57 protein-coding genes and 1 riboswitch (1 of these 58 running past the window's edge) are annotated in these 57,671 nt (G+C 45.9%); of the genes, 23 read left to right on the top strand and 34 right to left on the bottom strand.

All coding sequences use genetic code 11. The features are described from left to right. On the top strand, positions 1-359 hold the 3' portion of the coding sequence (locus tag L4D78_RS19670) for a thiol:disulfide interchange protein DsbA/DsbL (protein ID WP_428468507.1). Its footprint begins 244 nt before the window's first position; 359 of the gene's 603 nt are visible here — the last part of the coding sequence; its start codon lies beyond the left edge, outside the window; the stop codon is at positions 357-359. Positions 360-417: 58 nt separating this feature from the next. On the opposite strand, the gene cueR is transcribed toward L4D78_RS19670, so the two are convergent. Beyond that, entirely contained in the window at positions 418-822 is a 405-nt protein-coding gene (cueR, locus tag L4D78_RS19665; RefSeq protein WP_428468506.1) for a Cu(I)-responsive transcriptional regulator, read from the bottom strand. Positions 823-1,067: 245 nt separating this feature from the next. Here cueR and L4D78_RS19660 point away from each other — a divergent pair, with 245 nt between their 5' ends. Together L4D78_RS19660 and L4D78_RS19655 are read left to right on the top strand one after the other, a co-directional pair. After that, positions 1,068-1,262: an SHOCT domain-containing protein gene (locus tag L4D78_RS19660; protein ID WP_428468505.1), complete on the top strand. Its 195-nt coding sequence runs from the start codon at positions 1,068-1,070 to the stop codon at positions 1,260-1,262. Between the two features lie 89 nt (positions 1,263-1,351). Further along, the gene (locus L4D78_RS19655; protein ID WP_428468504.1) at positions 1,352-1,594 is read left to right on the top strand and encodes a DUF2933 domain-containing protein; all 243 of its coding nucleotides are present in this window, start codon (positions 1,352-1,354) and stop codon (positions 1,592-1,594) included. A 98-nt stretch (positions 1,595-1,692) separates the two neighbouring features. Here the strand turns inward: L4D78_RS19655 and L4D78_RS19650 are convergent, their stop codons facing one another. Then, a complete protein-coding gene (locus L4D78_RS19650) occupies positions 1,693-3,225 on the bottom strand; it encodes a YifB family Mg chelatase-like AAA ATPase (RefSeq protein WP_428468503.1) in 1,533 nt (510 codons plus the stop codon). Positions 3,226-3,624: 399 nt separating this feature from the next. Between L4D78_RS19650 and ilvG the strand changes: the two genes are divergently transcribed. The 5 genes from ilvG to ilvA all read left to right on the top strand — a co-directional run bounded on the left by ilvG (position 3,625) and on the right by ilvA (position 9,944). Continuing rightward, positions 3,625-5,271, top strand: a complete 1,647-nt coding sequence (gene ilvG / locus L4D78_RS19645; protein WP_428468502.1) for an acetolactate synthase 2 catalytic subunit — start codon at positions 3,625-3,627, stop codon at positions 5,269-5,271. Further along, positions 5,271-5,519, top strand: coding sequence for an acetolactate synthase 2 small subunit (gene ilvM, locus L4D78_RS19640; RefSeq protein WP_428458587.1), 249 nt, complete (start codon positions 5,271-5,273; stop codon positions 5,517-5,519). The genes ilvG and ilvM overlap by 1 nt, the downstream gene beginning before the upstream one ends. Before the next feature lie 21 nt (positions 5,520-5,540). Then, positions 5,541-6,479, top strand: coding sequence for a branched-chain amino acid transaminase (locus L4D78_RS19635; protein ID WP_428458588.1), 939 nt, complete (start codon positions 5,541-5,543; stop codon positions 6,477-6,479). Between the two features lie 63 nt (positions 6,480-6,542). Continuing rightward, positions 6,543-8,384, top strand: a complete 1,842-nt coding sequence (gene ilvD / locus L4D78_RS19630) for a dihydroxy-acid dehydratase (protein ID WP_428468501.1) — start codon at positions 6,543-6,545, stop codon at positions 8,382-8,384. Between the two features lie 6 nt (positions 8,385-8,390). Beyond that, on the top strand, positions 8,391-9,944 hold the full coding sequence (ilvA, locus tag L4D78_RS19625; RefSeq protein ID WP_428468528.1) for a threonine ammonia-lyase, biosynthetic: 1,554 nt from the start codon (positions 8,391-8,393) through the stop codon (positions 9,942-9,944). Between the two features lie 52 nt (positions 9,945-9,996). On the opposite strand, the gene L4D78_RS19620 is transcribed toward ilvA, so the two are convergent. From L4D78_RS19620 to L4D78_RS19500, 25 genes are all read right to left on the bottom strand, one after another. Continuing rightward, on the bottom strand, positions 9,997-10,353 hold the full coding sequence (locus L4D78_RS19620) for a helix-turn-helix transcriptional regulator (protein WP_428458591.1): 357 nt from the start codon (positions 10,351-10,353) through the stop codon (positions 9,997-9,999). A 234-nt stretch (positions 10,354-10,587) separates the two neighbouring features. Then, complete coding sequence (locus tag L4D78_RS19615; protein WP_428458592.1) at positions 10,588-10,965, bottom strand: helix-turn-helix transcriptional regulator; 378 nt, start codon at positions 10,963-10,965, stop codon at positions 10,588-10,590. A 424-nt stretch (positions 10,966-11,389) separates the two neighbouring features. Continuing rightward, positions 11,390-12,751, bottom strand: coding sequence for a bifunctional UDP-N-acetylglucosamine diphosphorylase/glucosamine-1-phosphate N-acetyltransferase GlmU (gene glmU, locus L4D78_RS19610; RefSeq protein WP_428468500.1), 1,362 nt, complete (start codon positions 12,749-12,751; stop codon positions 11,390-11,392). Between the two features lie 214 nt (positions 12,752-12,965). Next, on the bottom strand, positions 12,966-13,388 hold the full coding sequence (locus tag L4D78_RS19605; protein ID WP_428468499.1) for a F0F1 ATP synthase subunit epsilon: 423 nt from the start codon (positions 13,386-13,388) through the stop codon (positions 12,966-12,968). 17 nt (positions 13,389-13,405) lie between these two features. Continuing rightward, the gene (atpD, locus tag L4D78_RS19600; protein WP_428458595.1) at positions 13,406-14,812 is read right to left on the bottom strand and encodes a F0F1 ATP synthase subunit beta; all 1,407 of its coding nucleotides are present in this window, start codon (positions 14,810-14,812) and stop codon (positions 13,406-13,408) included. A gap of 32 nt (positions 14,813-14,844) precedes the next feature. After that, on the bottom strand, positions 14,845-15,711 hold the full coding sequence (gene atpG, locus L4D78_RS19595) for a F0F1 ATP synthase subunit gamma (RefSeq protein WP_428468498.1): 867 nt from the start codon (positions 15,709-15,711) through the stop codon (positions 14,845-14,847). 44 nt (positions 15,712-15,755) lie between these two features. Then, complete coding sequence (gene atpA / locus L4D78_RS19590) at positions 15,756-17,297, bottom strand: F0F1 ATP synthase subunit alpha (RefSeq protein WP_428468497.1); 1,542 nt, start codon at positions 17,295-17,297, stop codon at positions 15,756-15,758. 16 nt (positions 17,298-17,313) lie between these two features. After that, entirely contained in the window at positions 17,314-17,847 is a 534-nt protein-coding gene (gene atpH / locus L4D78_RS19585) for a F0F1 ATP synthase subunit delta (protein ID WP_428468496.1), read from the bottom strand. A 16-nt stretch (positions 17,848-17,863) separates the two neighbouring features. Further along, positions 17,864-18,334 (bottom strand): F0F1 ATP synthase subunit B, encoded by a 471-nt coding sequence (gene atpF, locus L4D78_RS19580; protein ID WP_428468495.1) that lies wholly within the window; start codon positions 18,332-18,334, stop codon positions 17,864-17,866. Positions 18,335-18,382: 48 nt separating this feature from the next. Beyond that, positions 18,383-18,640 (bottom strand): F0F1 ATP synthase subunit C, encoded by a 258-nt coding sequence (gene atpE / locus L4D78_RS19575; protein ID WP_005372317.1) that lies wholly within the window; start codon positions 18,638-18,640, stop codon positions 18,383-18,385. Positions 18,641-18,707: 67 nt separating this feature from the next. Next, positions 18,708-19,496 (bottom strand): F0F1 ATP synthase subunit A, encoded by a 789-nt coding sequence (gene atpB / locus L4D78_RS19570; protein ID WP_428468494.1) that lies wholly within the window; start codon positions 19,494-19,496, stop codon positions 18,708-18,710. Positions 19,497-19,504: 8 nt separating this feature from the next. Beyond that, complete coding sequence (locus tag L4D78_RS19565) at positions 19,505-19,894, bottom strand: F0F1 ATP synthase subunit I (RefSeq protein WP_428458601.1); 390 nt, start codon at positions 19,892-19,894, stop codon at positions 19,505-19,507. Positions 19,895-20,072: 178 nt separating this feature from the next. After that, positions 20,073-20,960 (bottom strand): ParB/RepB/Spo0J family partition protein, encoded by an 888-nt coding sequence (locus tag L4D78_RS19560; protein WP_428468527.1) that lies wholly within the window; start codon positions 20,958-20,960, stop codon positions 20,073-20,075. 15 nt (positions 20,961-20,975) lie between these two features. Then, positions 20,976-21,770, bottom strand: coding sequence for a ParA family protein (locus L4D78_RS19555; RefSeq protein WP_428468493.1), 795 nt, complete (start codon positions 21,768-21,770; stop codon positions 20,976-20,978). A gap of 16 nt (positions 21,771-21,786) precedes the next feature. Further along, complete coding sequence (gene rsmG, locus L4D78_RS19550) at positions 21,787-22,407, bottom strand: 16S rRNA (guanine(527)-N(7))-methyltransferase RsmG (RefSeq protein ID WP_428468492.1); 621 nt, start codon at positions 22,405-22,407, stop codon at positions 21,787-21,789. A 9-nt stretch (positions 22,408-22,416) separates the two neighbouring features. Then, positions 22,417-24,306 carry a tRNA uridine-5-carboxymethylaminomethyl(34) synthesis enzyme MnmG gene (gene mnmG / locus L4D78_RS19545; protein WP_428468491.1) on the bottom strand — a complete coding sequence of 630 codons (1,890 nt, stop codon included), beginning with the start codon at positions 24,304-24,306 and terminating at the stop codon, positions 22,417-22,419. A 428-nt stretch (positions 24,307-24,734) separates the two neighbouring features. Then, positions 24,735-25,181: an FMN-binding protein MioC gene (gene mioC, locus L4D78_RS19540; protein WP_428468490.1), complete on the bottom strand. Its 447-nt coding sequence runs from the start codon at positions 25,179-25,181 to the stop codon at positions 24,735-24,737. Between the two features lie 173 nt (positions 25,182-25,354). Continuing rightward, positions 25,355-26,722, bottom strand: coding sequence for a tRNA uridine-5-carboxymethylaminomethyl(34) synthesis GTPase MnmE (gene mnmE, locus L4D78_RS19535; protein WP_428468489.1), 1,368 nt, complete (start codon positions 26,720-26,722; stop codon positions 25,355-25,357). Positions 26,723-26,865: 143 nt separating this feature from the next. Further along, positions 26,866-28,479 (bottom strand): membrane protein insertase YidC, encoded by a 1,614-nt coding sequence (yidC, locus tag L4D78_RS19530; protein WP_428468488.1) that lies wholly within the window; start codon positions 28,477-28,479, stop codon positions 26,866-26,868. Positions 28,480-28,481: 2 nt separating this feature from the next. After that, positions 28,482-28,739: a membrane protein insertion efficiency factor YidD gene (gene yidD / locus L4D78_RS19525; protein ID WP_428458608.1), complete on the bottom strand. Its 258-nt coding sequence runs from the start codon at positions 28,737-28,739 to the stop codon at positions 28,482-28,484. After that, entirely contained in the window at positions 28,706-29,062 is a 357-nt protein-coding gene (rnpA, locus tag L4D78_RS19520; protein ID WP_428468487.1) for a ribonuclease P protein component, read from the bottom strand. Before rnpA ends, yidD begins: the two co-directional genes overlap by 34 nt. Before the next feature lie 12 nt (positions 29,063-29,074). After that, on the bottom strand, positions 29,075-29,209 hold the full coding sequence (gene rpmH / locus L4D78_RS19515; RefSeq protein ID WP_006233350.1) for a 50S ribosomal protein L34: 135 nt from the start codon (positions 29,207-29,209) through the stop codon (positions 29,075-29,077). 184 nt (positions 29,210-29,393) lie between these two features. Beyond that, on the bottom strand, positions 29,394-30,131 hold the full coding sequence (locus tag L4D78_RS19510) for an amino acid ABC transporter ATP-binding protein (protein WP_428468486.1): 738 nt from the start codon (positions 30,129-30,131) through the stop codon (positions 29,394-29,396). Continuing rightward, entirely contained in the window at positions 30,128-30,799 is a 672-nt protein-coding gene (locus L4D78_RS19505) for an amino acid ABC transporter permease (protein ID WP_428468485.1), read from the bottom strand. Before L4D78_RS19505 ends, L4D78_RS19510 begins: the two co-directional genes overlap by 4 nt. Positions 30,800-30,896: 97 nt before the next feature. Further along, a complete protein-coding gene (locus L4D78_RS19500) occupies positions 30,897-31,652 on the bottom strand; it encodes an amino acid ABC transporter substrate-binding protein (RefSeq protein ID WP_428468484.1) in 756 nt (251 codons plus the stop codon). A gap of 317 nt (positions 31,653-31,969) precedes the next feature. On the opposite strand from L4D78_RS19500, the gene dnaA reads away from it, so the two are divergent. From dnaA to L4D78_RS19475, 5 genes are all read left to right on the top strand, one after another. Next, positions 31,970-33,379, top strand: a complete 1,410-nt coding sequence (gene dnaA, locus L4D78_RS19495) for a chromosomal replication initiator protein DnaA (RefSeq protein ID WP_428468483.1) — start codon at positions 31,970-31,972, stop codon at positions 33,377-33,379. Between the two features lies 1 nt (position 33,380). Next, on the top strand, positions 33,381-34,481 hold the full coding sequence (gene dnaN, locus L4D78_RS19490) for a DNA polymerase III subunit beta (RefSeq protein ID WP_428468482.1): 1,101 nt from the start codon (positions 33,381-33,383) through the stop codon (positions 34,479-34,481). Between the two features lie 2 nt (positions 34,482-34,483). Next, complete coding sequence (recF, locus tag L4D78_RS19485) at positions 34,484-35,563, top strand: DNA replication/repair protein RecF (protein WP_428468481.1); 1,080 nt, start codon at positions 34,484-34,486, stop codon at positions 35,561-35,563. Positions 35,564-35,582: 19 nt separating this feature from the next. Further along, entirely contained in the window at positions 35,583-37,997 is a 2,415-nt protein-coding gene (gene gyrB / locus L4D78_RS19480; protein ID WP_428468480.1) for a DNA topoisomerase (ATP-hydrolyzing) subunit B, read from the top strand. 220 nt (positions 37,998-38,217) lie between these two features. Beyond that, entirely contained in the window at positions 38,218-38,661 is a 444-nt protein-coding gene (locus L4D78_RS19475) for an Hsp20 family protein (RefSeq protein WP_428468479.1), read from the top strand. Positions 38,662-38,787: 126 nt separating this feature from the next. On the opposite strand, the gene L4D78_RS19470 is transcribed toward L4D78_RS19475, so the two are convergent. The 3 genes from L4D78_RS19470 to glyQ all read right to left on the bottom strand — a co-directional run bounded on the left by L4D78_RS19470 (position 38,788) and on the right by glyQ (position 43,367). Then, positions 38,788-40,056 (bottom strand): valine--pyruvate transaminase, encoded by a 1,269-nt coding sequence (locus L4D78_RS19470; RefSeq protein WP_428468478.1) that lies wholly within the window; start codon positions 40,054-40,056, stop codon positions 38,788-38,790. Between the two features lie 318 nt (positions 40,057-40,374). Continuing rightward, positions 40,375-42,441 (bottom strand): glycine--tRNA ligase subunit beta, encoded by a 2,067-nt coding sequence (gene glyS / locus L4D78_RS19465; protein WP_428468477.1) that lies wholly within the window; start codon positions 42,439-42,441, stop codon positions 40,375-40,377. A 2-nt stretch (positions 42,442-42,443) separates the two neighbouring features. Further along, positions 42,444-43,367, bottom strand: coding sequence for a glycine--tRNA ligase subunit alpha (gene glyQ / locus L4D78_RS19460; protein WP_428468476.1), 924 nt, complete (start codon positions 43,365-43,367; stop codon positions 42,444-42,446). A gap of 284 nt (positions 43,368-43,651) precedes the next feature. On the opposite strand from glyQ, the gene L4D78_RS19455 reads away from it, so the two are divergent. From L4D78_RS19455 to L4D78_RS19445, 3 genes are all read left to right on the top strand, one after another. Beyond that, complete coding sequence (locus tag L4D78_RS19455) at positions 43,652-44,341, top strand: YiaD family glycine zipper/OmpA-like lipoprotein (RefSeq protein WP_428468475.1); 690 nt, start codon at positions 43,652-43,654, stop codon at positions 44,339-44,341. Between the two features lie 87 nt (positions 44,342-44,428). Then, positions 44,429-44,531: riboswitch (yybP-ykoY riboswitch) on the top strand. A 92-nt stretch (positions 44,532-44,623) separates the two neighbouring features. Beyond that, positions 44,624-45,181: a TMEM165/GDT1 family protein gene (locus L4D78_RS19450; protein WP_428468474.1), complete on the top strand. Its 558-nt coding sequence runs from the start codon at positions 44,624-44,626 to the stop codon at positions 45,179-45,181. A gap of 150 nt (positions 45,182-45,331) precedes the next feature. Then, positions 45,332-45,580, top strand: a complete 249-nt coding sequence (locus L4D78_RS19445) for a hypothetical protein (protein WP_428468473.1) — start codon at positions 45,332-45,334, stop codon at positions 45,578-45,580. 51 nt (positions 45,581-45,631) lie between these two features. Here the strand turns inward: L4D78_RS19445 and tusA are convergent, their stop codons facing one another. Next, positions 45,632-45,880, bottom strand: a complete 249-nt coding sequence (tusA, locus tag L4D78_RS19440) for a sulfurtransferase TusA (RefSeq protein WP_428458623.1) — start codon at positions 45,878-45,880, stop codon at positions 45,632-45,634. Positions 45,881-46,023: 143 nt separating this feature from the next. Between tusA and L4D78_RS19435 the strand changes: the two genes are divergently transcribed. Beyond that, positions 46,024-46,200, top strand: coding sequence for a hypothetical protein (locus tag L4D78_RS19435; RefSeq protein WP_428458624.1), 177 nt, complete (start codon positions 46,024-46,026; stop codon positions 46,198-46,200). Positions 46,201-46,330: 130 nt separating this feature from the next. Continuing rightward, a complete protein-coding gene (locus tag L4D78_RS19430) occupies positions 46,331-47,272 on the top strand; it encodes a LysR family transcriptional regulator (protein ID WP_428468472.1) in 942 nt (313 codons plus the stop codon). 50 nt (positions 47,273-47,322) lie between these two features. Here L4D78_RS19430 and acuI read toward each other — a convergent pair whose 3' ends face one another. The 3 genes from acuI to fadB form a co-directional block, all read right to left on the bottom strand. After that, positions 47,323-48,303: an acrylyl-CoA reductase (NADPH) gene (acuI, locus tag L4D78_RS19425; protein ID WP_428468471.1), complete on the bottom strand. Its 981-nt coding sequence runs from the start codon at positions 48,301-48,303 to the stop codon at positions 47,323-47,325. A 172-nt stretch (positions 48,304-48,475) separates the two neighbouring features. Beyond that, the gene (gene fadA / locus L4D78_RS19420) at positions 48,476-49,642 is read right to left on the bottom strand and encodes an acetyl-CoA C-acyltransferase FadA (RefSeq protein WP_428468470.1); all 1,167 of its coding nucleotides are present in this window, start codon (positions 49,640-49,642) and stop codon (positions 48,476-48,478) included. A 27-nt stretch (positions 49,643-49,669) separates the two neighbouring features. Continuing rightward, a complete protein-coding gene (fadB, locus tag L4D78_RS19415) occupies positions 49,670-51,832 on the bottom strand; it encodes a fatty acid oxidation complex subunit alpha FadB (protein ID WP_428468469.1) in 2,163 nt (720 codons plus the stop codon). Positions 51,833-52,182: 350 nt separating this feature from the next. On the opposite strand from fadB, the gene L4D78_RS19410 reads away from it, so the two are divergent. From L4D78_RS19410 to hemG, 5 genes are all read left to right on the top strand, one after another. Beyond that, positions 52,183-54,060, top strand: coding sequence for a S8 family peptidase (locus L4D78_RS19410; RefSeq protein WP_428468468.1), 1,878 nt, complete (start codon positions 52,183-52,185; stop codon positions 54,058-54,060). A 3-nt stretch (positions 54,061-54,063) separates the two neighbouring features. Then, positions 54,064-54,567 carry a hypothetical protein gene (locus L4D78_RS19405; protein WP_428468467.1) on the top strand — a complete coding sequence of 168 codons (504 nt, stop codon included), beginning with the start codon at positions 54,064-54,066 and terminating at the stop codon, positions 54,565-54,567. A gap of 126 nt (positions 54,568-54,693) precedes the next feature. Next, the gene (locus L4D78_RS19400) at positions 54,694-55,317 is read left to right on the top strand and encodes a YigZ family protein (RefSeq protein WP_428468466.1); all 624 of its coding nucleotides are present in this window, start codon (positions 54,694-54,696) and stop codon (positions 55,315-55,317) included. A 51-nt stretch (positions 55,318-55,368) separates the two neighbouring features. After that, positions 55,369-56,826, top strand: a complete 1,458-nt coding sequence (locus L4D78_RS19395; protein WP_428468465.1) for a TrkH family potassium uptake protein — start codon at positions 55,369-55,371, stop codon at positions 56,824-56,826. 11 nt (positions 56,827-56,837) lie between these two features. Continuing rightward, positions 56,838-57,362, top strand: a complete 525-nt coding sequence (gene hemG, locus L4D78_RS19390) for a menaquinone-dependent protoporphyrinogen IX dehydrogenase (protein ID WP_428468464.1) — start codon at positions 56,838-56,840, stop codon at positions 57,360-57,362. Positions 57,363-57,671 lie beyond the last annotated feature (309 nt).

The following is a 57,671-nucleotide window of genomic DNA, read 5'->3' as shown; positions in this document are numbered from 1 at the left end:
GTGGTTCAATGGGTAAATCAATGAGCAAGGCATACGCAACCTCTGTGGCGCTCAATATTGATGATAAAATGACCCCCGTGTTGTTTGCTCGTATCCACGACATGCAAAAGCCACCTCGCAATGATCAAGAGCTTCGCCAGATTTTCATTGATGAAGGTGTGAGTGCTGAGGATTTTGATGGTGCATTCAATAGCTTTGCTGTGAATTCAATGGTGAACCGCTTTAACAAAGCCTTCCAAGACAGTGGCTTGACCGGCGTACCAGCAGTTGTAGTTAACAATAAGTACCTTGTGCAAACGGGTAAAGTGCGCTCTGCCGATGAATACTTTGAACTGGTTAATTTCCTGCTAACGAAATAACACCAGCGACAACACCATAAATAGAAAAGGGCCTAATGGCCCTTTTTTAATCTGCGGTTCACTCACGAACACACTTATCCGCCAGCGAGTCGATAATAGAACAATCAGGTGACTCTCCACCAGGACATTTATCCGCTAAGCCTTTCAATAGTGTCAGCATTGAATTTAGTTGTGCAATCCGCTCTTCAACCTCGGATATTTTATGCAACGTTAGCGCTTTAACATCACCGCTAATGCGGTCCTCTGCTCGTTGCAAATCCAGTAACTGCTTTGATTCATCTAAGTTAAAACCAGCTTGCTTTGCTTTTACTACGAATTTCAGCTCATCCATAATCTTTTGATTAAAAAAGCGGTATCCATTCTCTGCACGTGGCGGTGTGCTAATTAGCCCAATACTTTCATAATATCGAATTGTCTTGCTCGACAGCCCAGTTTGTTTTGATACCTGACTGATGTTAAACATGCTTACCTCTCTAATATCTAAGACTTAAAAATTTTAGCTGTATCATTGCTAAAGCACCGATCACTACTGTGGCTGCACACGCAGCGTCTATTTTCAGTTTATCGGTGTTGATACCTCAACCAGCTTTTAATGCCATCAGTTTTTTGTAATTAATTTAAAAACAACCTTGACCTTACAGTTAGGGGAAACCTCAAGATTCATTCCACTTACCCAAGAACAGTCATTAAATTTATTGAGGTCACACAATGCACGGTTTTCATGAATTCAGCTGGTTTATGCCAATTTCAATGGCGCTATTTTTTGGAGGGGTTATCTATCTTGCTTTCTCAGGGACACGGCCGCCAGCAGCAGCTGAATCTGCCCTCGATATCGCTAAAAAACGATTTGCCAGAGGCGAAATTACCGCTGATGAACTTGATGAAATAAAGCAAAAGCTGTAGTCCCAAAATTTTAGCCAAATTAGGTTTACCTTACAGTAAAGGTAAACATTACTATATAAATCATATTAAGAAAGCAAGGTCGTATCAACATGAACAGCAACACTAAGAAGCTATGTAAGATTATCTGTGCACTATGTTTGGGCTTACCGTTAGCTTACTTCCTGCTGGTAGGTAACTTTACGCTGGCGGCTGTTAGTGGCATCGCAATTCAACTGCTTTTCTGTGGTGTCATGATGTTCATGATGATGAAAATGATGGGTTGTAACGACAAAAATGACAAAGGCCACGAAGAAAGTCACACAGCAGAAGAAAATAATCAAAACAAAGATTAATCCGCACAGGGGCTAACCCGATAATACTCCCCCCCAGCTATTTCAAATAGCTAAGGGGGAAGCCTAAATGGTTATCAAACTTTTTAATCATTACGCCATCAGATCACCTGCGCCGATAACTGCTTTAATAGCCGGTCCATCGCACGATATCCTAACGCTTCCGCTAAATGTCCTCGTTCTATCTGTTCTTTCCCCGCCAAGTCGGCAATGGTTCGCGCGACCTTAATAATGCGGTGATAAGCCCGAATAGATAACCCTAGCTGGTGCAGTGCAGCTTCAAGAAATTCAGCATCGGCTTTCTCCAGCTCACAATGAATATCAAGTTCACGGGTTGATAACAGTGCATTGATTTTATCGCCTCGTGCCAACATGGTCGTGCGAGCCTGATGTACACGCTGTCGGATCACGGTGCTTGGCTCACCACGATCGCCTCCTTCTGCTAATGTGCCCCGAGGCAAAGCTGGAATTTCAATCGACATATCAAAGCGATCTAACAAAGGGCCGGAAAGCCTGCTGAGGTAACGTAAAATGGCTTGAGGGTTAGTACGTGACTGATTTCCCTCATAATAGCCGGTAGGGCTTGGGTTCAATGCCCCAATGAGTTGAAAGCGCGCAGGGAAGTTAGTTTTGCTGGTGGCCCGGGAGATCACAATTTCACCCGACTCCAACGGCTCACGTAATGAGTCGAGCACCTTACGCTCAAACTCTGGCATTTCATCTAAAAATAGAGTGCCATTATGGGCTAACGATATTTCCCCCGGACGCGGGGTTGACCCCCCTCCGACTAATGCCGCCATTGAACTCGAATGGTGAGGGGTACGAAATGGCCGCTGTCGCCAGTTACCCTCATGGATTGACTGTGTGGTCAATGAGGCGACGGCTGCCGTTTCCATGGCCTCTGGCACACTCATTTCAGGTAACAAATCACGCAACCTAGAAGCTAACATCGTTTTTCCCGTTCCTGGCGGGCCAAGAAACAGCACGTTATGTCCACCAGCTGCAGCAATTTCGAGGGCACGCTTGCCTTGTTGCTGACCAATAATATCTTGCATATCCCGGGCAAAAAGCTGCGGCTCTTCAGCTACGTCGTCATGATGTCGAAAATGTAACTCTAACTGTTGCTGGCCACTCAAATGCGCACAGACCGCCAGAAGATCCGACGCTGACTTATGACGCTCCTTTGCCACCAGCGCAACTTGTTCACCATTATCATCAGGTACAATTAGGCAACGCCTAGCCTCTTTCGCCGCTAACGCTGCAGGCAAGGCCCCCTTAATCGGCCTCAGCTCACCAGATAAAGCCAACTCCCCCAAAAATTCATAATCTTGCAGCTTATTGCTTGGAATTTGCCCTGATGCAGCAAGAATGCCTAGTGCAATCGGTAAGTCAAATCGCCCCCCTTCCTTGGGGAGATCAGCCGGCGCAAGGTTGACCGTAATGCGGCGGGAGGGAAACTCAAAATTGGCATTAACAATTGCACTACGAACGCGATCTTTTGCCTCTTTAACACTGGTTTCAGGTAAGCCAACAAGCGCAAGGGCTGGCATCCCATTACTAATATGCACTTCGACAGTGACTGCTGGCGCACTTACCCCAACGCAAGCACGGCTATGGACAATCGCAAGACTCATGATTAATCACCCTGATGATATTTCAACCGAATAAGTTAATGAAAATAGTGAATTACGTTTCATCAATAGCCTATTTATGCAGTAAGATTGCAAAATAATTTATAGTTTTTTCTTGTCATGCGAGCGACATCTGTGTTACCACTTAGGTAAAGCAAAATATAAACAATAAAACTGGACAGACAGTCGATGCAATTTACCGCCAAAGCACTCATGCTCATTATCAACGTCATCGTGGTGATTATTTCACCGCGACAGGGGCTGGTAGGCGTAAATTAGCAACAAACACAACTACGCAGAAAAGCCCCCGCACCCAACCGGTTCGGGGGCTTTTTTTTAACACTGATAGGAACATGCTGATCACAATATCAGCAATCGCAAGCAAGGAACGGGAGAGCAGCGATGACAGGAGCAGAGTTAGTCGTACATGCGCTGCAACAGCAGGGGATCAAAACCATATTTGGCTATCCAGGTGGGGCTATTATGCCTATCTACGATGCCCTATATGATGGTGGCGTAGAGCACATCTTGTGCCGTCACGAACAAGGGGCTGTCATGGCTGCCATCGGTATGGCAAGAGCAACACAAGAAGTGGCGGTGTGCATGGCAACATCGGGGCCCGGCGCGACAAACCTCGTCACAGGCCTTGCCGATGCCTTTCTTGATTCAGTACCGCTCGTGGCCATTACTGGACAAGTTGCTAGCTCACACATTGGTACCGATGCCTTTCAGGAGATGGATGTGATCGGGATGTCGCTGTCTTGCACCAAGCACAGTTATCTCGTCACCGATATCAATGAACTCGCACCAACGCTTGCTGAAGCATTTGTTGTTGCTAATACGGGCCGTCCCGGCCCTGTCATCGTCGATATCGCCAAAGATGTGCAACTCGCCCAAGCGCCGACAGCGCTCTTACCGGCGATTACACCACCAGCGCTACCTGTCGCCTCAAACGACGCGGTGGCTGTGGCTCAAGCTGTTTTATCGCAAAGCCAACGACCAGTCATGTATGTCGGTGGTGGCGTGCAAATCGCCAAAGCGACAGACACAGTTCGTGGCTTTCTTAAAATGAACCCGATGCCATCGGTGAGTACCTTAAAAGGCCTTGGCAGCATTGAGCGTCACGACCCACATTACTTGGGAATGCTAGGCATGCATGGTACCAAGGCTGCCAACCTTATCGTGCAAGAGTGTGACTTGCTGATTGTTGTTGGTGCCCGCTTTGATGACCGGGTGACCGGTAAATTAGATACCTTCGCCCCGCATGCCAAAGTGATCCACATTGATATTGATGCGGCTGAATTTAATAAGCTACGTCATGCCGATGCTCCTTTACGAGGTGACATTAACGTCATTCTCCCGCAATTAGAGCTAGCACAAGATATTAATCCTTGGGTCGAATACAGCGAAACGCTACGCCGTGATTGCAAGTGGCGCTACGATCACCCTGGCGATCTTATCTATGCACCATTATTGCTAAAACAGCTGTCAGACATGATGCCAGACAGCAGCATGGTTTCAACTGATGTCGGTCAGCACCAAATGTGGGCCGCTCAGCACATTCAGCCTCGAGCACCGCAGAACTACATCACCTCGGCTGGTCTTGGCACCATGGGCTTTGGTCTACCTGCGGCGATGGGTGCCAAAGTTGCCCGTCCTGATGATGAGTCGGTCCTGATCACCGGTGATGGTTCATTTATGATGAACATTCAAGAGCTTGGCACGCTAAAGCGTCGCCAAATTCCGGTAAAGATCGTATTAATCAATAACCAACGTCTTGGTATGGTGCGCCAGTGGCAGTCACTGTTCTTTGATGGCCGCCACAGTGAAACCATTCTTGATGATAATCCTGATTTCATTAAACTGGCTGAAGCCTTTGATATCCCAGGTAAAACAATTACAACCAAAGAAGAAGTGGAACCAGCACTCCAAGAAATGTTGGCAAGTAAAACATCATATTTATTGCATGTACTGATCTCGGAAGAAGAAAACGTGTGGCCACTTGTCCCACCAGGCGCTGCAAACCAAGATATGCTGGAGAATACCTAATGGAACGATATTTACTCGACATCAAGGCCGATGATAAGCCAGTATTACTTGAACGAATTTTGCGCGTTATTCGCCACCGTGGTTTTATTATCAAAAAGGTAGATGCAACACAAAATCATGAGAGCAAGATAGCCAGTATCCACATTATCGTAGATAGTGATCGTCCTATCACCACGCTTATCAACCAAATCGAAAAGCTTTGGGATATTCGTACCGTCAACACCACACTATTAGAAAACCAAGACTAGTTTTTAAGGAAGGAACAAAACATGGCAAATACAGCGGATTTTATTTGGTTCAATGGTGAAATGGTTCCTTGGGCAGAGGCCAATGTCCATGTACTTACTCATGCAATGCATTACGGTACCTCCGTCTTCGAAGGCATTCGTTGTTATAACACACCAAATGGCCCAGCAGTGTTCCGTCATAAAGAGCACATGGACCGTTTGAAAAACTCAGCCAAGATCTACCGTTTTCCGATTCCTTATAGCTCAGAAGAGCTAATGGAGTTTTGCCGTGAAACCATTCGCGCTAACAAACTAGAATCCGCCTATATCCGTCCACTTGGTTATGTTGGCAATGTCGGTTTGGGCGTTTGCCCACCAACAGACACCGAGATGGAACTGATCATCGCCGCCTTCCCTTGGGGCTCCTATTTAGGTGAAGAAGCCCTCGAAAGTGGTGTTGATGCGATGATTTCAAGTTGGAATCGTGCTGCCCCCAATACCATACCAACCGCAGCAAAAGCCGGTGGTAACTACCTATCATCTCTACTGGTTGGCAGCGAAGCGCGCCGCCATGGCTACGCTGAAGGTATCGCATTAAGTGTTGATGGTTACCTGTCTGAAGGGGCTGGGGAAAATATCTTTGTCGTTCGTAACGGCGTATTGTCCACGCCTCCTGCGACCAGCGCGATTCTGCCGGGGATTACTCGCGACACAATCATGATCCTAGCCAAAGAAATGGGTTATGAAATCCGTGAAGAAAACATTGCCCGTGAAGCGCTTTATCTAGCAGATGAAGTGTTTATGACCGGAACAGCCGCTGAAATTGTGCCAGTTCGCAGTGTTGATCAAATCGCAGTTGGTGAAGGCAAGCGTGGGCCAATAACCAAAGCAGTACAAGAAGCCTATTTCGGTTTGTTCAATGGCACAACCGAAGACAAGTGGGGTTGGTTAGACCTAATCTACCCATCAGACGTTAAGTAAAAAACATAAGCCTGCCTGCGTCAGCGCGGGCAGACTGCAACAAAGCAAAAGGATTTTTTTGTTATGCCCAAGTACCGTTCCGCTACTACTACTCACGGCCGTAATATGGCTGGTGCCCGTGCCCTTTGGCGCGCTACAGGCGTTAAAGATGAAGATTTCGGTAAACCAATCATTGCCGTTGTTAACTCTTTTACCCAATTTGTTCCCGGCCATGTCCACCTAAAAGATCTCGGACAGCTAGTCGCCCGTGAAATTGAAGAGGCGGGTGGTATTGCCAAAGAGTTCAATACGATTGCTGTTGATGATGGTATCGCCATGGGCCATGGCGGCATGCTTTACTCTTTGCCATCACGAGAGCTGATTGCCGACTCGGTTGAGTATATGGTCAATGCTCACTGTGCTGATGCCATGGTATGTATATCGAACTGTGACAAAATCACCCCCGGGATGCTGATGGCGTCGTTACGCCTGAATATTCCAGTGATTTTTGTTTCAGGCGGTCCGATGGAAGCTGGTAAAACCAAATTATCGGATCAGATCCTAAAACTTGATCTAGTTGATGCAATGATCCAAGGCGCCGATCCAACGGTCTCTGATGAACAAAGCGAACAGATCGAACGCTCAGCTTGCCCAACTTGTGGATCATGCTCAGGCATGTTTACCGCGAACTCAATGAATTGCCTAACTGAAGCCTTAGGGTTAAGTCAGCCTGGTAACGGTTCAATGCTCGCTACCCATGCTGATCGTGAGCAACTCTTTATTAATGCCGGTAAGCGTGTGGTTGAGCTGACCAAACGTTACTACGAGCAAGATGACGAAAGTGCATTGCCACGTAATATCGCCACCAAGAAGGCTTTTGAAAATGCGATGGCACTGGATATTGCGATGGGCGGCTCTACTAACACCGTGCTTCACCTACTAGCCGCAGCGCAAGAAGGTGAAATTGACTTCACCATGGAAGATATCGATAAGATGTCTCGTCGTGTACCACAGTTATGTAAAGTTGCACCATCGACACCCAAATACCACATGGAAGATGTTCACCGAGCAGGTGGGGTATACAGCATTTTAGCCGAGCTAGATCGCGCAGGCTTGTTCCACAATGACTGCTACAACATTTTAGGTGAGCAATTCGCGCAGAGCTTTAAACATTACGACATCGTGCAAACGGACTCAGAGGAAGTGAAATCCTTCTTCCGTGCAGGTCCTGCCGGGATCCGTACCACGAAAGCATTTTCACAAGATTGCCGCTGGGATAGCCTAGATGATGATCGTGAGAATGGCTGTATCCGTAATAAAGAACATGCCTTTAGCCAAGAAGGCGGGTTAGCCGTTCTATCTGGCAACATGGCGCTCGACGGGTGCATTGTAAAAACAGCTGGCGTTGACGAAAGCTGCCTAACCTTTACCGGCCCTGCGATTGTCTTTGAAAGCCAAGAAAGTACCGTTGAAGCTATTCTTGGCGGGAAAGTGAAAGCGGGTGATGTGGTGGTGATCCGCTATGAAGGCCCGAAAGGTGGCCCTGGTATGCAAGAGATGCTGTACCCAACCACCTACCTTAAATCGATGGGCTTGGGCAAAGAGTGCGCGTTAATCACTGACGGCCGCTTTTCTGGCGGCACATCGGGCTTGTCAATTGGCCATGTTTCTCCAGAAGCGGCGAATGGTGGCACAATCGGTTTGATCCAAGATGGCGATACCATTGCGATTGATATTCCTAACCGTAGTATCGACCTTCAAGTCGCAGAGTCTGAACTGGCTAGCAGACGTGCTGCAGCCGATAAACGAGGCTGGAGGCCCGTCGATCGTCAGCGTGAAGTGTCATTTGCCTTACGTGCCTATGCCAACCTTGCCACCAGTGCCGACAAAGGGGCTGTACGCGATAAATCGAAGCTAGAAGGATAATACATGATGAGCGAAGTAACCCAGGCCAAGGATGTAGAGCTATTAAGCGGAGCCGATTACCTTCGCGATATTCTCCGCGCACCAGTGTATGAGGTGGCGCAAGTCACCCCACTACAAACGATGGATCGTCTGGCAGCTCGGATAGGCAACCACGTACAGCTTAAACGAGAAGACCGTCAGCCGGTTCACTCATTTAAGCTACGTGGTGCTTACAACATGATGACCCAACTCACGCCAAGCCAACGCCAAGCTGGCGTGATCGCCGCTTCAGCGGGTAACCATGCTCAGGGGTTAGCCATGTCAGGCAAACACCTTGGCGTGTCAGCGACCATTGTCATGCCACGCACCACACCGGATATCAAAGTCGACGCTGTGCGTAGCTTTGGTGGTAAGGTTGTCTTACATGGCAGCAACTTTGATGAAGCGAAAGCCCAAGCAGAAATGCTGGCCGCACAACATGGCTATACCTTCATTCCGCCTTTCGACCACCCAGCTGTCATTGCAGGGCAGGGAACGATAGGGGTTGAGCTGGTTCAGCAAAATGGTCACCTCGACTATATTTTCTTGCCAGTCGGGGGTGGCGGCTTAGCTGCTGGGGTTGCCGTACTGATTAAGCAACTCATGCCACAAATCAAAGTGATCGGTGTAGAGGCAGAGGATTCAGCGTGTCTTCATGCCGCATTAGATGCAGGCCACCCCGTGACGTTAGATCAGGTTGGTATGTTTGCTGATGGTGTTGCAGTCAAACGTATTGGCGAAGAAACGTTCCGGTTATGCCAGCAGTACCTTGATGATTCGATCACGGTAAGCAGCGATGAAATTTGCTCGGCGGTGAAAGATATTTTTGAAGATACTCGGGCCATCGCAGAACCTTCGGGCGCACTGGCACTGGCTGGATTGAAAAAATATGCAGATACCCATCAGCTAAAAGACAAACAACTGGCCGCTGTATTATCAGGTGCAAACCTTAATTTTCATGGTTTACGGTATGTTTCAGAACGCTGTGAACTGGGGGAAAAAAGGGAAGGATTGTTAGCGGTGACGATTCCTGAGCGGCCTGGCGCATTTCTTGATTTCTGCCATATCTTAGGGGGCAGAGCTGTCACGGAATTTAACTATCGCCACAATGATGACACCCTCGCGAATGTCTTTGTTGGGGTACGCCTATTACAAGGGCAAGAAGAGCTAGACAGCATCATCCAAGATCTGCGTAAAGGTGGCTATCCGGTTGTCGACCTATCTGATGATGAAATGGCAAAAGTACACGTGCGCTATATGATTGGCGGTCGCCCAGCCAAACCACTCAACGAGCGCCTATACAGCTTTGAATTTCCAGAGTACCCAGGGGCACTCATAAAATTCCTCAACACATTGGGAACACACTGGAATATCAGCCTCTTTAACTACCGCAATCATGGTGCAGACTATGGACGTGTTTTATGTGGTTTTGAATTAGAGGACAAAGATCTACTCTCTTTCACTAGTCACTTAAGAGAACTTGGCTATCAATGGAAGGATGAGACAGGCAATCCAGCCTATCAATTTTTCCTCGCACAATAGCCTCTACTAGCATAACGATATAAAAGCAGCCTAAGGCTGCTTTTTATTTCCGTCATTTCGACGCTGAAATATGATCAATACAAGCCTGCACTTGCGATAAATGCGATTTTAGCATGGCTGTTTTTAAAGGCTCTGGCAGCTTGATATACAAACCTGACAATTCACGCCAATAGTCATCCCCACCACCTTGTTCAGCAGAGATATCACCAATAAACCACTCAATAGGGTGATCGGTTAATTGCGCAATCTTGAGTAACGCTGTGATCCTTGGCTCTGTTTTACCAGATTCAAGATCTAAATAGGTTTGCCTCGCAATATCGAGCTTTTTAGCCATTACAACCTGAGACAGATCCTTCCATTCGCGTGCTTCACGAATCTTTGATGCAATTTGTAATTTCGCGAACTCCACTAGGCTACCCTCTGTTAGTTAATCACCTTTTTCGCTGATTATGCCACCGAGAATAAAACTATCTTGATATGCCATAACATTGAAAAAGCAGCAAATTATCTAACAGAGTCGCCATAATTCACGGAAAATGAACATAAAACGTGAATCCATACATTACTTGTCTACCAAAAGAGGCAGTACCGCTTACCATTTGCATGGTAATGCATACAAGCAATCCGTACATCATTTTGAAAACTATTTATCTTTTTGAGTCAGGGCTCGCGTATACTCCGCCATAAAGCCAGCAAGATTAATGCTTTGCTGTAAAATAACATTTCTTGCCGAATGAGGCAGCCGACTAAAATATTGCAATAGACGATCAATTTCTTCTTTATACTCACTTTCCAAAATTTCTATCCCTTCATCACCATACACAAACCAAGTAAGTGGCCGCTCAGTAATTTCAGATATTTCAGATAGCATACGTACCTTCGGCTCGGTCTTTCCCGTTTCTAAATCTAGATACGTTTGTCGTGCAACTTTAAGTTGCTGAGCCATGTGAACTTGAGTCAGCCCTTTCCACTCTCGAGCTTCTTTAATTCGGGCTGCCATTTGCGCTTTAGGATCTGTCATGTCTTACCTCCAATACACCAAAATGAATAACGTCTAGCTTTCATTACTGGATTGCACAACATAAGCCAACTTGACAAAAATACTTACAACAAGCAAAAACAACAATTTACAGATATCATTCCAATATGAGTTTTATTTTGATTCGCATATCGTCATTACAATGCCTAGGTTTTCTATTTCGCAAAAAATCTATCACTCCTGTCTAGATAGTAGACCTCTCGCTTCATACCGTAAAAAAAAGGCACCTTTCAGGATGCCTTTTCTTAATTATGAGAATCATTTTAAAACTAAGACAAAAAGACATAGCAATGCAGCCTTCAACTTTAGTCAATATCAGGGTAGGGCCTAAACTTGATCGATAGGTAAAGAAAAAGGCAAGGGGGATCCCTTGCCTTTAATACCGTCCATTCAGAAAAGAAAATTATTACTTTTGCTTTTCTGGTCGCTTCCAACCTTTAATCGTACGTGCTGGCGCGCGAGTAATGACTAACTCACCTTCGCCAATATTACGGTTAATCGTCGCACCAGCACCAATGGTAGCGCCTTTAGCAATTTTCACCGGTGCAATCAGCTGGGTATCTGATCCCACAAACACATCATCGCCGATTTCGGTTTTGAATTTATTCGCGCCATCGTAGTTACAGGTAATGGTACCAGCACCAATATTCACACGTTCACCAATGTCAGCATCACCCAAATACGTAAGATGATTGGCTTTAGAGCCTTTGCCTAAACGCGCTTTTTTCATTTCAACAAAGTTACCCACATGCGAATCACCCACCAGCTCAGCACCGGGGCGTAAGCGGGTGAACGGGCCGACAGTACAGTCTTCACCAACTGTGGCTCCTTCAATGACACTGTATGGACGGATAATGGTGTTATCGTCGATCTCGCAGTCTTTCAGCACACAACCAGCGCCAATCATTACATTGTTGCCAATCGAGACACTGCCTTCGATGATCACGTTGACATCAATTTCGATATCAGTGCCACATTGCAGCTCGCCACGCAGGTCAAAGCGGGCTGGATCGCGTAACATTACGCCTTGTTCAAGCAAGCGCTCAGCTTGCATACCCTGGAAAGCACGTTCAAGTTTCGCCAGCTGAATTCGGTTATTCACCCCTTCCACTTCAATGGCACGAACAGGGTGCACCGCTTCGACAGCACGGCCTTCGTTATGGGCGATCTCAATAATGTCCGTTAGGTAATATTCACCTTGTGCATTTTCGTTTTTCAGTTCGCCCAACCAACGCTTAAGATCACCGCCATTAGCAACCATTACACCAGTGTTAATTTCTTTAATCAGCTTCTGCTCTTCTGAAGCATCTTTCTGCTCAACGATAGCTACAACAGGGCCATTGCGACGCACGATACGGCCATAACCACTAGGGTCATCCAGTACAACGGTGAGTAATGCAATACCACCTCTTGGCTGGGCATCCAATAGGTTTTCTAAGGTTTGAGCACTGATAAGTGGTACATCACCATATAAGATCAGTACTTTGTCATCATCAGACAAATCAGGACACGCCTGATTCACCGCATGGCCAGTACCTAACTGCTCGGCCTGCAATACCCAGTTAACAGGCTCAGCCTGCAATACAGATTGCATTTGATCGCCACCATGGCCGTAAACGAGGTGGATCTGATTAGCACCAAGTCCGGAACATGTATCAATGACATGCTTAGCCATTGGCTTGCCAGCCAAAGTATGAAGTACTTTGGGCTGGTTGGAGTACATACGGGTTCCTTTTCCCGCCGCTAAAATCACAGCACTGAAGCTCATGATAGGTTATCCCTCTTGATGCATAATAAAAATAAAACTACACGCATTGTATCGACTCTCTAATGTACGGTTAAGGAAAATAGATAGTTTTTTATGCGTAATAACCTTAAAACATAGAATAAAACGAAAAAACAGACAGTAACGGGTGAGGAGCAGAAAAATAAAGGTATAAAAAAAGCGACCCTTGGGCCGCCTTTTTACATCATGCGCCTACTTAGCGCGCTTTTTTCGTCAACTCGATAACTCGAAGCTGAGCGATAGCTTTAGCTAGGTCACTGGCCGCTTGAGCAAAGTCGATATCGCCGTGCTGATTATGGATTCGCTCCTCAGCCTGACGTTTCGCTTCTTGCGCTTTCGCTGAATCCAAATCTTGACCGCGAATCGCGGTATCAGCTAATACAGTGACTGCATTAGGCTGAACTTCCAACATACCACCAGAAAGATAAATAACCTCTTCCTCGCCATGTTGTTTAGTGATCCGAATCATGCCCGGCGTAATAGCGGTCAGCAGCGGTGTGTGTCCTGCGTGAATACCCAGTTCACCTTCGCTACCGGTCACCTGAATGTCTTCAGCTCGACCAGAGAATAATTTTTTCTCTGCGCTTACTACGTCCAGATGGAAGGTTATCGCTGCCATGTCGCCTCCTACTCAGCTTAAAGCTTCTTCGCGTTTTCCAATACGTCTTCAATCGCACCACAGTACATAAATGCCTGCTCTGGGATATCGTCGTATTCACCCGCTAGAATGCCTTTGAAACTACGTAGCGTCTCTTTCAGAGATACGTAGATACCAGGGTCACCAGTAAAGACTTCTGCAACGTGGTAAGGCTGAGTTAGGAAACGTTCAATCTTACGAGCACGAGATACAGCTTGCTTATCTTCTTCAGATAGCTCATCCATACCAAGAATTGCAATGATGTCTTTCAGCTCTTTATAACGCTGTAGCAAGCTCTGAACGCCACGCGCAATGTCGTAGTGCTCTTGGCCAACCACTAGAGGATCAAGCATACGAGATGTTGAATCTAGTGGGTCGATCGCAGGGTATAGACCTAGCGATGCGATTTGACGAGAAAGTACAACTGTTGCATCCAAGTGAGCAAACGTCGTTGCTGGCGATGGATCCGTCAAGTCATCCGCAGGTACGTATACCGCCTGAACAGAGGTGATAGAACCACTCTTCGTCGACGTGATACGTTCCTGAAGTACACCCATCTCTTCAGCAAGTGTTGGCTGGTAACCTACCGCAGATGGCATACGACCTAGTAGTGCCGATACCTCTGTACCCGCAAGGGTATAACGGTAGATGTTATCGATGAACAATAGTACATCACGGCCTTCATCACGGAAGCGCTCTGCCATTGTTAGACCAGTCAGAGCAACACGTAGACGGTTACCTGGTGGCTCGTTCATCTGACCGTAAACCATCGCTACTTTTGATTCTTCAGGATTTTCGATGTTAACAACACCAGCTTCCTGCATTTCAAAGTAGAAATCGTTACCTTCACGAGTACGCTCACCAACACCGGCAAATACTGATAGGCCAGAGTGCTGTAGGGCGATGTTATTGATAAGTTCCATCATGTTGACGGTTTTACCAACACCAGCACCACCGAATAGACCGATTTTACCACCCTTAGCGAATGGACAAATCAAGTCGATAACTTTAACGCCAGTCTCGAGAAGTGCAGTTTCGTTTGATTGCTCTTCATAGCTTGGTGCTTCACGGTGAATAGAGTAACGCTCTTTCTCACCGATCTCACCACATTCATCAATTGGCTGACCTAGAACGTTCATGATACGTCCTAGTGTTGCAGTACCAACTGGAACTTCAATTGGGCGGCCTGTATTTTCAACAGACAAACCGCGACGTAAGCCATCAGAAGTACCCATAGCGATACCACGAACAACACCACCACCAAGTTGCTGCTGAACTTCCAGTACTAATGTACCGTTTTCTTTCGCATCAACGTGTAGGGCGTCGTATACCTGTGGTACAGAGCTCTGTGGAAACTCTACGTCGACTACCGCACCGATGATCTGTACGATCTTACCTGTAGCCATCGTTAATCCTCTAAACTTATTAATTCTTTGCCTTAAACAGCAGATGCACCAGAAACGATTTCTGACAGTTCTTGTGTAATCGCCGCCTGACGGGCTTTGTTATACACAAGCTGCAGTTCATCAATCAGATCTCCTGCATTATCTGTTGCTGCTTTCATCGCAACCATTCGAGCCGCTTGCTCACTAGCAAGGTTTTCGACAACCCCCTGATAAGCTTGTGATTCAACATAACGAATCAACAAGGTATCGAGTAGGGCTTTAGGCTCAGGCTCATAAATGTAGTCCCAAGAGTGGTTGCGCTGCATTTCTTCATCTTCCGACTTAGGCAAAGGCAGCAATTGATCGATCACTGGTTCCTGAACCATGGTGTTTACAAACTTGTTGTACACCAAGTACAGGCGATCCAGTTGGCCTTCATCATATTTCTTCAGCATGACACCAACAGTACCAATCAACTCCTCAACCGATGGGTTATCACCCAAACCGGATACTTGAGCCAACACGTTACCGCCGTAGCTGTTAAAAAATCCAGTAGCCTTAGCACCAACCAGCGCTAAGTCAATATCTGCACCTTTATCTGACCAATCTTTAATATCTGTCATCGCTTGCTTGAACAAGTTAATGTTCAAACCGCCACACAGACCACGGTCAGTTGAAATAATGATGTAACCCACGCGCTTGGCTTCACGTTCTTCGAGATAAGGATGCTTATACTCAAGACTACCAAGGGCGATATGACCGATCACTTTGCGCATAGTTTGTGCGTATGGGCGTGATGATTCCATCGCTTCTTGCGTTTTACGCATTTTTGAAGCGGCAACCATCTCCATCGCTTTAGTGATCTTCTGAGTGTTTTTAACACTACCGATCTTGTTACGAATCTCTTTTGCGCCGGCCATCGTTACTCTCCGTTAGTAGGTGATCGCAAGCGACCACCAACCAATTACCAAGTCTGGGTCGCTTTGAAACCTTCAACCAGTTTTACAAACTGAGCTTCGATTTCACCGTTCCACGCACCCGTTTCATCAATCTGAGATACAAGCTCAGCAAATTGACCTTTGGCATATGAAAGCAACGCAGCTTCGAAATCAGCAAGCTTTGACAGCTCAACATCATTCAAATAACCTTTTTCCGCAGCAAAGATAACCACAGCCTGTTCAAATACAGACATCGGTGAATACTGCTTCTGCTTCATCAGTTCAGTTACTTTCTGACCATGATCAAGCTGTTTCTTCGTTGCTTCATCAAGGTCCGACGAGAACTGAGCAAATGCTGCTAGTTCACGGTACTGTGCAAGGGCAGTACGAATACCACCTGACAGTTTCTTGATGACTTTAGTCTGAGCTGCACCACCAACACGTGATACCGAGATACCTGGATCAACCGCTGGACGAATACCTGCATTGAACAGTTCCGTCTGTAAGAAGATCTGGCCATCGGTAATCGAGATAACGTTGGTTGGTACGAATGCAGATACGTCACCAGCTTGCGTTTCGATGATAGGAAGCGCAGTCAGTGAACCTGTTTGACCTTTCACTTTACCATTCGTGAACTTTTCTACGTAGTGCTCACTTACGCGAGATGCACGCTCTAGAAGACGAGAGTGTAAGTAGAAAACATCACCAGGGAATGCTTCACGGCCTGGTGGACGCTTAAGCAATAGTGAAATCTGACGGTACGCAACAGCCTGCTTAGACAGGTCATCGTATACAATCAACGCATCTTCACCACGGTCACGGAAGTATTCACCCATTGCACAACCTGCGTATGGCGCAAGGTATTGCAATGCTGCCGATTCAGAAGCTGAAGCAACAACGATAATGGTGTTTTCCAGTGCGCCGTGTTCTTCCAGCTTACGTACCACGTTTGCGATAGTAGAAGCTTTCTGACCGATAGCGACATAAACAGAGTAAATACCAGAGTTTTTCTGGTTGATGATGGCATCGATCGCCATTGCGGTTTTACCCGTTTGGCGGTCACCGATGATCAGCTCACGCTGGCCACGGCCGATTGGGATCATCGAGTCAACTGCTTTGTAGCCAGTCTGAACTGGCTGATCAACAGATTTACGGTCGATAACACCCGGTGCAATCACTTCAACAGGAGAGAATGTCTCTGTTTCGATTGGACCTTTACCATCAATTGGCTCGCCTAGTGTATTCACTACGCGGCCTAAAAGTGCAGGGCCTACTGGTACTTCAAGAATTCGACCAGTACCCGTTACTTTCATGCCTTCCTGAAGGTTAGCATATGGGCCCATTACAACAGCACCAACCGAGTCTCGCTCAAGGTTAAGTGCTAGTGCATAACGGCCACCAGGTAATTCAATCATTTCACCTTGCATTACATCTGCAAGGCCATGGATACGAATGATGCCATCGCTTACCGATACGATAGTACCTTCGTTACGAGCTTCACTAACAACGTTGAAGTTTTCAATACGTTGTTTGATCAGTTCGCTAATTTCCGTGGAATTAAGTTGCATGCTCCAATTCCCCAAATCAAGACTGCAAAGTATCGCTCAGGCGGTCTAACTTGCCGCGTACTGAGTTATCGATGACTAAGTCTCCAGCTCTAATTACAACCCCAGCTATCAGGGTCTCGTCTACACTGCAATTCAGCTTCACCTTACGATCAAGGCGCTTTGCCAGCTTCGTGCTAATTGCGTCAAGTTGACTATCATCAAGGGCAACCGCAGAGGTCACCTCAGCATCGATAGTTTTTTCATGCTCACTTTTCAGTAACATGAACCCGTCGCATACCGCAGGAAGGGCTTTCAAGCGTCCATTTTCAGCCATCACCTTTAATAGGTTCTGACCGAATTCGTTGAGTTGCTCGCCACACACCGAAACAAAAATTTCAGTGAGCTTATCCGCAGCGTAACCACTATCCAGGATGTCCTGAACCGTTTCGTTATTCGCTACTTCGGCAGCAAAGGTAAGCATTTCAGCCCATTGGACTAGCTCACCTTGCTCAACCGCAAGATCAAAAGCTGCTTTAGCGTAGGGGCGTGCGATAGTAGTCATATCCGACATGTGCTTGCCCCTTTAATTACAGTTCTGCAGTGACTTTGTTAAGAAGATCTGCATGGGCGTCTTTATCAATCGAACGCTCAATAATCTTCTCAGCACCAATCACGGCCAGAGTTGCAACTTGTTTTCTTAATTCATCGCGAGCGCGGTTACGATCTGCTTCAATCTCAGCAAGGCCTTGAGTCAGAATTTTGTCACGCTCAGCGAGGGCTTCAGCCTTCGCTTCATCGACGATTTGAGCTTTACGCTTGTTAGCTTGCTCAATAATCTCAGTTGCAGTGCGTTTTGCTTCTTTCAGTTGATCAGAAGCATTTGCCTGCGCTAGGTTCAGGTCTTTAGCAGCGCGATCTGCCGCTGCTAAACCGTCAGCAATTTTCTTCTGACGTTCTTCAATCGCTTCCATGATTGGTGGCCATACATATTTCATGCAGAACACGACAAACATAAAGAAGGCAATTGCCTGACCCAGCAAGGTTGCATTCATATTCACAACGCATCTCCTTAAAAAGGGTTGCTATGGGTCCAATCGTTTATTCTATTAACCAGCTAGTTGGCCAACGAATGGGTTTGCGAATGTGAATAGTAGAGCGATTACGATACCGATCATTGGAACCGCATCAAGCAGACCCGCAATGATGAACATCTTAACTTGCAGCATTGGTGCCATTTCAGGCTGACGAGCAGCACCTTCAAGGAATTTACCACCTAGAAGTGCGAAGCCGATCGCTGTACCAAGGGAAGCAAGACCTACAATGATGCCCACGGCAATTGCAGAAAAGCTTAGTAAAGTTTCCATCACTATCTCCAGTTTATAGTTGTCGGCTAAAGTGCCAGTAAAAATTAAAAATATTTACAAATAATCGTTAATGATTGTCTTCATGTGCCTGAGACAGGTACACAATAGTCAACATCATAAACACGAATGCTTGAATTGTAATGACTAGGACGTGGAAAATTGCCCACGGTACCGAGCCTAGCCATTGTGCCCACCACGGCATCAATGCCGCGATTAGGATAAACACCACCTCACCTGCGAACATGTTACCGAACAAACGCATCCCCAGTGAAATCGGCTTCGCAAGTAGCGAAACAATTTCAAGAAGCAGGTTGAACGGAATCATAACCGGGTGATTGAACGGGTGAAGAGCCAGTTCTTTAGCAAAACCGCCAAGACCTTTCACTTTGATGCTGTAGTAGATCATCAATGCGAACACGCCTAACGCCATTGCCATGGTGATGTTAACATCTGCAGTTGGTACAACCTTAAGATAAGGAATACCTAAACCATGTTCTGCGGCATACGGAAGAAAATCAATTGGCACTAAGTCCATGACGTTCATCAGCAAGATCCAGCAAAAAATAGTCAATGCCAAGGGAGCGATGAGTGGGTTGCGGCCATGAAAGGTATCTTTAACGTTGCTATCAACGAATTCAACCACCATTTCCACAAAACACTGTAGCTTACTTGGAACCCCTGATGTCGCCTTTTTCGCTACTGAACGGAATAGCCACAAGAAGGCCATACCCGTAAGAGCAGAGAAAAACAGGCTATCTATATGCACCGTCCAGAAGCCACCATCACCCACTGACAAATTGGTCAGGTGGTGAGTAATGTAACCTGACGGCGTTAGCGCTTCACCTGGCGCAGCCATAACTCATCCTATTTGTTGTTGTTAATGAATAAAACCGGCCCAAAGATATTAATTCCAAGAGCCAGCAAATAGGTCAGTTTGAGGGGAACAAGTTCCACCTCTATATACAGGTAAACAAAGGCAAATAGGATGACTGTGATGAGTATCTTTAATACTTCACCACCAAAGAAGGATGCCATTACTAGTCGTGCCTTACGGGCACCACTAAATAAAAAGGCACAGGCTGCAAATGCAGTGTTGGCAATTACAAAAATGCCACCACCGATCAAAGCCGAGATTCCCCAGTCAACGCTGACAGCAAAGACTGCCATGATTGCCGTTATCAACACGACGCCAGATTGTAGCAAGAGTAACCGCTTCGCCAATTGGCGTCCTGGCTTAACTAGCGCCGATACCATGTATTCGTTCCTCGAGTCCTTTCCACTGCACATACGACGTGCTGGGATAACTGCGAAAATTATACGGCTCATTAGATTGAATGCAATCTAATCGCAGCAAAAAAAACTGTTATATTTTACAACACAATAACCTGATCACGTCATTGTAATTTTTGCAACAAAATATGCACGTTCTACGTCACATTTTATGCTCAAGCATTGCAATAAGTTGCTCTAACTTGTTGGCTTGATCAAAGCTGATAACGATCTTTCCTTTACCGCTTTTTTGTTGATTAATCGCCACTTGGGTGCCAAAACGCTCAGATAGCTGATTTTCTACCGCTTCAAGTTGTACATTAACTGGTGCAACTTTGGGCTCAGGAGAGGGGGCTAACATCTTTTTTACCAAACGTTCAGCATCACGAACGGTTAACATTTTAGTTACGATAATTTGAGCAGCTTCTAACTGCAACTCTTCAGGCAATGCGAGTAACGCACGGGCATGTCCCATATCGAGCAATTTCTGTTCAACCATTCGCTTAACCGGTGCCTCAAGCTGATTCAAACGCAGTAGGTTTGAAACTGCAGCCCGTGACTTACCAACCGCTTCGGCGACTTGCTGATGAGTAAGCGAGAACTCATTTTGCAGCCTTTCTAATGCTTGTGCTTCTTCGATGGCATTAAGATCTTCACGCTGAATGTTTTCAATCAGTGCTATTGCGACAGTAGCTCTGTCGTTCACATTCTTAATGATACAAGGCACTTTCTGAAGCCCTGCTTGACGCGATGCACGCCACCGGCGCTCGCCAGCGATGATTTCATACTGCTGCGCTGCGACTTCACGCACCACAATTGGCTGAATGACACCTTGTGCACGAATCGACTCAGCCAACTCAGCCAATGCCTCATCAGACATATCTTTTCGAGGCTGGTAGCGACCTGGCTGCAGCTGACCGATGGCTAATTCTTGTAATGCGCCATCAGCAGATAATGTTTGTGCCTGTTCGGCTTTATCTTGTTTTGCTTGTGCAACAGAGCTTGTTGCTAACAATGCATCAAGGCCTTTACCTAGGCCTCGTTTATTCATGTTCATGGTTGACCCTTACGCGTCGACCGTGCCGGCCTGTTGTGCCAGCTCGTCACGACGAATGATTTCACCCGCCAAAGCTAAATAAGCCTTAGCACCACTGGAGTATTTGTCGTAATACATCGCAGGACGACCGTGACTTGGCGCTTCAGCCAAGCGAACATTACGCGGGATCACGGTACGGTAGACTTTATCGCCAAAGTGTTTCTTTAATTGCTGAGACACTTCATTGGCCAGTCGATTACGCGGATCATACATCGTACGTAATAAACCTTCGATTTTTAAGTCACTGTTGACGACCGCGGTGAGTTTACTGATGGTGTCCATCAATGCCGTGAGTCCCTCCAATGCAAAGTATTCACATTGCATTGGAACAAGAACAGAATCTGACGCTGTCATAGCATTGATTGTAAGAAGGTTTAATGCGGGAGGACAATCAATAAAGATGAAATCATAGTTATCACGAACTGCCGCTAAGGCATTTCGCAACCGCACTTCACGCGCAAACACTTCCATCAGCTTGATTTCAGCTGCCGTTACATCACCATTGGCAGCTATCAAATGATAGCTCCCCGTGGTCTCTGTTATAACGACATCATTAAATGGGGTCTCTTCGACAAGAAGATCATATGCCGTGGCATCAACTTGGTACTTATCAACACCACTCGCCATCGTGGCATTCCCTTGTGGATCCAGATCGATGACCAGAACCCGACGCTGTGTCGCAGCCAATGATGCTGCCAAGTTAACACACGTTGTGGTTTTACCCACGCCTCCCTTTTGGTTGGCTACTGCAATGACTCTTCCCACAAAAAAACCTCATCCTTTAAGCCTTTGCTTCCAAGACTACTAGATGACGCTCACCATCTAACTCTGGAACTTGCAAAGATATGACTTCTGTCACAGAACACCATTCAGGCAATTCTGCCACTTCTTGTTGATTAAATTGCCCTTTCAAAGCAAGAAAGTGCCCTTCTTTCGCTGGCAGGTGATGACACCACGATACCATATCATTCATCGACGCAAAGGCACGGCTCAAGACCACATCAAAGCCAACCTCTGGCTGGAATTCTTCAACACGGCTCTGTACTGGCGTTACGTTATTAATCTTCAGTTCGTGGATCACTTGGCGAATGAAGCGGATACGTTTACCCAAGCTATCAAGCAGGGTAAACGATTTATCTGGATTCATTATCGCCAATGGAACACCAGGCAAACCAGGGCCCGTTCCGACATCAATAAACCGCTCACCCTGAAGGTGAGGGCTTACCATTATACTATCCATAATATGTTTCACTAACATCTCTTGCGGATCACGAACTGATGTTAAGTTATACGCTTTATTCCATTTATGTAGCATGGATACATAACCCACTAACAGATCAATTTGCTGTTCGGTGACAGTTAGATCGGTTTGTGCAATTAATTGAGTTAGACGTTGTTTCATAGATGACTCCTATTCGCCTCTTTTCAGCATGCCGTGTTTTTTCAAGTACACCAGTAACAATGAGATTGCGGCTGGTGTGATACCTGAAATACGTGATGCCATACCAACAGTTTCAGGCTTCGCCTCATTCAGCTTGCTGATCACTTCGTTCGATAACCCTTTGACTAGGCTGTAATCTAACTCGAACGGTAGTTTGGTTTTTTCATGACGTAAGGATTTTTCAACTTCGTCTTTCTGGCGATCGATATAGCCTTGGTACTTCACCTGGGTCTCAACCTGTTCGCTCGCTTGAGTATCGTCATGAGCAGGGCCAAACATATCGATATTTGTTAGTTGTTCATAGGTCACTTCAGGGCGACGCAATAAATCCTCACCGCTGGCTTCTCGCGCTATTGGTGTTTTTAAGATTGCGTTAACGTCTGCGACACGTTCTGAGGTTGGCGTGATCCATAACCCTTTCAGGCGCTGGCGCTCTTGTTCCATATTTTCAATTTTTTGATTAAAGCGAGCCCAACGCTCATCATCAACCAAGCCAAATTCACGGCCAGCTTCCGTTAAACGCAAATCAGCATTGTCTTCACGTAATAACAAACGGTACTCCGCGCGCGACGTAAACATGCGGTACGGTTCTTTTGTACCCATGGTTGATAGATCATCAATCAATACGCCCATGTAAGCCTGATCACGGCGAGGGCTCCAGCCCTCTTTGCCTTGTGACTGCAGTGCCGCATTCATACCCGCTAATAGGCCTTGTGCCGCCGCTTCCTCGTAACCTGTTGTACCGTTAATCTGACCGGCAAAGAACAAACCATCAATAAATTTCGTTTCAAAGGTTTGTTTCAAATCGCGTGGGTCGAAGAAATCATACTCAATGGCATAACCTGGGCGAACAATCGCCGCATTCTCAAACCCCTGCATTGAACGTACAATTTGTATCTGTACATCAAAGGGCAGGCTTGTTGAGATTCCATTAGGGTACAACTCATGTGTTGTGAGTCCTTCCGGCTCGATAAAGATTTGGTGACTGTTTTTATCGGCAAAACGCATCACTTTATCTTCGATCGACGGACAATAGCGTGGGCCGATCCCTTCGATCACACCAGAATACATTGGGCTACGATCCAAATTATTTCGGATCACATCATGTGTTTTCTCATTGGTATGCGTAATAAAACACGGTACTTGGCGCGGATGATCTGATGCTTTACCCATAAATGAGAAAAGCGGCGTCGGGTTATCACCGTGCTGTACCTGTAACTGGCTAAAGTCCACAGTACGTGCATCAATGCGTGGTGGTGTTCCCGTTTTTAAACGATCAACACGAAATGGCAATTCACGCAAACGCGAAGCCAGTGCAATTGATGGTGGATCACCCGCACGGCCACCGTGATAGTTTTCTAAACCAATATGAATTTTCCCGCCAAGGAAAGTACCTACCGTTAATACGACTGTTTTTGCCCGAAACTTAAGACCCATTTCGGTTACCACACCCACAGCACGCTCATTTTCAACAATCAAATCATCAACAGATTGCTGAAATAACATCAGGTTAGGTTGGTTTTCCAGTTTTTCACGTACCGCAGCTTTGTACAATGCGCGGTCGGCTTGAGCTCGAGTGGCGCGAACTGCAGGCCCTTTCGAGGAATTTAAGGTACGAAATTGAATTCCGCCCTTATCAATTGCCTGGGCCATTAAACCACCCAGGGCATCAACTTCTTTAACCAGGTGTCCTTTCCCGATCCCGCCGATTGCTGGGTTACAAGACATCTGTCCCAGTGTATCGATGTTGTGCGTTAGCAATAGGGTTTTTTGTCCCATACGAGCAGCTGCCAATGCAGCTTCTGTGCCTGCATGACCGCCACCTACGACGATGACATCAAAATTGTCCTGGTAAAACATGAAACTACCTCGGGTAATCAAAATTGCCAGTGGGTTATCTTTGAGCAAAGGAGGTGCATTCTATCCTGTTTCGTGAAAAGAAAGAATCTTTCCTGAAGATCATTTGATCATCGAAAGTGAGCTTCTTAAATATATATAAGATCTTTTAAAGAGATCTTCTATTAGATCTATTATATAGATCGCCCGATCGTGTGGATAACCGATATTTGATCCTAATGATCATGATGTTATAGAGGATCAATTGCTGTGGAGTAGCATGGATCAACATAAGGATTAGCTGGGATCAAAATGGCTACTTATCAACAGGGGGCTTAAGCCACTAAAGTTATTAAATGGATAACTATGGGTTGATCACCGTTTAGATCTATAGTTATCCACAGAAAAAAGTTTTAAATTACCTCACTTTTGGGGTAATTATTGACCTTTTTTTATCCACAAAGTGATGTTTTCCAGGTTTGAAGCCATGCTTCTGCGGGATCTTCCGGGATTGGATCTTGTGAAACATCGATGTCTAACCGCTCCCCAAGGCGTATTCCACCGAGTGATTTTAGCAATTGATCGACACTTTTTGCGGCTGCACAGAAGGTGTCATAATTGCTATCACCGAGGCCAATAACGCCATATTGAAGATCGTTAAGTCTTGGTTGCTGGGCTTCCAGTTGTTGTACAAATGGCTGGAAATTATCTGGGTATTCTCCTGCGCCATGGGTTGAACAAACGATTAGCCAAATACCTTGCATATTTAATGCTGACAGCTCGGCTTGATTGACGATATCGGTGCTGTGGCCATCTTGTTCGAGTAGATCTGAGAGGTGATCGGCAACGTATTCGGCCCCACCAAGGGTGCTGCCTGTAATAAGCGTGATATGGCTCATAATATCTCTATAGGTTGGAGTAAAAGGGTTATAGAGGGATTGTACTGCTTGTGGCGTGAGAGAAAAACGTTAAAAAATGCGGGGATGTATCTAGGACATAAGGAGGGGGAAAGAGTCCACAGCACAAAAAACAGGCGTTTGTGCTGTGGGCAGGATCGTGTTGCTGGGATCGCTTACTTGCCGATGCAGAACGACGTGAAGATCCGACCAAGAAGATCGTCGGAAGAGAATTCCCCCGTGATCTCACTTAGGTGCTGTTGAGCTAAACGTAATTCTTCAGCAAGGATCTCACCGGCCATGTAGCCTTCGAGCTGCTCTTTACCGATTTGTAAGTGGCTAGCGGCTTGTTCTAAGGCTTCTAGATGACGGCGGCGAGCCATAAAGCCTCCCTCTGTCGTTCCAGAGAAGCCCATGCACTCTTTAAGGTGCTCACGTAGGTTATCAACACCATCGCCTGTACGGGCTGATAGGCGTATTAGGGTGGGATTATTAACATGGCAGATACCAGCATCTTCGCCTGTTAACTCAACCTTGTTGCGGATCACCGTAATACCAAGGTTCTTTGGTAGGCGTTCGACAAAGTCAGGCCAAATTTCGGCGGGATCGGTGGCATCTGTAGTGGTTCCGTCAACCATGAACAATACCCGATCTGCGTGTTCAATTTCTTCCCACGCCCGTTCTATCCCGATACGCTCTACTTCGTCTGAGGCTTCACGTAGGCCTGCGGTATCAATAATATGCAGTGGCATACCATCAATGTGGATATGTTCGCGCAAGACATCTCTGGTTGTCCCTGCAATGTCGGTAACAATGGCGGAATCTTTGCCGGATAGGGCGTTCAATAGGCTTGATTTACCAGCGTTAGGGCGGCCGGCGATGACCACTTTCATGCCTTCGCGCATGATTGCACCTTGGTTGGCTTCACGTCTTACGGCTTCTAGCCGGTCAATAATGCCATACAGATCACCGGTAACTTTACCATCGGACAAGAAATCAATTTCTTCTTCAGGAAAATCAATGGCGGCTTCAACGTAGATCCGCAAGTGGATAAGGGCTTCAACCAGTTCATTGATACGAGTCGAAAACGCGCCCTGAAGCGATTTAAAGGCACTTTTAGCGGCTTCTTCTGAACTAGCATCGATTAGGTCTGCAATCGCCTCAGCTTGCGCGAGATCGAGCTTATCGTTCATAAATGCACGCTCGGAGAACTCGCCAGGGCGGGCTGCACGGATACCAGTGATTTTCAGGATACGTTTAATCATCATATCCATAAGCACGGGGCCGCCATGGCCTTGAAGTTCGAGTACATCTTCACCCGTGAAGGAGTTAGGCCCTTTGAAAAACAAGGCGATGCCTTGATCAAGCGACGTACCATCTTCATTTTTAAAGGGTAAGTATTCTGCGTAGCGTGTTTTGAGCTCACGGCCTGCAACAGCAAGCGCCACTTCCTTGGCCTGTGGGCCTGAAACGCGGATGATGCCAACACCCCCACGTCCTGGCGGTGTTGCTTGGGCAACAATGGTATCTGTATGTTCGATCATAATTTTGGCTTAGCTTGGTAAATACGCTGCAATTGTAAACAGACTAGCTGTGAATGCCCAGTGGTAGCAAACTGTAGCAGGTAATTAAGAGAAATAAAAAAGGCGACCAACAGGTCGCCTTTTCTCATTGTTGGGCTACAAACTTATTTAGAATGTAGGCCTTTCTTCTCCAACGAGCGGTAAATCAACGTCTGCTGGATAAGCGTTACGACGTTAGATACTAGCCAGTAAAGAACTAGACCTGATGGGAAGAACAGGAAGAAGAAGGTAAACATCACCGGCATGAAGGTCATGATCTTCTGCTGCATAGGGTCAGTGACGGTTGTCGGGCTCATTTTTTGGATCATGAACATACTTGCACCCATCAGAAGAGGAAGTACGTAGTACGGGTCCTGTGCTGATAAGTCAGTGATCCAACCAAAGAATGGCGTATGACGTAGTTCAACCGATTCCATTAGCGCCCAGTAAAGCGAGATGAAAATAGGCATCTGTAGCAAGATTGGTAGACAGCCACCCAGTGGGTTCACTTTCTCTTTCTTGTACAGCTCCATCATTTCTTGGCTCATACGCTGGCGGTCATCGCCTAAACGCTCACGCATTGCAGTCAGCTGAGGCTGAAGCATGCGCATTTTTGCCATTGATGTGTATTGTGCTTTCGTTAGTGGGTACATAGCACCACGAACGATGAAGGTTAGCACAATGATTGCTAGACCCCAGTTAATCACAATACCCTGAATGAATGACAGCAAGCTGTGTAGCGGGCTGGCAATAAACCATAACCAACCATAGTCTACAGTTAGGTTCAGGTTAGGTGCGGTTGCTGCCATCTGGTCTTGAAGCTTAGGACCAACCCATAGTGTCGCTGTTAGTGTTTGCTCACTACCCGGTGCAATCGTTGTTGCTGGCATACGAACACCGATGTAGCCTTGACCATTGCTGGTACGGGTGTACAGGTTCGTTACATCATCAGTACGCGGGATCCAAGCTGACACGAAGTAGTGCTGCATCATTGCAGCCCAACCTTGATTAGCGATAGACAGGTTCAAATTTTTGTCCTGCATATCATCAAAGCTGTATTTTTTGTATTTCACGCTGTCTGCTGAGTATGCGCCACCACGGTAGGTCGGCATCGTCAGGCTACCGCCGTCATCCATCAGGTCCTGCTTTAGCTGTGCGTACATTTGTACGTTTGCTGCTGCGTCTGATTGGTTGTTAATGCTGTATTCAACATCAACGGCATAGTTGCCGCGTTTTAGGATGAATGTCTTCACGTAAGTGATGCCGTTTTCTTCATACGTCATCGGTACACGAATTTCATCCGAACCGTCAGCGAGGGTGAAGTTGTCACCGTCTACTGTTAGCTGTGCACGACCTGCAGCAGTATCGATACCTTGAGCACCGATCAGACCTGATTGAGCCGTAAAGCTGTGGCCAGGTTCATTTTTTAGCAATAAGAATGGGTCTTCCGACTCCATTTCGTTATCGTAAGCAAGTAGTTTAGCTTCGAGAATATCGCCACCAAGCGTATCGACAGTTAGCGCCAGTACATCTGTATTGATGGTGATTAGGTTGTTGGAAGTGTTTTGGTCAGTAATTGGCTGGCCATCACTTGTATGTGAAGGAACATCACCACTGTTTAATTGTTGCTCTACACCCTGGCTTTGAGGCTGAGGGTTGCTGTCAGTATTCCACTGTTGAAAAAGCAGAAAAGAGACAAACAGTAGGGCAATTAACAGAATATTGCGTTGGGAATCCATCGTTAATGATCTCTGTCGTTATGCTTGGTTGGCGGAACGGGGTCATAACCACCGTCGTTTAAAGGATGACATCTTAATAGACGTTTCGCTGCGAACCAACCACCTTTTATCGCTCCATGCGCTTTTATTGCTTCAATTGCGTACTGAGAACATGTAGGGGTAAAGCGACAACGAGGCCCAATAAGCGGACTTATTGCCAGTTGGTAAAAGCGGACTAGTCCTAAGACTAGCCACGCGAAGGGCGAGACAGGCGATGCCATAATTTATCTAGCAACTTAAAAAGTTCTTCATTGCTCAACTCATTGGCACTTTTCTTGGCAATCACAACAAAATCTTTGGCTGGCAGATCGGCTTGCTTTAGACGAAAGCTTTCACGCGTGATGCGTTTAAACCTATTACGGTCAGGAGCAGTTTTGATCTGTTTTTTGGGAACAGCTAAGCCAAGACGAGGATGGTCAAGGTCGTTGGAACGAGCAAGAATGGTTAAATGAGGAGAGCCAGCACGATGAGCTTGCTGGAAGACTTTTTTATAATCTTCGGGAGTTAACAGACGTAACTCCCGAGAAAAAGCGAACTTATTCAAAATAATCAAAGATTACTTAGAAAGACGCTTACGGCCTTTAGCGCGACGAGCGTTGATTGTAGCGCGGCCGTTTTTAGTAGCCATGCGTGCACGGAAACCGTGGCTACGCTTGCGCTTTAGAACAGAAGGTTGAAAAGTGCGTTTCATGGGTTTTACCTTAAATTAACTGATCAGTTTTTAAGTTTGCTTGAGTTTCCGACTGTGAACAATCGGCGCCTCTAAAGCAAAGAGGCGGAATTGTAATCACTGACCCTTAAATAGTCAATAATTATACCAACAGTAAACTGTGGGCGCTGAATTATACTTCCTATACGGAAGAGTGCAAGGATCCTTAGCGGATCCCGACCTTATTTAGGAATTTTTTTAATCGTGGATCCTGAGCATGGTAAAAGATCTGTTCTGGCGTGCCTTGTTCAACGAACTCTCCATCCGCCATAAAGATCACTCTATCTGCCACTTCGCGAGCAAATTGCATCTCATGCGTGACCACCAGCATGGTTTGATGACGGGTGGCTAATTTTTGCATTAATTGAAGGACTTCACCGACCCACTCAGGATCGAGAGCCGATGTCGGTTCGTCGAAAAGTAGCAAATCAGCATCGAGTGCCATGGCGCGACCGATACCAACACGTTGCTGCTGTCCACCAGATAATGCGGCAGGGTAGTGATCCCCTTTATCGCCAAGGCCAATATCATCGAGGATCTGTTGCGCGCGTTGATGAGCGTCTGCTTTTTTCCATTTTTTGACTGTAATTAACCCTTCTGCGATATTTTGCCTAGCTGTAAGATGGGAAAATAGCGCATAATTTTGAAACACGAAGCCTGTTTTTCGGCGCAGAGCAAGCACATCATTGGGTGTTGCTTGCTGGGTGTTAACAGAGACATCCCCTAGTGTTATATGACCTTCATTCGCCGTTTCTAGGAAGTTGACACATCGTAATAGGGTTGACTTTCCGGTGCCTGATGGGCCGATAACCACCACGATCTCGCCTTTACTTATGGATAAATCCAAGCCTGAAAAAATGGTTGTTTCGCCAAAGCGTTTGGTGAGTTTTTCAATTTTTATCATCGTGTATAGGCCTTATTGAGTTTTACTTCTGCCCAATTTTGAACGCGGGTGAGAATGACCACCATGCCCCAATAAATCAGAGCGACAGCCATGAAGGCTTCGAAAAATTTAAAGCTCGATGATGCTTCCATTTGTGCGACTGCCATGATTTCTGCTACCCCAAGGGTGAAGGCCAGTGAGGTGGATTTGATCATATCAATGAAATAATTCATCAATGATGGCAAGGCGACACGCGTTGCCTGAGGCAGAATAATGCGGCGCATAGCCTGTAGCTCAGTCATGCCGATGGATAAACTGGCTTCACGCTGGCTACGATCAATACCAATGATTGCCGCACGAATACTTTCAGCCTTATAAGCGGCGAAATGCAGACTCAGGCCAATGACAGAAGCGGAAAAGGCATCCAAGCCAACAAAGACAGGAAAGACTTGCGGTAAACCGTAGTACAGCAAAAAGAGCTGAACAAGAAGAGGGGTGCCTCGGAAAAAGCTGATATAGAGCTGGCTCAGTTGGTCGAAGACGGGTATCCGGTAAACTCGCACGAGTGCCAGCACCAAGGCAATAATAAGGGAAAAGAGTAAACCCCAAAATGCCATTCCCAACGTGGTACCGAGATAGTTAAATAATATCGGTAGCAGTGAGATCATATAATCAAAATCAAAACCCATAACGGATACATCTTCTGTGAGTGATTAGTGTGATAAAGCGCGAAAGACCCACCTTGCGGTGAGCCTTTAAGTATATGAAGGAATTTGTAGGGTCGTATTACTGGGTAATATCGGCCTCAAACCACTTGATTGAAATATCTTTGAGCGTGCCATCATCGCGCATCGCATCGAGTGCCTGATTGACGTCATTACGCAGCTTTTCGCCCTTGTCACCTTTGACAAACGGCCATGCGTTTTCGATTTTCTCGAAAGGTTCGCCAGCTAATTGAAGCGGCAAGTTGGCTTTTTTGATTAACTCAAGCGAGGATAGGCGATCCATAACAAAGGCATCGGTACGGCCTAGGGCAACATCATGCTCAATCCCAGCATCGTAGGTCTTGATATTGATTTGGCTGCTATTGTCCAGCTGGCGCAGTAGCTGCTCGTAATTTGAACCAAGGTTTACCCCAACCGTTTTATCCGCCAGATCTGCAGTACTGGTAATTTTGTCATTGCCTTTACGTACAACGAGTTGAGCACCATCAATCACATAAGGTTGTGAGAATAGATACTTAGCCTGACGTTCATCCGTCATTGTTATCTGATTCGAGATAGTGTCGATACGGCCGGTTTCTAGTAAACCGAATAAGCCCGAAAAGCTCGCCGTCACAAATTCAACATTATAATCGTTACGTTTCGCGATTTCATTCCACAGATCGACTTCAAAACCTTGTAGTTGATCTTGCTTCACAAAGGTAAAAGGGAAGTAGCGTCCTGACATACCCACTTTCACATCAGTCGCGGCCATTACGCTCTGGCTTGCAGCAAGTGTAAAGGCGACGGCCGTAAATGTTGTTTTTACCCAGCTTTTCATCCTGTTTACTCCTCAGGTTGCTGTAACGATATGCTGTTTTAAACATCCTATCTGGTTATATAAGGTTTATTTAAATAACTTGGAGTCATTTAAAATAACTTTTAGTTAGGTGAAGTGACTAAAAGCTATTAGTGATGTTCATAAAATTGTGGGTAATACGGGGGGAATTTGTGCTGATCTCAAGGTTTTCTGTGCGATCCATGTGAATAAGTCTGATCTTATTCATCGGATCTGCGATCTCTTTGCTGGCGCTTCAGGTCTATGAGGTATAAAATTGCATCCCTTTTTGTGTTTAGTTATTCAGTGTGGAGTCGAGCTTGTCATCTTCGCTTTGGTTGCAGTGCCTTCAACGCCTTCAAGAAGAACTCCCTGCAACAGAATTTAGTATGTGGCTTCGACCTCTTCAGGCCGAGCTTAACGATAATACGTTGACCTTGTTTGCACCGAACCGTTTTGTGCTTGATTGGGTTAGGGATAAGTACCTTAATAACATCAACCGCTTGTTAAACGAGTTTTGCGGCAATGATGTTCCGATCCTGCGTTTTGAAGTCGGCAGCTTACCTGTGTCTGCTCCACCAGTTCCGAAACCGATAGCGCCGACGAGAGTGATAGAGCCTGTTGCTCCGCTTATTATTGAAGACGCACCGTCACGTACGTGGGAACCGGCGCCATCACCTGTGCAGCCTGAATCGCAATCGACGGGTTACCGTTCGAATGTTAATCCTAAGCACAACTTCAACAACTTCGTTGAAGGTAAGTCGAACCAGTTAGGTCTTGCTGCGTGTCGTCAGGTGGCGGATAACCCAGGAGCTGCTTATAACCCCTTGTTTCTCTATGGTGGAACAGGCTTGGGTAAAACGCACTTGTTGCATGCCGTCGGTAATGCCATCGCCGATCGAAAGCCAAATGCAAAAGTGGTGTACATGCACTCTGAACGGTTTGTTCAGGACATGGTTAAAGCCCTGCAGAATAATGCCATTGAAGAGTTTAAGCGTTATTACCGCAGTGTTGATGCGCTACTGATCGATGACATTCAATTTTTTGCCAATAAAGAACGCTCGCAAGAAGAGTTCTTCCATACCTTTAATGCGCTACTTGAAGGCAATCAGCAAATTATTTTGACCTCAGACCGCTACCCAAGAGAGATCAATGGCGTAGAAGATCGCCTTAAATCTCGTTTTGGCTGGGGACTGACCGTGGCAATTGAGCCGCCTGAGTTGGAAACCCGCGTTGCGATCCTGATGAAAAAAGCGGAAAACCATAATATTCGCCTTGCCGACGAAGTGGCGTTTTTTATTGCGAAGCGCTTACGTTCAAATGTGCGTGAGTTAGAAGGGGCATTAAACCGCGTGATCGCGAATGCCAACTTTACTGGGCGTGCGATTACCATTGATTTTGTGCGTGAGGCATTACGCGATTTGCTCGCGCTTCAAGAAAAATTGGTCACGATTGATAATATTCAAAAGACCGTGGCTGAATACTATAAAATAAAAATGGCAGATATGCTGTCTAAGCGGCGTTCACGTTCCGTTGCTCGTCCTCGTCAAATGGCGATGGCATTGGCCAAAGAGCTAACCAACCACAGCTTACCTGAAATTGGTGATGCATTTGGTGGCCGAGACCATACAACGGTACTTCATGCCTGCCGGAAAATAGTACAGCTACGTGAAGAAAGCCATGATATCAAAGAAGATTACTCTAACCTGATAAGAACACTGTCATCATAATATGAAATTTACTGTTGCACGCGAACATTTATTAAAACCGCTACAGCAAGTTGCTGGTGCGCTAGGTAGCCGCCCATCATTGCCAATTCTTGGCAATATTTTGTTGCAGGTTGAAGATGGTTGTCTGTCGATGACAGGGACCGACTTGGAAGTTGAACTGATTGCTAAATTGGCGCTTGAAGCTGATTTTGAGCCAGGTTCAATCACCGTACCTTCTCGTAAGTTTCTTGATATCTGTCGAGGCTTACCCGATACCGCGAATATTGCCGTGATCCTTGAAGGTGATCGAGTGATTATCCGCTCAGGTCGTAGCCGATACTCTTTATCATGTTTACCAGCGGTTGATTTTCCGAATATTGAAGATTGGCAGAGCGACGTTGAAGTTACCTTACCACAAGGCCAAATGCGTCAGCTTATTGATAGCACCCAGTTCTCAATGGCACATCAAGATGTGCGCTATTACCTCAATGGCATGTTGTTTGAGACGGATGAAAAGCGTCTCCGCTCTGTGGCGACAGATGGTCACCGCATGGCGGTATGTGCCATTGAACTCGAGCAGGAATTACCATCAAAGCAGATCATCGTTCCGCGTAAAGGGGTGATGGAGCTCATGCGTTTGCTCGACAGCCCTGAGTCTCCGGTTACGATTCAGATCGGTCAGTCGAATATTCGTGCTGCGGTCAACAACTATGTCTTCACCTCGAAGTTGGTTGATGGACGTTTTCCGGATTACCGTCGCGTCATGCCGCAAAATAGCAACAAGTTTGTCGAAGCAAGCTGTGATGAATTGCGTAAAGCATTCTCTCGTGCCGCTATCTTGTCGAATGAAAAATTCCGTGGTGTGCGTGTAAACCTATCTAACGGTGAACTGCGCATTACCGCTAACAACCCAGAGCAAGAAGAAGCTGAAGAGTTCTTGGATGTTGATTATGAAGGCGAAGCCTTGGAAATCGGATTCAATGTTAGCTATGTGCTGGATGTGCTTAATACCCTGAAGTGTGATCAGGTACGTTGGTCATTATCAGATGCCAATGCCAGTGCGTTACTGGAAGACAGTGCAAATGGTGATGCCATGTATGTGGTGATGCCTATCAGGCTGTAGGAATGGCACTTACTCGTCTTATTGTAAAAGACTTCCGTAATATTGAAGCTTGCGACCTATTGTTGTCGGCAAGCTTTAATTTTCTTGTGGGAGCGAATGGCAGTGGCAAAACCAGCGTACTGGAGGCCATTCACTTTCTTGGTCATGGTCGTTCATTTCGTAGTCACTTAACTGGCCGAGTGATCCGTCATGAACAACAAGAGTTGTTCGTGCATGGCCGTCTTCAGTCTGAATCTGCGTTTGAATTGCCGGTTGGCATCAATAAGAAACGTGATGGAACAACAGAGCTTAAAATTGGCGGAGAGACAAGCCAAAAGCTTGCACAGCTTGCACGTATTCTACCGCTACAGTTAATCACTCCTGAAGGGTTTGAACTATTAATTGGTGGCCCTAAATACCGCCGATCATTCATTGATTGGGGCGTGTTTCATGTGGAACCTCAATTTTATCACGCTTGGAGCAGGGTAAAGCGATTAACGAAGCAGCGTAATGCCTTACTCAAAACAGCAACAAGCTACCGAGAGTTGAGCTACTGGGATCAAGAGCTGGCCGTCTTGTCTGAAAGCATTAGCCAGTGGCGTAGTGATTATCTGGATGCGGTAAAACAGAAAGCGAATGAAATCTGCCAAAGCTTTCTACCTGAATTTGATATCCAACTCGGCTATTACCGTGGTTGGGAGAAAGAAACCCCCTATGCTGAGCTGCTCCAACGTAATTTTGAACGTGACAGTCAGCTAGGTTATACCGTAGGCGGCCCTCATAAAGCCGACTTACGGATGAAAGTTGCCGGAACACCTGTTGAAGATGTGTTGTCCAGAGGTCAGCTAAAGCTGATGATGTGTGCATTACGATTAGCACAAGGGCTGCATTTATCGGAAACGACTGGCAAGCAGTGTATATATTTAATTGATGATTTTGCTTCCGAGCTGGATAGCCATCGGCGTGCGCTGTTAGCGCAACGGTTAAAGGAAACCAACGCCCAGGTATTCATTAGTGCCATTAGCGCTGAACAAATAGCGGAAATGCATGATGAAAATGGCAAGATGTTTCATGTGGAACACGGTAAAATAACCGCAGGATAATTTAAGCGAGAGTAACTCAATGTCCAACAACTACGATTCATCAAGTATTAAGGTACTAAAAGGCCTTGATGCGGTACGTAAGCGCCCAGGGATGTACATTGGCGATACCGATGACGGTACAGGCTTGCACCACATGGTCTTTGAGGTTGTCGATAACTCAATCGATGAAGCTCTTGCTGGCCACTGTGAAGATATTATTGTCACCATTCATGAAGACGACTCGGTATCGGTAAGCGATGACGGTCGTGGTATTCCAACAGAATTACACCCAGAAGAAGGCGTGTCAGCTGCTGAAGTTATCATGACAGTACTTCACGCTGGTGGTAAATTCGATGATAACTCTTACAAAGTCTCTGGCGGCCTTCACGGTGTAGGTGTTTCAGTTGTTAACGCCTTGTCTGAAAAAGTCGAGCTAACGATTCAGCGTCAAGGTTCTATCTACCAACAAACGTATAAGCATGGTGAGCCTCAGGCACCGCTAGGTGTAACTGGTGAAACAGAAACAACGGGCACCATGATTCGCTTTTGGCCAAGTGAAGAAACGTTCACCAATATTGAATTCCATTATGAAATTCTAGCTAAGCGCCTACGTGAGTTGTCTTTCCTTAACTCTGGCGTTTCAATCAAATTGATTGATGAGCGTGAAGAAGGCAAGCAAGACCACTTCATGTATGAAGGTGGTATTCAAGCTTTCGTTGCGCACCTTAACCGTAATAAAACACCGATCCACTCTAAAGTCTTCCACTTTAACCTAGAGCGTGAAGACGGCATTGCCGTTGAAGTTGCGATGCAATGGAACGATGGCTTCCAAGAAAACATCTACTGTTTTACCAATAACATTCCACAGCGAGATGGTGGTAGTCACCTTGCTGGCTTCCGTGGCGCATTGACGCGTACTTTGAATAACTTCATGGATAAAGAAGGCTTTTCAAAGAAAGCGAAAACGGCAACATCGGGCGATGATGCACGTGAAGGCCTAACAGCTGTTGTATCGGTAAAAGTGCCGGATCCTAAGTTCTCGAGCCAAACCAAAGATAAATTGGTATCAAGCGAAGTAAAACCTGCGGTTGAATCAACCATGGGTGAGAAGCTGAGCGAGTTCCTACTGGAAAACCCAAGCGAAGCGAAGATTGTTTGTTCTAAGATTATCGATGCATCTCGTGCGCGTGAAGCGGCACGTAAAGCCCGTGAGATGACACGCCGTAAAGGTGCGCTTGATCTTGCTGGCCTACCGGGCAAACTGGCCGATTGCCAGGAAAAAGATCCTGCACTTTCTGAACTATACATAGTGGAAGGGGACTCTGCTGGCGGCTCAGCCAAGCAGGGGCGTAACCGTAAGAATCAGGCAATCCTTCCGCTTAAAGGTAAAATCCTTAACGTAGAAAAAGCGCGTTTCGACAAGATGCTATCTTCCCAAGAAGTAGCAACCCTTATTACGGCAATGGGCTGTGGTATTGGCCGTGACGAATACAACCCGGATAAATTGCGTTACCACAACATCATCATCATGACCGATGCCGATGTCGATGGTTCGCACATCCGTACGCTACTGTTGACCTTCTTCTACCGTCAAATGCCAGAGCTTATCGAGCGTGGCCATATTTATATTGCTCAACCGCCACTGTATAAAGTGAAGAAAGGTAAACAAGAGCAATACATCCAAGATGATGACGGTATGGTTCAATACCAAGTTGCACTGGCATTGGATAATGCGGCATTGTTTACCTCTGAAGATGCACCTGCAATTTCTGGTGAAGCATTGGAAACTTTGGTTAAGCAGTTTAATAGTGCTGGTAAGCTAGTGGAGCGAATGAGCCGCCGTTACCCAACATTGCTATTGAATGAGTTAATTTATCAACCACGCTTAGGTGTTGATGCGTTAACTGAGCAATCTGTTGTTAATGCATGGACAGCATCATTAGTTGCCGCATTGAATGCGAAGCAATCTGGTGAAAGCCAATATAACCATGAAGTTCTTCATGATGAAGAGAATAACCAATGGTTACCGAAGGTTGTTGTACGTACCCACGGTGTTGACTATGAGTACCCATTGAGTGCTGATTTACTTAACTCGAAAGAATACAGCAAATTAGCCGACCTTTCTGAAGCACTACATGAGCTACTTGATGAGACTGCTTATGTCCAACGTGGTGAACGAAAGCAGCCAGTATCAAGCTTTAAAGAGGCACTTGATTGGTTGATTAAAGAATCTCGTCGTGGTGTATATCTTCAGCGTTACAAAGGTCTAGGTGAGATGAACCCAGAGCAACTTTGGGAAACCACCATGGATCCTGAGTCACGCCGTATGATGCTAGTAACCATTAATGATGCTGTAGCGGCAGATGAATTGTTCACGACATTAATGGGCGATCAAGTTGAGCCTCGCCGTAACTTCATTGAAGCGAACGCCCTAAACGCGAACCTTGATGTTTAGTGTTATCGCACACTAGTTAGTTGTAAAAACGCCGCATTGATTGCGGCGTTTTTTTATCTTTTTTTTATGCTGGGGGTTGGAAAGCGAAATCATCAGCCTTATATCTATTTATGAAGAGCAGGGTGCCGAATTACGGGCCGGCGATGGTCTTGTCCTACAGAGGAAAGCCACTTCAACTTAAATTGTTATTAATGTATTGCTTCATAAGAAGGATAATTCCATGCGTAATGTAGATTTCACTCCTCTATACCGTTCTGCTATTGGCTTTGATCGTCTGTTTAACCAGATGGAAAAGAATGCCGCTAATGCCAATGCGGGTTACCCTCCGTACAATATTGAGCAACAAGACGAGAACCATTACCGTATTACGATGGCAGTGGCTGGTTTTGCTGAGCAGCAAATTGATATCACTCAACAACAGAACAAGCTTATTGTGTGTGGTACGCGAGAGGCGACCGAAGGTGATGCACGACAGTATCTCTATCAAGGGATTGCTGAACGCGATTTTGAGCGTAAATTTCAATTGGCTGACTATGTAAAAGTAGTAGGTGCACAGATGGAAAATGGCTTGCTACATATCGAGCTTGAACGAGAAATTCCGGAAGAGCAAAAACCACGTAAGATCGCGATTAACGGCAGTCGTCACCTCATTGAAGGCGAATAAGCCAAGCTTAATACCTTCGAGTAAATAGCGAAGTATAGATGTGTGAAAGGCCAGCATTGCTGGCCTTTAATGTTTGGTGTGATGTTTCACGTGAAACTAACACCCGAGGTATCACCGTTGTTCAGCTTAGTTTTGGCTGCTTTGCTTACTCGCTGAATATGCTTTCTCTACTTCTTCTGCAATAATCGCAATTCCACGTTGCATGACCGCGTCCTCTTGCACATAGTTCATTCGTAAGCATTCATGACCATGTTGCCAATCATCTTCTAAACCAATAAAGAAATATTCACCAGGAACAATCAGTACCCCTCGTGCTTTTAAGCGGTTATAAAGTTCCATCGTACTGATGGGTAAATCCTTAAACCACAGCCATAAGAACATGGCACCTTCTGGTTTGTGGATACGAAACCGTGGGTCGGTAATTGCCTGTTGCAATAGGTTAACCGCATATTGAGATTTACGCAGATAGAAAGGTTTGATCACATCTTCGCTCAAGCGCAGTAGATCATGTTGTTCAATCATCTTATGCGCAATCGCCGGACCAACACTGCCAGGTGCCAGACTGAGCACTCCATTCATATTGGCAACGGCTGTGGCGATTTCTTCTTTGGCGACGACAATGCCACAACGTACACCGGGTAGGCCAAGCTTCGATAAGCTCATGCAGAGAATGGTATTGTCATTCCAAAACGGGGTGACGTCTTCAAAGATAATATCTGGGAATGGCATGCCATAGGCATTATCGATGATTAATGGAATGTCATGCTCACGGGCTAATTGATCCAGGTGGGCGACTTCCTCATCGGTTAAGACGTTTCCGGTTGGGTTCGTCGGTCTTGATGCACAAATCGCCCCAATCGAATTATCGACAACGAGCTCGCTAAAGTCGATATGGTATTTGAATAAGCCATTTTCAAGTAAGCTGATTTCAGGTCGGTAAGAGATGAACATATCATCGCTTAATCCTGAGTCGCCGTAGCCAATGTATTCTGGTGCAAGCGGTAAGAGTACCTTCTTCTTTGTTCCGTTTTCGAAATCACCAGCCAGTAAATTGAAGAGATTAAAGAAGGCGCTTTGGCTACCATTGGTCAATGCGATATTTTTAGCACTGATGTCCCAGCCGTAGCGCGCTTGTAACAACAAGGCGAGGGCATTGATGAAGGTGTTTTTACCTTGGGGACCATCATAGTTAGTCAGTGCTTGGGTCAGTTCACCGCTTGCTGCCATTTGGCTTGTGAGTTGGTTAAAGTACTCGACCATCTCAGGGATCTGCGCAGGGTTGCCACCACCAAGCATGATTGCTTCTGGGTTGCGTAAACCTTCATTTAGATCATCCATTAACTGGGTGATACCTGAATAGCGGGCGAACTTGTCACCGAATGTAGAAAACTCCATCTTTACATCTGACCTCGGTCTACTGTTTTATCTTATACGATAGGGGAATTAGTAATGTCGTGCTTGCAATCAACATACCCTAATGTTTTGCCAAGGGGAACCCTTTAAGAATAGGTGAAGTCTGGTAGGATGTTTCACGTGAAACTCAACAGATATGAGCGGGACTTTCTGGGGAGGTGAGTACTATTATATGTTTGAGACCTATCCTGTTTTAGGCCGAGTGTTTCATGTGAAACAGCAAAGAGTGTTCGTTGCTTCATGCTACTGGCATAAAAAACCCCGGCAAGCCGGGGTTTGGTCATACTGATTTGGACGTGATTATTTCTGCAGAACAGAAATATCAGCAATCTGTAGGAATAGGTTACGTAGGTTGTTCAGTAGCGTTAGACGGTTCTTTTTAAGCGCTTCGTCATCAGCCATAACCATTACGTTATCGAAGAATGCATCTACTGGTTCACGTAGATCAGCAAGCTTGCTTAGGGCTTCTTGGTAGTTGCCTGTCGCGAATGCTGGTTCTAGAGCTTCAGTCATTACTTCAACGTTTTCAGCTAGTGCTTTCTCTGCGTCTTCTTGAAGAAGAGTTAGGTCGATCTCAGCGGGTAGCTCGCCATCGAATTTCGCAAGGATGTTACCTACACGCTTATTCGCTGCTGCAAGTGCTTCTGCTGCTTCCAGTTCACGGAAGTGAGAAACCGCTTTAACACGTTGGTCAAAGTCAGCTGGCTTAGTTGGACGACGTGCTAGTACTGCTTGGATGATATCAACGCTGAAACCAGCATCTTGGTACCATGCGCGGAAACGACCTAGCATGAAGTCGATAACGTCAGCTTCTACGTTGTCGTTGGTCAGCTTGTCACCTAGTAGCTCTTTCGCTTTACCGATTAGATCGGTTAGGTCTAGGTTGTAGCCGTTTTCAACGATGATACGTAGCACACCTAGTGATGCACGACGTAGCGCGAATGGGTCAGAACCTTTTGGTGCTTGGCCAATACCGAAGATACCAACAATAGTATCTAGCTTGTCTGCCATTGCTACTGCAGAAGAAATACCTGTGCTTGGTAGTGTGTCACCCGCGAAACGAGGCATGTACTGCTCGTAAAGCGCTAGTGCTACTTGCTCATCTTCACCATCGTGAGTGGCGTAGTGCATGCCCATTACACCTTGAGTATCCGTGAATTCGAATACCATAGATGTCATTAGGTCACACTTAGCCAGTAGGCCTGCACGCTTAGATTTCTCAACGTCAGCATCGATTTGCTCAGCAATGTAGCCAGCAAGTTCAGTGATGCGGTCTGTTTTATCTTTGATCGTACCCAGTTGCTTCTGGAAGATAGCTTGGTCTAGTTCAGGTAGGCGATCGATAAGCGGACGCTTACGGTCTGTATTGAAGAAGAATTCAGCATCAGCAAGACGAGGGCGTACAACCTTTTCGTTACCTTCGATAACGTGGCGAGGCTCTTTAGACTCGATGTTAGATACGAAGATAAAGTTCGGTAGAAGGTTTTTCTCTGCATCATATACAGGGAAGTACTTCTGGTCGCCTTTCATGGTGTAAACCAAGGCTTCAGAAGGCACTTTTAGGAACTCTTGTTCAAACTTAGCAGTAAGCACTACTGGCCATTCAACCAGAGATGCTACTTCTTCAACAAGGTCGTCTTCTAGATCTGCAATACCGCCAACAGCTTCAGCTGCTTTTTTAGCATCAGCAAGGATGATCGCTTTACGCGCATCGTAATCTGCCATGACTTTACCGCGCTCTTCTAGGATCGCAGGGTATTGGTCAGCAGAGTCGATAGTGAACTCTTGTTCGCCCATAAAACGGTGGCCACGGATAGTACGAGCAGAAGCTACGCCTAGGATTTTGCCTTCAACAAGCTCATCGCCTAGTAGTACTGTCAGTGTTTTCACTGGACGGATAAATTGAATGTCTGAGTTACCCCAGCGCATTGCTTTAGGAATTGGTAGGCCAGCTAGTGCTTTCGCAGCGATGTCCATCACCAATTCTTGAACTGGTTTGCCAGCCACTTCTTGTTTGAAAAGAAGCCACTCGCCTTTGTCTGTTTTCAGACGGTCAGCTTGTTCTACAGTAATACCGTTACCACGAGCCCAGCCTTGAGCTGCTTTGGTTGGGTTTCCGTCTGCATCAAATGCGACAGAAATAGCAGGACCGCGTTTTTCAACGACTTTGTCTGCTTGGCCTTCAGCCAGTGCAGTTACTTTAAGTGCTAGACGGCGAGGGGCTGCGTACCACTTGATGCCTTCGTGAGAAAGCTCAGCAGATTTTAAGCCTGCTTCAAAGTTAGCTGCAAACGCTTCAGCGAGAGAACGAAGTGCTGTTGGTGGAAGCTCTTCAGTCCCTAATTCAATGAGGAAATTCTTAGACATGATTACTTCACCTCATCCTTGTTCTTTAGCATAGGGAAGCCAAGTGCTTCACGTGATGCGTAGTATGCTTCTGCAACGGCTTTAGTCAGGTTGCGAATACGAAGGATGTAACGTTGACGTTCGGTAACAGAGATCGCTTTACGCGCATCAAGGATGTTGAATGCGTGGCCCGCTTTTAGAATGCGCTCGTAAGCAGGAAGCGGTAAGGGCTTCTCAAGCTCTAGTAGCTCTTTACACTCTTTTTCACACTGGTCGAAGAAAGTGAATAGGAAGTCTACGTCTGCGTGCTCGAAGTTGTACGTTGATTGCTCAACTTCGTTCTGGTGGAAGATGTCACCGTAAGTCACGTTAGAGCCGTCTGGTGCTACGTTCCATACAAGGTCGTAAACTGAATCTACTTCTTGAATATACATTGCTAGACGTTCGATACCGTAAGTGATTTCGCCAGTCACAGGCTTACACTCTAGACCGCCAACCTGTTGGAAGTAAGTGAATTGAGTCACTTCCATACCATTTAGCCATACTTCCCAGCCAAGACCCCAGGCACCCAATGTTGGGTTTTCCCAGTTATCTTCTACGAAGCGAATATCGTGAACGAGTGGGTCGACACCAAGTACTTCAAGAGAGCCTAAGTACAACTCCTGAATGTTGTCTGGAGATGGCTTCAGAGCAACTTGGAATTGATAGTAGTGCTGCAGACGGTTCGGGTTTTCACCGTAACGACCATCGGTCGGACGACGAGAAGGTTGAACGTATGCCGTAGACATTGGCTCTGGACCAAGTGCACGTAGACATGTCATTGGGTGAGAGGTGCCAGCACCTACTTCCATATCCAAAGGTTGAACAATAGTACAACCGTTTTGAGCCCAATAATCCTGCAGCGCGAGGATCATGCCTTGAAAGGTTTTAATATCGTATTTCTGCATTGTCAGCTTCGCGTGATTAATGAATTTTTAATAACTATCCAGTATACCTCGACAGGCATTGCGCTAGTAGGTCTTGTGCATATTTTTTGGTCATCTTTAATGATTTTGCTTAAATTAGTTAGGTGGGAGTGATAACTAGGAATGATATTTTAGTGCTTTTTTACATTGTTCTGATATCAATTCAATTCCCAGCGTTACAATATTGTACTTTGGTATTTCATTATTAATGCCGCTAATGTTTTACGATGACATCGGCTCAAAGCCGAGACTATAGGGATGATAAGATGGATTTGAGTTTTTCACGCCGTTCTAGTAAGTGGGCGCGCAATGTTGTATTGGCATCGGCTATCACTGTTGTGGCAACAGGGTGTACGACAACTAACCCGTATTCGGGGGAAGAGCAAACATCGAAAGCAACGGGCGGCGCATTAATTGGCGCTGTAACAGGTGCTGCGATTGGTGTTGCCTCATCGAGTAAAAGTGATCGTGGTAAGGGTGCCTTGATTGGTGCTGCATCTGGTGCGGCATTAGGTGGCGGCATTGGTTACTACATGGATGTTCAAGAAGCAGAGTTACGTAAGCAACTGCAATCATCAGGTATTAGTGTTACCCGTGATGGCGACAACATTGTGTTGAATATGCCAAATGAAATTACCTTTGGTGTTGATCAAACTGACTTGAGTACGCGAGCGAAGAAGGCGTTGTATAACGTGGCTATCGTCGCGAAAGAGTACGATAAGACAATACTGAATGTGTACGGCTTTACGGATAGTACTGGTGCAGCATCTTATAACCTACGTCTTTCTCAAGTACGTGCGAGTGAGGTGACTAACCAGTTAGTACGTGATGGTGTGTCGGGCAATCGTATTGTGACGAAAGGGATGGGGGAAGCGCATCCAGTTTCATCTAATAGCAATGAACAAGGCCGTGCTGAAAACCGCCGAGTTGAAATTGTGCTTAGCCCAACATCATAAGTTGGTCTGAGACAATGTAAAGAAAGAGCCAAAGGGCTCTTTTTTTTTGGCTTGATCCCGGTGTCAAAGCTGGTTAGAATTCTGGCTCCTTTGGGGAGTAGCTTCTCGCGCTAGCGAGATAAACGTCAACATAATTGAAGCAAAATCTTCATGGCGTTTATGACTCACACTTTATCCTACTAGTGAGTTTAGCGAGACCATTGGCAAACCAGCATGAACCGGGGTGGGGCGTGCACGTTTGTCTATGGTTCAAATAATTATCCTCGCCCCCAAGAGCATGTTTTGAGCGTTTTAGCTATTTCAATTACTACTGTTGCTTTGGCCGAAATTGGGGATAAAACCCAGTTGTTGTCGTTGCTGCTAGCCAGCCGTTATCGTAAACCCGTACCAATCATTTTAGCTATATTCTTTGCCACCATTGCCAATCATGCTTTAGCTGCCTGGCTCGGTGTTGTAGTGGCTGATTTTTTAACGCCAGAAATATTAAAGTGGACATTGGTTATTAGCTTTGTGGCAATGGCTGGTTGGATTTTAATTCCAGATAAGCTCGATGATGATGAAAAAATATCGAATAGAGGCCCATTTGTGGCGAGTTTTATTGCTTTTTTTATTGCTGAAATTGGGGATAAAACGCAAGTTGCAACAACCATGTTGGGGGCTAAATACAATGATGCTTTGTTATTAGTCGTGTTGGGTACAACAATAGGCATGTTGCTCGCGAATGTACCTGTGGTCTTAATTGGTAAGCTTTCTGCCGATAAAATGCCATTGGATTTGATCCGAAAAATCACCGCGTTATTATTTTTTGGCTTGGCGATTGTGGCGGGTATTGGCTTGTAGGTTATTGGTGAGTTTCACGTGAAACAACCTTTCTGTTGAGAGTTATGACAAAAAGGCAATAGCCAGATAAAGTGTGACATTAGTTGCAGAGTCTTTTTGTGCCTCATGCTATGGTGAGTTTAAGGTCACTAACATCTGTTTGGAGGGGTTATGGGTCGTTTTCTTGCAGTATCACCTCAAAGCCAGTTTTGGTTATTCAACACGGCTTTGGCTTTGAATATTCTGGGTATGGTTTTGACCGATATGTGGTTGCCTATGGTTGTCGGTGCGATTGTGACGACTTACTTGTCTGTAGATGCTTTGGTACGGCTTCGCTATGTCGCACCATTGAAGAAAGAAATCTACAAACTGAGGCAAGAGTTAGATAGAGCGAATCAACAGCTGCGTGAGTATAACTAAACTCTAAACATTGAATGAATATACAAAAGGCAGCTCATTGAGCTGCCTTTTTTAATTGGTGCCTTTTTTGATGAGAAAGCGATAAGGAAGGGTATCGGTTTCAGAGGCAACAAGTGTGTGATCCATGAAGCGACAAAAGCTTGGAATATCACGTGTTGTTGAAGGATCATCCGCTACGACCAAAAGAGTATCGCCTTCAGCCATCTTTCTGACTGTCTTACGTACCATCATGACAGGTTCTGGGCAGCGAAGTCCTTCTGCTTCCAAGTTATGAGTTGGGTTGTCAAAAATTGCAGTCATTGTCTTCACACCTTTCTTTGAAGCCGATGATGATACTGATGAATAATAATTAATCAATAAGGGTTGGCAAAAGGGAATAAACTGTGTAACTTATTTAACAAGTCATTAACGTTTTTTCTTCTGAAGGATTAGGAGGGGCTATTATGTTGACTCAGATGGATCGCTTAACAATTTACTGTGTGTTGTGCTTTATTACGTTTTGTTCTTTAGTGCTGCGTACCCCTAATGATATGAGTGTCTTCGCGCTTGGCGGCTTAATTGCAGCAGCGTTGGGTCTCTGGGTTGAACTAACCAATTCGCCAGAGCTTGAAGAAGAATAAAGAAGAAGCGCTCACTTATTCAAATCTACTACACTCCCCCCAGTTTTCTTGGGCTTCCCCGCTTTTATAGCGGGATTTTTTTTATCTGACACGACATAATGTTGTTTCTATTGATAGAGAAAGGTTAGCTATGGAGCTTGAAGAAGTTTATCGTCGTGATTTGAACCTATTGGTAGCATTAAAGGTACTGCTTGACGAAGGTAGCGTGAGTAAAGCGGCGGTACGGCTGAACCTTAGCCAGTCGGCGATGAGCCGTGTTTTAGGGCGGCTGCGCGAGCTTATCGGTGATCCTTTATTTACACGTCAAGGACAGCGCCTATTACCCACTCAGCGGGCATTAGAGTTAAACGAACTACTCAATGAACCACTAGAGGCTATGCGCACATTACTAACGCCAAATGATTTTCGGCCTCAGGAGTGCGAGCAGCACTTTGTTATTGCGACCACAGATTACGCGATGCAAACCATTCTTCCGTTTGCGTTACCGCGTATATATAGCGAAGCGCCGGGTATATCGTTAGAGTTTGCACCGTTACAACACGATCATTTATTAGCCCAGCTCACCACTGATGGGTGTGATATGGCGATATGCCATCCTACCGGGCCTGTTGATCCACTTGGCAGTGAGCATTTGGGGTTAGTGAGTGTGTTCTGCATGTTATCGAAACACCATCCTTTGGCTGGTATCGATCTTACGCTGGATGACTACCTTCATTATCCCCATGCAATGATTGCGATTAGTGATGGCGTGAAAACATTAATTGATGATGCGCTACGTGGTTACCCTGGTCGAAAAATGGTATTGAGGGCCTATCATCTAGAAGCGGCTCTGGCGGTTGTCGATAGTATGCCACTGATCATCACCGTGCCAGCTGATTTGGCTTACTTGGTTGCAGAGAAACATGATTTGGTGGTGAAGCCGTTACCGTTTAAATTCAGCCCGTTTGATTATTCGCTAATTTGGCATCCGCGTTGTGAACATTCAGCATCGCAAATTTGGTTACGTAAGTTGATCAAAGAAGAGTGCGGTAAGCTAATAGATAAACGAATACATGATATGGGATTGGTTTAAGCAAAAAGACCAGCAAGGGCTGGTCTTTTGGTATTCGAGAAAACGAATAATTATAGTTTGATCACTACACGGCCAGTGATCTGACCGTTGGTAATGTCTTCCGCTGCTTGTGCAACCTCTTCTAGGGTGATTTCGCGGCATGCTTGCTGGAAATAGCTGGCTGGCAATATGTCAGTTAGCTTCTGCCACGCTTGTTGGCGTTTTTCAAATGGGCACGACACTGAATCGACACCTTGTAGGCGTACGTTACGTAAAATGAATGGCATTACGGTCGTCGGTAAGTCAAAACCACCGGCTAAACCACATGCTGCGACAGCACCGTTGTAGTCCATTTGTGCTAATACTTTGGTCAATACCTTACTGCCGACGGTATCGACGGCACCAGCCCACACTTGTTTTTCAAGTGGGCGCGCTGGCTCTTCAAATTCGCTGCGTTCGATAATGCGTGAAGCGCCTAATTCTTTCAGTAATGGGCCATTGATTTCACTACGACCAGTGACTGCCGCGACTTGGTAACCAAGCTGCGAAAGAAGGGCGACGGTAACAGAGCCTACACCACCGCTGGCGCCGGTTACTAATACTTCACCCGCTTCTGGTTTTACATCTGCATCAATCAAGGCTTGCACACACAGCATCGCCGTTAAACCTGCAGTACCCACCATCATGGCTTGTTTACCATCAAGGTTGGCTGGAAGTGGAACTAACCAGTCTGCTTTCAAGCGCGCTTTTTCAGCCATTCCACCCCAGTGGCCTTCACCGACGCCCCAACCGGTAAGAACGACCTTGTCGCCAGCCTGATAGCGGTCATCGGAAGACTCAGCAACCGTACCGGTTAAATCAATGCCAGGAACCATTGGGAATTGACGAACAATGCGACCTTTACCGGTAATGGCGAGACCATCTTTGTAGTTAAGAGAAGAGTAGTCAACGTTGATCAGTACATCGCCTTCAGGAAGCTGTGCTTCATCGACCTGTGTAATACCAGCGATAGTTTTTTTCTCTTCTTGGTTTAGAACCAGTGCCTTAAACATGGGTGTACTCCGAATTAAAAAAGCGCCTGTTATGGGGTAAGAGTGTAGTCTTGATGTCACTATGAATATAATGAAACTTTATCATTTAATATATGCGCAATATACATAGTGTGAGTAAGGACATATGGCAAGCAATAAAAAACCCGCCGAAGCGGGTTATAAAGCGTTTGTTTTATTTGACTCGCTCAAAGATTGTTGCGATACCTTGCCCGAGTCCGATGCACATTGTGGCTAAACCAAATTGGGCGTCATGATGCTCCATCAAATTGATCAATGTGGTGGAAATGCGTGAACCTGAACATCCGAGTGGGTGCCCAAGGGCTATCGCACCGCCATTCAAGTTAACTTTTTCATCGACTTTATCAAGTAGACCAAGATCTTTGGCACAAGGCAGTGACTGGGCAGCAAATGCTTCATTCAACTCAACGATACCAATGTCATCGATGGTTAAGCCTGCACGTTCAAGGGCTTTTTGGCTTGCTGGTACTGGACCGTATCCCATAATAGATGGGTCACAACCAGCAATGGCCATGGATTTGATACGTGCTCGAATGGTTAAGCCGAGCGCTTTAGCCTTTTCTTCACTCATAACAAGCATGGCCGACGCGCCGTCTGATAATGCGGATGATGTACCTGCAGTCACGGTACCATTGGCAGGATCAAAGACCGGACGCAAGCCAGATAGACCCTCAACGGTTGTTTCTGGACGGATCACTTCATCATTCTCAAAGGTGGTGAGAATGCCGTTTTCATCATGTCCTTCTGTTGGATAAATTTCGTTCTTAAAACGCCCCTCAATCGTTGCGGCGTGCGCTCGTTGGTGAGAGCGAGCGGCAAAGGCATCTTGCTGCTCTCGGTTAATACCGTGCATTTTACCTAGCATTTCTGCTGTTAGGCCCATCATACCCGCTGCTTTTGCAACAGACTTCGACATACCTGGGTGGAAATCAACACCGTGGGTCATTGGTACATGCCCCATGTGCTCAACACCACCAATGATGCAGGTATCAGCATCACCTACCATGATTGCGCGCGCAGCATCATGAAGCGCCTGCATCGATGAACCACACAATCGATTAACGGTGGTTGCACCAACATTATGAGGGATCCCTGCAAGTAGTGCGGCATTCCGACCAATATTAAAGCCTTGTTCCAGTGTTTGCTGCACGCAGCCCCAGTAAATGTCTTCGATACTGGCTGGGTCAACCTGTGGATTACGAGCCAATAAGCCTTTCATCAAGTGAGCGGAGAGATCTTCGGCACGTGTGTGCCTGTATGCTCCGCCTTTAGAGCGCCCCATCGGGGTGCGGATACAATCAACAATTACGACATTATTCATTTTATGTTCCTCATCCTTAAGCCACGGTTATGCATTATTAGGGGCAGGGTAATAAGTTTCGCCTTTTTCGGCTTTTTCTCTTAGCCCGTTAGGTACTTGATAAATCGCACCAAGGTGGGCTAGGGAATCGGCCAGTGCGACATAGTTATTTAGCCCTAACGTGTCTAGGTAACGGAATACACCACCACGGAAAGGAGGGAAGCCGAGTCCATACACCAATGCCATATCCGCATCGGCAGGGCTGGCAATAATGTTCTCTTCTAAACAACGAGCGACTTCATTAATCATGGGCACCATCATACGAGCGATAATGGCTTCGTCATCATACTGCTGGGTTGCTGTTGCAACTTGAGCAAGCAATCCGGCAACCTCTGGATCAATTGACTTCTTCGGTTTACCTTTGCGGTCAATCGAGTAGCTAAAGAAGCCTTTGCCATTTTTCTGGCCATAACGTTCGGTCTCAAACATTACATCGACAGCGTCTTTATAGTCTTTACCCATGCGCTCAGGGAAGCCTTCAGCCATAACTGCTTGCGCGTGATGTGCTGTATCGATACCGACTACATCCAGTAAGTACGCAGGGCCCATTGGCCAACCAAACTGTCGCTCCATGACTTTATCTACTTTGACAAAGTCAGCGCCATCGCGAAGTAACATGCTAAAGCCAGCAAAGTATGGGAACAGGACGCGGTTGACGAAGAAGCCCGGGCAGTCATTGACAACAATCGGGGATTTCCCCATTTTCGCAGCATAGGCGACCACTCGGTTGATCGTTTCATCTGAGGTTTTCTCGCCGCGAATAATTTCGACTAGTGGCATACGGTGCACAGGGTTAAAAAAGTGCATGCCACAGAAATTTTCTGGACGTTGGAGTGAAGCTGCCAGTAAATTGATTGGAATGGTTGAGGTATTCGAAGCGATGACGGTGTCGTCACTGACGTGTTGTTCAACATCGCTCAATACCGCAGCTTTGATTTTTGGATTCTCAACAACGGCTTCAATTACTACGTCAACGCCCTCGGCACCCGAGTAGTGAAGGCTAGGGGTGATCCCACTCAAGACTTTTGCCATTTTTAAGCCATCAATACGGCCACGTTCTAATTGTTTGTTGAGTAATTTTGCCGCTTCATTCATTCCTAGATCTAATGAGGTATCAGCAATATCTTTCATCAGCACGGGGACACCCTTGAGTGATGACTGGTAAGCGATACCACCCCCCATGATCCCTGCACCAAGTACCATGCCTTTTTGAGTCGGCTTTCCAGCCTTTACGGCTTGTTTGGCTTTCGCTTTTATATACTGATCATTAAGGAATATACCGACAAGCGCTTGTGCAATCTCGGTTTTAGCCAAAGTAACAAAGTATTTGTTTTCAATAGCAAGCGCTTCATCGCGTGAACAGCGTGCCGCTTCTTCAATGGTTTTCACTGCGGTAATGGGAGCCGGGTAATGTGGACCTGCAGCTTGGGATACCATGCCTTTTGCGACATTGAAGCTCATTGTGGCTTCTATTCTATTTAATTGTAGTGGGGCTTTTTTCTGGGCTCGACGTGATTGCCAGTCAAGTTTGCCGGCAATAGCATTCTTTAGCATGATGATAGCTGCGTCTTTAAGGATTGAAGGCTCAACGACAGCATCCACTAACCCCAACTTTAGAGCGTCGTTCGCTTTTTTATCTTTACCTGCAGTGATGATTTCCATTGCAGAATCGGCACCGATCAAGCGAGGTAAGCGTACTGTACCACCAAAACCAGGCATGATGCCGAGTTTGGTTTCAGGTAGGCCGATCCTAGCGGTGCTATCTGCTAGGCGAAAGTCAGTCGCTAGCACACATTCACAACCGCCACCTAATGCATGGCCGTTAATCGCGGAAAGTGTTGGAACAGGCAGATCTTCGAGTTTATTGAAAATATCATTAGCATGGCTAACCCACTGCGAAAGCTCTTCAGCGGGCTGCGCAAATAGACCAAGAAACTCGGTGATATCAGCACCGACAATAAAAGCGTCTTTATTGGATGTTAGCAGTAAGCCTTTAAGATCGGTTTGATGGTAGAGCACATTAAGAGCTTCGTTGAAGCTCTCTAATGTTTTGAGATCAAACTTATTTATTGAGCCTGGAGCATCGAGGTTCAGCTCCGCGATACCATCTTCCAGATAGCGTACGGATAGGGTTTCACCTTGGTAAATCATGTTCTATCTCCGTGAATTCCGGTTCTGTGCCGAATTTGATTGAACTGGTTTGACCTGTAACCAGGTTAAATAATAGTCTGAACCCGACTTGCAACAAATACAATAATTTTTTAAACATTTGTTTAACTTTGTGAAGGCGTAACTAAGCGTAAGAGCCGTTATAACCATAATGTGATGAATACGCGGAAGATTTTTTATACTTTTCTTTAACAATTTTGCAAGGTTGGGAAATGTTTCTCAAGCTTTGTCATTGATTTCACTGTCATCTGGCTATTTGCTATTTATCGATCGTAAATGGGATAGCCGTAGCATGGTGCTGTGGTTGTAATTCCATCGAAGGATCGACAAAGATGAAGAGTAAGCTGACAGTATTATCTGCGGCATTGGCGATAATATTGCCGATGAGCGGGCAGGCTGTAATGATGGTGAAACCATCACCTCACAATACCCCTGCAGTAGATTGGAGCTGGGTGCCTGATTTACCACCGGGTGATCCATTGTTCACCCACCAATGGCATTTGCGTAATACTGGGCAATCAGCATTTTCTCAGTCAGCAGGTACGGCTGGTCAAGATATGAACTTATGGCTGACTCACTTATTAGGTATCCATGGCGTGGGGGTCAATGTGGCTATCATTGATGATGGGTTGGAAATTGGCCATCCAGATCTAGCGGCGAATGTTCGTCCCGGATCTTGGGATTTGGTGAACAATGATAATGATCCAACCCCTGATGATCCATCAAATAACCACGGTACAGCTGTGGCTGGTCTAACTGCTGCTGTGGGGTGGAACGCTATAGGAGGGCGAGGTGTTGCACCTAAAGCTGGGTTAAAAGGGTTTAATTGGCTGTTGAATCAATCGGCTGAAGGTTGGTTGATGTCGCATGGCGCTGCAGTTAATACCCAGGATACCCGAGTGTTTAACCAGAGCTATGGTTATAGCACTATTTTCCCCATTGCTTACGACATGTCTGATCCCAAGTTAATGTTGGAAGAGCAAGTGTATGAGCAGGTAACGACAGCCTCGCATCAAGGGCGTGGCAGCTTGTTCATTAAATCCGCCGGCAATAGCTATAACTACTTTTATGGTTGGCTTGGAGCATCAATTGGTGCTGCTTATGTGCTACCGGGAGATTTTTTTGATAGCAATCGTATTGGGCCTGCTAATGCTGGTTTACCAATGCAAGACAGTAATCTGACGCCAACAAATGCAAATTATTGGAATGTCGTGATATCTGCTTTAAATGCTGATGGTAGGCTCGCTTCTTATAGTAGCGTGGGGGCAAATGTATTTGTTTCCGCCCCTGGTGGCGAATATGGAGAAATGAAGCCAGCAATGGTGACAACGGATTTGACAGGTTGTGATGCTGGTAGCAATGTGGCTGGTGGCGCTGGTAATACGCTGCATGGCGGTACGGAACTTGACCCAAACTGTGACTTTATGGGCACAATGAATGGTACGTCGTCAGCAGCACCGAACACTTCGGGCGCTGTGGCTTTGTTAATGTCGGCCAACCCTGCACTCAATTGGCGCGACATTCGCCATATTTTAGCTTCGACAGCGACTAAAACAGATCCTACTCATGCTGGCGTACCGTTGAGCTTCACTCAGTTTTCTGGTGAGGCCGTTACCTATGATGCAATTCCTGGTTGGCAGACAAACGCTGCTGGATACGATTTTCATAACTTCTATGGTTTTGGGCGAGTCAATATTGATGATGCGATCATGATGGCGTTGCAATACAGCCAGCCACTCCCACCACTTATTATTACCGACTGGTCAAGTCAAAGTGCAGACGTCTTGATACCAGATGCTGAACTGGCCGGGGTAACCAGCACGTTTGAGCAAATGAGCGATTTTGTCGTAGAAGCAGTGCAAATAAAGATAAACCTAGAGCATCAGCGTATACACGATCTTGCTATCGAGCTGGTATCACCGTCTGGTACTCGCAGTGTATTGCTTTCGCCTCGGACGGGGTTGGTTAGTCAATCGCTTGATACATCAATAAAGGGTTTTGAGCAGCAATTGATGCTGTCACACCAGTTCTATGGTGAATCAGCGAAAGGGGATTGGCAGCTTATTGTAAGAGATACAAATAAAGAAACAACGAGTTGGCTTGCTTACTTTGACCCAGAAAATATATTCCCCATTACACAGCCGAACAATACACAAGATGGCACCTTAACGTCATGGGATATTCGCTTCTTTGGACAGCAGGGAGAGTAGGAAATGAAATCACGTATTCGTACTAACGTCAGTATTATTGTCATGTCATTATCGATAGCAGCATTTAATGCGTCAGCGCAGGAAGTATTACCCTCTATACCACTAAGCCAGTTTTCACAGTGGGAGTCCGTTGGTGAAGTGGAAATTGCTGGAGAGCGGTATACAAAATTATATTCAGTGGACTCCGAGCGAAGGGGTATGCCTCAGCAGTTATCAATGGACGCAAGTGCATCACTTTTTGTTGGTGATACATTACTTGCGACTTCATCTGCTAATGGTCCGATGGAAGTATCTGGTGGCCTTTTCTTACGTTTAGCGCCGAGCGTAAACCCTAGTCAATTTGCACATAGCAGCCAGCTTGAAATTGTACATAGCGGAAGTGAAATTGTTCTGGTTCGAACAAAACAAGATCAAAACTTATTACCACTAATTTCATTGCTTGAAGCAGATACCCGTGTAGAGCAGGTAAGGTTAGAGTTAGTCGGGGGCACTAACCGGCCACAGTAGAATATTTAAGTACTAGTACTGTTTAATAAGGGGGCGTAAGCCCCTTTTCTTTTTTGGCCTGAGATCAGAGTGCTGCATTTGTGATATTCTGTCAGATTACCCATAGTCATTGCAGCACGGCGTGTTATGTCAGCATCTGAACCGTATTTGATCCCAGCCAGTGGGGCCACATTTGAAGAAGAAATAAAGAAGAGCCGCTTTATTACTTATTTAGCCCATACACCCAATATAATGGCTGCGAAGGCGTTTGTTCAGCACATAAAAGATAAACACTCCGATGCGAGGCATAATTGCTGGGCATTTGTTGCAGGTCGCCCTGAAAACTCCATGCTATGGGGATTTAGTGATGATGGTGAGCCGTCAGGTACCGCAGGGAAACCCATTCTAGCGCAGTTGAGCGGTTCGGGCGTTGGGGAAATTACTGCCGTTGTAACGCGATACTCCGGTGGGATCAAATTGGGTACTGGTGGTTTAGTTAAGGCATATGGTGGTGGTGTTCAGCAAGCTTTGGCGCTGCTTCAAACTACACAAAAGATAATAACCACAGAGCTGGTGCTGAGCTGTGAGTATAATCAAGTGTCGCTGGTGGAAACGTTGCTCGCAGAATATTCTGGCCGTCAAATAGAAGCTGAGTATGCGAATAAAGTTGATATGACTATTGAGTTAGATAGTCGCCAAGCGAATGAATTTAGGACCAAACTGATAAACCGTAGCGGTGGACAGATTGTTGCGGTAGGCAAGAGTGATTAAAACACTTTAGAAGCCTAGTATTTTTAATTAAGGATGAGAGCCGTATAGGCAATGCAATTTCGTTCCATAATCAGAATTGTCGGGCTATTGCTCGCATTATTCAGTGTCACTATGCTGGCACCTGCTTTAGTCGCGCTTGTTTATCGAGATGGTGCCGGCTTTCCTTTTGTTGTTACATTCTTCCTGCTTTTTGCTGGAGGCGCCCTGTTATGGGTACCTAACCGGCATTACCGGCGAGAACTAAAAGCCAGAGATGGCTTTCTTATCGTTGTTTTGTTCTGGACGGTTATCGGAAGTGCCGGAGCTGTGCCCTTTATTTTGGCGAAGACACCCGATTTATCAATAACTGACTCTTTCTTTGAATCATTCTCCGCGTTAACGACGACCGGAGCGACAGTTATTGTGGGCCTCGACTATTTACCCAAAGCGATCTTATTTTATCGTCAGCTACTGCAGTGGTTTGGTGGAATGGGGATCATTGTTTTGGCTGTAGCCATTTTACCTGTGCTTGGGATTGGTGGGATGCAGCTTTATCGAGCTGAGATACCTGGTCCAGTGAAAGACAGTAAAATGACGCCGAGAATCGCTGAGACAGCAAAAACATTGTGGTACATCTATTTAGCGTTGACCGTCAGTTGTGCTACAGCCTTTTGGTTGGCGGGTATGTCTGTATTCGATGCGATATCACACAGTTTTTCGACGGTGGCTATTGGTGGGTTCTCAACGCATGATGCCAGTATGGGGTATTTTGATAGCCCTACGATTAATATGATCACCGTTGTATTTCTATTGATATCTGCCTGTAACTTCTCACTGCATTTTGCCGCTTTTGCAAATGGTGGTGTACACCTAAGAACATATTGGCGAGACCCTGAATTCAGAGCATTTTTAGCAACCCAATTTATCTTGCTAGCGATATGTTTTAGCTTGCTACTAAAGCATCATTCTTATGATTCTTATTATGAAGCATTCGATCAGGCCTTATTCCAAACAGTGTCGATATCGACAACTGCGGGTTTTACCACGACAAGCTTTTCAGAATGGCCATTGTTTCTACCGGTATTATTACTTTTCTCCTCTTTTGTTGGAGGGTGTGCAGGCTCTACGGGGGGCGGCATAAAAGTAATTCGTATGCTCTTACTATTATTGCAAGGGGTCAGAGAGCTTAAACGACTTATTCACCCAAGAGCGGTTTACACCATCAAAGTCGGTAATAAAGCTTTGCCACAGCGTGTTGTTGATGCGGTTTGGGGGTTCTTTTCCGCATACGCGTTAGTTTTTGTTATATGTATGCTCGCTCTTATTGCGACCGGGCTTGATGAGTTAACTGCTTTTTCTGCGGTTGCGGCAACATTGAACAACTTAGGTCCGGGGCTGGGCGAGGTGGCTGTGCACTTTGGTGAAATTAATGATCCTGCTAAATGGGTGTTAGTTATTTCAATGTTATTTGGTCGTTTAGAGGTATTTACCTTATTGGTGCTATTTACCCCAACATTTTGGCGTAATTAATAGAGGAAAGCATGGAAAAAGTATTATTGCTCCACTCAAGCAGTGATGGGCAGACCGTCAAAATATTACGACGTATAGAAGAGGCACTTGGTGAAGACTGTGCTTGTGAGCTTGTTGATCTCAATAATGTAACTTCAGTGAACTTCGCAGATTATAGTCGTGTCCTAATTGGTGCATCTGTGCGCTATGGTCATTTGAATAAAAAGCTTTATCAATTTATAGAAAAGAACCTTACAGCGCTAGAGCAGGCTAAAGTTGGTTTTTTCTGCGTTAACCTTACTGCGAGAAAAGAAGGTAAGAATACGCCAGAAACCAGCGCTTATATGCTTAAGTTTCTTAAGCGATCACCTTGGCAACCTAAACTGCAAGCGGTATTTGCCGGTGCACTGCGCTATCCTCGCTATAATTGGCTTGATCGAGTCATGATTCAGCTCATTATGCGTATCACTGGTGGAGAAACCGATACGACAAAAGAGGTTGAATATACCGATTGGGAAAAAGTTAAGCAGTTTGCCAGCCAGTTTAAAGCTATATAAGTGTGTTTTTTGATGGGTTGGGTTAACTTTTGTTCAAAGAGGTTTTTTTTTTAAGTTTTTTAAAAAAGCCCCTTGCCAACGTGATCGAAGTCTCTATAATGCGACCTCACTGACACGGAGCACGGCAACTTAAGCCACTAACCAGTCAGTTTGTTCTTTAACAATTTGACCATGCAATCTGTGTGGGCACTCGTGAAAAAGTTAAGTCAAAAGATTTATCAATGAACTGAGTGACCAATACAAGATAATGAAAATTATTTTGGCACAGTCAATTCGAATGTCATGACTAGCTTCTAGACTAGCTTCTAG

This window comes from Photobacterium minamisatsumaniensis (genome assembly GCF_050336695.1).
Classification (GTDB): Bacteria; Pseudomonadota; Gammaproteobacteria; order Enterobacterales; family Vibrionaceae; genus Photobacterium; species Photobacterium minamisatsumaniensis.
This window is presented reverse-complemented; position numbering and strand designations above follow the sequence as displayed.

Excerpts from the sequence above, each read along its gene's own strand:
- cueR (WP_428468506.1), bottom strand. The coding sequence starts at position 822 with ATGTTTAACATCAGTCAGGTATCAAAACAAACTGGGCTGTCGAGCAAG.
- L4D78_RS19660 (WP_428468505.1), top strand. The coding sequence starts at position 1,068 with ATGCACGGTTTTCATGAATTCAGCTGGTTTATGCCAATTTCAATGGCG.
- L4D78_RS19655 (WP_428468504.1), top strand. The coding sequence starts at position 1,352 with ATGAACAGCAACACTAAGAAGCTATGTAAGATTATCTGTGCACTATGT.
- L4D78_RS19650 (WP_428468503.1), bottom strand. The coding sequence starts at position 3,225 with ATGAGTCTTGCGATTGTCCATAGCCGTGCTTGCGTTGGGGTAAGTGCG.
- ilvG (WP_428468502.1), top strand. The coding sequence starts at position 3,625 with ATGACAGGAGCAGAGTTAGTCGTACATGCGCTGCAACAGCAGGGGATC.
- ilvM (WP_428458587.1), top strand. The coding sequence starts at position 5,271 with ATGGAACGATATTTACTCGACATCAAGGCCGATGATAAGCCAGTATTA.
- L4D78_RS19635 (WP_428458588.1), top strand. The coding sequence starts at position 5,541 with ATGGCAAATACAGCGGATTTTATTTGGTTCAATGGTGAAATGGTTCCT.
- ilvD (WP_428468501.1), top strand. The coding sequence starts at position 6,543 with ATGCCCAAGTACCGTTCCGCTACTACTACTCACGGCCGTAATATGGCT.
- ilvA (WP_428468528.1), top strand. The coding sequence starts at position 8,391 with ATGAGCGAAGTAACCCAGGCCAAGGATGTAGAGCTATTAAGCGGAGCC.
- L4D78_RS19615 (WP_428458592.1), bottom strand. The coding sequence starts at position 10,965 with ATGACAGATCCTAAAGCGCAAATGGCAGCCCGAATTAAAGAAGCTCGA.
- glmU (WP_428468500.1), bottom strand. The coding sequence starts at position 12,751 with ATGAGCTTCAGTGCTGTGATTTTAGCGGCGGGAAAAGGAACCCGTATG.
- L4D78_RS19605 (WP_428468499.1), bottom strand. The coding sequence starts at position 13,388 with ATGGCAGCGATAACCTTCCATCTGGACGTAGTAAGCGCAGAGAAAAAA.
- atpD (WP_428458595.1), bottom strand. The coding sequence starts at position 14,812 with ATGGCTACAGGTAAGATCGTACAGATCATCGGTGCGGTAGTCGACGTA.
- atpG (WP_428468498.1), bottom strand. The coding sequence starts at position 15,711 with ATGGCCGGCGCAAAAGAGATTCGTAACAAGATCGGTAGTGTTAAAAAC.
- atpA (WP_428468497.1), bottom strand. The coding sequence starts at position 17,297 with ATGCAACTTAATTCCACGGAAATTAGCGAACTGATCAAACAACGTATT.
- atpH (WP_428468496.1), bottom strand. The coding sequence starts at position 17,847 with ATGTCGGATATGACTACTATCGCACGCCCCTACGCTAAAGCAGCTTTT.
- atpE (WP_005372317.1), bottom strand. The coding sequence starts at position 18,640 with ATGGAAACTTTACTAAGCTTTTCTGCAATTGCCGTGGGCATCATTGTA.
- atpB (WP_428468494.1), bottom strand. The coding sequence starts at position 19,496 with ATGGCTGCGCCAGGTGAAGCGCTAACGCCGTCAGGTTACATTACTCAC.
- L4D78_RS19565 (WP_428458601.1), bottom strand. The coding sequence starts at position 19,894 with ATGGTATCGGCGCTAGTTAAGCCAGGACGCCAATTGGCGAAGCGGTTA.
- L4D78_RS19560 (WP_428468527.1), bottom strand. The coding sequence starts at position 20,960 with ATGAATAAACGAGGCCTAGGTAAAGGCCTTGATGCATTGTTAGCAACA.
- rsmG (WP_428468492.1), bottom strand. The coding sequence starts at position 22,407 with ATGAAACAACGTCTAACTCAATTAATTGCACAAACCGATCTAACTGTC.
- mnmG (WP_428468491.1), bottom strand. The coding sequence starts at position 24,306 with ATGTTTTACCAGGACAATTTTGATGTCATCGTCGTAGGTGGCGGTCAT.
- mioC (WP_428468490.1), bottom strand. The coding sequence starts at position 25,181 with ATGAGCCATATCACGCTTATTACAGGCAGCACCCTTGGTGGGGCCGAA.
- mnmE (WP_428468489.1), bottom strand. The coding sequence starts at position 26,722 with ATGATCGAACATACAGATACCATTGTTGCCCAAGCAACACCGCCAGGA.
- yidC (WP_428468488.1), bottom strand. The coding sequence starts at position 28,479 with ATGGATTCCCAACGCAATATTCTGTTAATTGCCCTACTGTTTGTCTCT.
- yidD (WP_428458608.1), bottom strand. The coding sequence starts at position 28,739 with ATGGCATCGCCTGTCTCGCCCTTCGCGTGGCTAGTCTTAGGACTAGTC.
- rpmH (WP_006233350.1), bottom strand. The coding sequence starts at position 29,209 with ATGAAACGCACTTTTCAACCTTCTGTTCTAAAGCGCAAGCGTAGCCAC.
- L4D78_RS19510 (WP_428468486.1), bottom strand. The coding sequence starts at position 30,131 with ATGATAAAAATTGAAAAACTCACCAAACGCTTTGGCGAAACAACCATT.
- L4D78_RS19505 (WP_428468485.1), bottom strand. The coding sequence starts at position 30,799 with ATGGGTTTTGATTTTGATTATATGATCTCACTGCTACCGATATTATTT.
- L4D78_RS19500 (WP_428468484.1), bottom strand. The coding sequence starts at position 31,652 with ATGAAAAGCTGGGTAAAAACAACATTTACGGCCGTCGCCTTTACACTT.
- dnaN (WP_428468482.1), top strand. The coding sequence starts at position 33,381 with ATGAAATTTACTGTTGCACGCGAACATTTATTAAAACCGCTACAGCAA.
- recF (WP_428468481.1), top strand. The coding sequence starts at position 34,484 with ATGGCACTTACTCGTCTTATTGTAAAAGACTTCCGTAATATTGAAGCT.
- gyrB (WP_428468480.1), top strand. The coding sequence starts at position 35,583 with ATGTCCAACAACTACGATTCATCAAGTATTAAGGTACTAAAAGGCCTT.
- L4D78_RS19475 (WP_428468479.1), top strand. The coding sequence starts at position 38,218 with ATGCGTAATGTAGATTTCACTCCTCTATACCGTTCTGCTATTGGCTTT.
- L4D78_RS19470 (WP_428468478.1), bottom strand. The coding sequence starts at position 40,056 with ATGGAGTTTTCTACATTCGGTGACAAGTTCGCCCGCTATTCAGGTATC.
- glyS (WP_428468477.1), bottom strand. The coding sequence starts at position 42,441 with ATGTCTAAGAATTTCCTCATTGAATTAGGGACTGAAGAGCTTCCACCA.
- glyQ (WP_428468476.1), bottom strand. The coding sequence starts at position 43,367 with ATGCAGAAATACGATATTAAAACCTTTCAAGGCATGATCCTCGCGCTG.
- L4D78_RS19455 (WP_428468475.1), top strand. The coding sequence starts at position 43,652 with ATGGATTTGAGTTTTTCACGCCGTTCTAGTAAGTGGGCGCGCAATGTT.
- L4D78_RS19445 (WP_428468473.1), top strand. The coding sequence starts at position 45,332 with ATGGGTCGTTTTCTTGCAGTATCACCTCAAAGCCAGTTTTGGTTATTC.
- tusA (WP_428458623.1), bottom strand. The coding sequence starts at position 45,880 with ATGACTGCAATTTTTGACAACCCAACTCATAACTTGGAAGCAGAAGGA.
- L4D78_RS19435 (WP_428458624.1), top strand. The coding sequence starts at position 46,024 with ATGTTGACTCAGATGGATCGCTTAACAATTTACTGTGTGTTGTGCTTT.
- L4D78_RS19430 (WP_428468472.1), top strand. The coding sequence starts at position 46,331 with ATGGAGCTTGAAGAAGTTTATCGTCGTGATTTGAACCTATTGGTAGCA.
- acuI (WP_428468471.1), bottom strand. The coding sequence starts at position 48,303 with ATGTTTAAGGCACTGGTTCTAAACCAAGAAGAGAAAAAAACTATCGCT.
- fadA (WP_428468470.1), bottom strand. The coding sequence starts at position 49,642 with ATGAATAATGTCGTAATTGTTGATTGTATCCGCACCCCGATGGGGCGC.
- fadB (WP_428468469.1), bottom strand. The coding sequence starts at position 51,832 with ATGATTTACCAAGGTGAAACCCTATCCGTACGCTATCTGGAAGATGGT.
- L4D78_RS19410 (WP_428468468.1), top strand. The coding sequence starts at position 52,183 with ATGAAGAGTAAGCTGACAGTATTATCTGCGGCATTGGCGATAATATTG.
- L4D78_RS19405 (WP_428468467.1), top strand. The coding sequence starts at position 54,064 with ATGAAATCACGTATTCGTACTAACGTCAGTATTATTGTCATGTCATTA.
- L4D78_RS19400 (WP_428468466.1), top strand. The coding sequence starts at position 54,694 with ATGTCAGCATCTGAACCGTATTTGATCCCAGCCAGTGGGGCCACATTT.
- L4D78_RS19395 (WP_428468465.1), top strand. The coding sequence starts at position 55,369 with ATGCAATTTCGTTCCATAATCAGAATTGTCGGGCTATTGCTCGCATTA.
- hemG (WP_428468464.1), top strand. The coding sequence starts at position 56,838 with ATGGAAAAAGTATTATTGCTCCACTCAAGCAGTGATGGGCAGACCGTC.